55 protein-coding genes (2 of these 55 running past the window's edge) are annotated in these 56,721 nt (G+C 63.7%); 15 read left to right on the plus strand and 40 right to left on the minus strand.

Annotated elements, in window-relative coordinates; genetic code table 11:
• The 21 genes from eno to rpsB form a co-directional block, all read right to left on the minus strand.
• Positions 1-414: the beginning of a phosphopyruvate hydratase gene (gene eno, locus CCZ28_RS09470; RefSeq protein WP_140217593.1), read on the minus strand. It extends 876 nt beyond the left edge of the window; the window shows 414 of its 1,290 coding nt (coding positions 1-414); the start codon lies at positions 412-414; the stop codon falls past the left edge of the window.
• Positions 415-493: 79 nt separating this feature from the next.
• Entirely contained in the window at positions 494-1,342 is an 849-nt protein-coding gene (gene kdsA, locus CCZ28_RS09475; RefSeq protein ID WP_058761998.1) for a 3-deoxy-8-phosphooctulonate synthase, read from the minus strand.
• A gap of 2 nt (positions 1,343-1,344) precedes the next feature.
• Entirely contained in the window at positions 1,345-2,973 is a 1,629-nt protein-coding gene (locus CCZ28_RS09480; RefSeq protein ID WP_140217594.1) for a CTP synthase, read from the minus strand.
• Positions 2,974-3,115: 142 nt separating this feature from the next.
• A complete protein-coding gene (tilS, locus tag CCZ28_RS09485; protein WP_140217595.1) occupies positions 3,116-4,432 on the minus strand; it encodes a tRNA lysidine(34) synthetase TilS in 1,317 nt (438 codons plus the stop codon).
• Positions 4,433-4,442: 10 nt separating this feature from the next.
• Positions 4,443-5,393: an acetyl-CoA carboxylase carboxyltransferase subunit alpha gene (locus CCZ28_RS09490; protein ID WP_058761995.1), complete on the minus strand. Its 951-nt coding sequence runs from the start codon at positions 5,391-5,393 to the stop codon at positions 4,443-4,445.
• Between the two features lie 154 nt (positions 5,394-5,547).
• Positions 5,548-9,069, minus strand: coding sequence for a DNA polymerase III subunit alpha (gene dnaE, locus CCZ28_RS09495; protein ID WP_140217596.1), 3,522 nt, complete (start codon positions 9,067-9,069; stop codon positions 5,548-5,550).
• An 89-nt stretch (positions 9,070-9,158) separates the two neighbouring features.
• Entirely contained in the window at positions 9,159-9,794 is a 636-nt protein-coding gene (gene rnhB / locus CCZ28_RS09500; RefSeq protein ID WP_058766633.1) for a ribonuclease HII, read from the minus strand.
• Positions 9,794-10,921: a lipid-A-disaccharide synthase gene (lpxB, locus tag CCZ28_RS09505; RefSeq protein WP_167509293.1), complete on the minus strand. Its 1,128-nt coding sequence runs from the start codon at positions 10,919-10,921 to the stop codon at positions 9,794-9,796. The genes rnhB and lpxB overlap by 1 nt, the downstream gene beginning before the upstream one ends.
• A 16-nt stretch (positions 10,922-10,937) precedes the next feature.
• On the minus strand, positions 10,938-11,714 hold the full coding sequence (gene lpxA / locus CCZ28_RS09510; protein WP_140217598.1) for an acyl-ACP--UDP-N-acetylglucosamine O-acyltransferase: 777 nt from the start codon (positions 11,712-11,714) through the stop codon (positions 10,938-10,940).
• The gene (gene fabZ / locus CCZ28_RS09515) at positions 11,711-12,151 is read right to left on the minus strand and encodes a 3-hydroxyacyl-ACP dehydratase FabZ (RefSeq protein WP_140217599.1); all 441 of its coding nucleotides are present in this window, start codon (positions 12,149-12,151) and stop codon (positions 11,711-11,713) included. Before fabZ ends, lpxA begins: the two co-directional genes overlap by 4 nt.
• Positions 12,152-12,196: 45 nt before the next feature.
• Positions 12,197-13,273 (minus strand): UDP-3-O-(3-hydroxymyristoyl)glucosamine N-acyltransferase, encoded by a 1,077-nt coding sequence (gene lpxD, locus CCZ28_RS09520; RefSeq protein ID WP_205894654.1) that lies wholly within the window; start codon positions 13,271-13,273, stop codon positions 12,197-12,199.
• Positions 13,270-13,773 (minus strand): OmpH family outer membrane protein, encoded by a 504-nt coding sequence (locus CCZ28_RS09525; protein WP_140217601.1) that lies wholly within the window; start codon positions 13,771-13,773, stop codon positions 13,270-13,272. The genes lpxD and CCZ28_RS09525 overlap by 4 nt, the downstream gene beginning before the upstream one ends.
• A 38-nt stretch (positions 13,774-13,811) precedes the next feature.
• Positions 13,812-16,181 carry an outer membrane protein assembly factor BamA gene (gene bamA / locus CCZ28_RS09530; protein WP_140217602.1) on the minus strand — a complete coding sequence of 790 codons (2,370 nt, stop codon included), beginning with the start codon at positions 16,179-16,181 and terminating at the stop codon, positions 13,812-13,814.
• 73 nt (positions 16,182-16,254) lie between these two features.
• On the minus strand, positions 16,255-17,607 hold the full coding sequence (gene rseP, locus CCZ28_RS09535) for an RIP metalloprotease RseP (RefSeq protein WP_140217603.1): 1,353 nt from the start codon (positions 17,605-17,607) through the stop codon (positions 16,255-16,257).
• A 66-nt stretch (positions 17,608-17,673) separates the two neighbouring features.
• Entirely contained in the window at positions 17,674-18,855 is a 1,182-nt protein-coding gene (ispC, locus tag CCZ28_RS09540; protein WP_205894655.1) for a 1-deoxy-D-xylulose-5-phosphate reductoisomerase, read from the minus strand.
• Positions 18,852-19,667, minus strand: coding sequence for a phosphatidate cytidylyltransferase (locus tag CCZ28_RS09545; protein ID WP_140217605.1), 816 nt, complete (start codon positions 19,665-19,667; stop codon positions 18,852-18,854). Before CCZ28_RS09545 ends, ispC begins: the two co-directional genes overlap by 4 nt.
• Positions 19,667-20,416 carry a polyprenyl diphosphate synthase gene (gene uppS / locus CCZ28_RS09550; protein ID WP_140217606.1) on the minus strand — a complete coding sequence of 250 codons (750 nt, stop codon included), beginning with the start codon at positions 20,414-20,416 and terminating at the stop codon, positions 19,667-19,669. The genes CCZ28_RS09545 and uppS overlap by 1 nt, the downstream gene beginning before the upstream one ends.
• A gap of 18 nt (positions 20,417-20,434) precedes the next feature.
• The gene (gene frr, locus CCZ28_RS09555) at positions 20,435-20,992 is read right to left on the minus strand and encodes a ribosome recycling factor (protein ID WP_140217607.1); all 558 of its coding nucleotides are present in this window, start codon (positions 20,990-20,992) and stop codon (positions 20,435-20,437) included.
• Entirely contained in the window at positions 20,989-21,732 is a 744-nt protein-coding gene (pyrH, locus tag CCZ28_RS09560; protein ID WP_058761982.1) for a UMP kinase, read from the minus strand. The genes frr and pyrH overlap by 4 nt, the downstream gene beginning before the upstream one ends.
• A 192-nt stretch (positions 21,733-21,924) precedes the next feature.
• Positions 21,925-22,794 (minus strand): translation elongation factor Ts, encoded by an 870-nt coding sequence (gene tsf, locus CCZ28_RS09565; protein ID WP_058766640.1) that lies wholly within the window; start codon positions 22,792-22,794, stop codon positions 21,925-21,927.
• A 133-nt stretch (positions 22,795-22,927) separates the two neighbouring features.
• Entirely contained in the window at positions 22,928-23,665 is a 738-nt protein-coding gene (gene rpsB, locus CCZ28_RS09570; protein ID WP_140217608.1) for a 30S ribosomal protein S2, read from the minus strand.
• Positions 23,666-23,951: 286 nt separating this feature from the next.
• On the opposite strand from rpsB, the gene map reads away from it, so the two are divergent.
• The 3 genes from map to dapC are packed head-to-tail and all read left to right on the plus strand — an operon-like array spanning position 23,952 to position 28,666.
• Entirely contained in the window at positions 23,952-24,734 is a 783-nt protein-coding gene (gene map / locus CCZ28_RS09575; protein WP_140217609.1) for a type I methionyl aminopeptidase, read from the plus strand.
• A 12-nt stretch (positions 24,735-24,746) separates the two neighbouring features.
• Positions 24,747-27,446, plus strand: coding sequence for a [protein-PII] uridylyltransferase (locus CCZ28_RS09580; protein ID WP_140217610.1), 2,700 nt, complete (start codon positions 24,747-24,749; stop codon positions 27,444-27,446).
• A gap of 26 nt (positions 27,447-27,472) precedes the next feature.
• A complete protein-coding gene (gene dapC, locus CCZ28_RS09585) occupies positions 27,473-28,666 on the plus strand; it encodes a succinyldiaminopimelate transaminase (protein ID WP_140217611.1) in 1,194 nt (397 codons plus the stop codon).
• Here dapC and CCZ28_RS09590 read toward each other — a convergent pair.
• Positions 28,663-30,297 carry a Na+/H+ antiporter gene (locus tag CCZ28_RS09590; protein ID WP_140217612.1) on the minus strand — a complete coding sequence of 545 codons (1,635 nt, stop codon included), beginning with the start codon at positions 30,295-30,297 and terminating at the stop codon, positions 28,663-28,665. The two genes, dapC and CCZ28_RS09590, sit on opposite strands and share 4 nt — an antisense overlap.
• A gap of 214 nt (positions 30,298-30,511) precedes the next feature.
• Here CCZ28_RS09590 and CCZ28_RS09595 point away from each other — a divergent pair, with 214 nt between their 5' ends.
• Complete coding sequence (locus CCZ28_RS09595; protein ID WP_140217613.1) at positions 30,512-30,832, plus strand: hypothetical protein; 321 nt, start codon at positions 30,512-30,514, stop codon at positions 30,830-30,832.
• 48 nt (positions 30,833-30,880) lie between these two features.
• Here CCZ28_RS09595 and cysN read toward each other — a convergent pair whose 3' ends face one another.
• The 3 genes from cysN to CCZ28_RS09610 all read right to left on the minus strand — a co-directional run bounded on the left by cysN (position 30,881) and on the right by CCZ28_RS09610 (position 34,627).
• On the minus strand, positions 30,881-32,779 hold the full coding sequence (gene cysN / locus CCZ28_RS09600; RefSeq protein ID WP_140217614.1) for a sulfate adenylyltransferase subunit CysN: 1,899 nt from the start codon (positions 32,777-32,779) through the stop codon (positions 30,881-30,883).
• Position 32,780: 1 nt separating this feature from the next.
• On the minus strand, positions 32,781-33,698 hold the full coding sequence (cysD, locus tag CCZ28_RS09605; protein WP_058761973.1) for a sulfate adenylyltransferase subunit CysD: 918 nt from the start codon (positions 33,696-33,698) through the stop codon (positions 32,781-32,783).
• 164 nt (positions 33,699-33,862) lie between these two features.
• Complete coding sequence (locus CCZ28_RS09610) at positions 33,863-34,627, minus strand: Nif3-like dinuclear metal center hexameric protein (protein ID WP_140217615.1); 765 nt, start codon at positions 34,625-34,627, stop codon at positions 33,863-33,865.
• Between the two features lie 97 nt (positions 34,628-34,724).
• On the opposite strand from CCZ28_RS09610, the gene CCZ28_RS09615 reads away from it, so the two are divergent.
• Positions 34,725-35,843 carry a S1C family serine protease gene (locus CCZ28_RS09615; RefSeq protein ID WP_140217616.1) on the plus strand — a complete coding sequence of 373 codons (1,119 nt, stop codon included), beginning with the start codon at positions 34,725-34,727 and terminating at the stop codon, positions 35,841-35,843.
• Positions 35,844-35,858: 15 nt separating this feature from the next.
• On the opposite strand, the gene hisC is transcribed toward CCZ28_RS09615, so the two are convergent.
• From hisC to CCZ28_RS09665, 10 genes are all read right to left on the minus strand, one after another.
• A complete protein-coding gene (gene hisC / locus CCZ28_RS09620; protein ID WP_140217617.1) occupies positions 35,859-36,914 on the minus strand; it encodes a histidinol-phosphate transaminase in 1,056 nt (351 codons plus the stop codon).
• Between the two features lie 2 nt (positions 36,915-36,916).
• Positions 36,917-38,233, minus strand: coding sequence for a histidinol dehydrogenase (gene hisD / locus CCZ28_RS09625; protein ID WP_140217618.1), 1,317 nt, complete (start codon positions 38,231-38,233; stop codon positions 36,917-36,919).
• Between the two features lie 291 nt (positions 38,234-38,524).
• On the minus strand, positions 38,525-39,157 hold the full coding sequence (hisG, locus tag CCZ28_RS09630) for an ATP phosphoribosyltransferase (RefSeq protein ID WP_007159506.1): 633 nt from the start codon (positions 39,155-39,157) through the stop codon (positions 38,525-38,527).
• 9 nt (positions 39,158-39,166) lie between these two features.
• On the minus strand, positions 39,167-40,432 hold the full coding sequence (gene murA / locus CCZ28_RS09635) for a UDP-N-acetylglucosamine 1-carboxyvinyltransferase (protein WP_140217619.1): 1,266 nt from the start codon (positions 40,430-40,432) through the stop codon (positions 39,167-39,169).
• Between the two features lie 22 nt (positions 40,433-40,454).
• A complete protein-coding gene (locus tag CCZ28_RS09640) occupies positions 40,455-40,694 on the minus strand; it encodes a BolA family protein (RefSeq protein ID WP_007159508.1) in 240 nt (79 codons plus the stop codon).
• A gap of 73 nt (positions 40,695-40,767) precedes the next feature.
• The gene (locus tag CCZ28_RS09645) at positions 40,768-41,082 is read right to left on the minus strand and encodes an STAS domain-containing protein (RefSeq protein ID WP_140217620.1); all 315 of its coding nucleotides are present in this window, start codon (positions 41,080-41,082) and stop codon (positions 40,768-40,770) included.
• Complete coding sequence (locus CCZ28_RS09650; protein WP_058761965.1) at positions 41,079-41,729, minus strand: MlaC/ttg2D family ABC transporter substrate-binding protein; 651 nt, start codon at positions 41,727-41,729, stop codon at positions 41,079-41,081. The genes CCZ28_RS09645 and CCZ28_RS09650 overlap by 4 nt, the downstream gene beginning before the upstream one ends.
• A 14-nt stretch (positions 41,730-41,743) precedes the next feature.
• Positions 41,744-42,220, minus strand: coding sequence for an outer membrane lipid asymmetry maintenance protein MlaD (gene mlaD, locus CCZ28_RS09655; RefSeq protein ID WP_058761964.1), 477 nt, complete (start codon positions 42,218-42,220; stop codon positions 41,744-41,746).
• On the minus strand, positions 42,220-43,014 hold the full coding sequence (gene mlaE / locus CCZ28_RS09660) for a lipid asymmetry maintenance ABC transporter permease subunit MlaE (RefSeq protein ID WP_140217621.1): 795 nt from the start codon (positions 43,012-43,014) through the stop codon (positions 42,220-42,222). The genes mlaD and mlaE overlap by 1 nt, the downstream gene beginning before the upstream one ends.
• Positions 43,014-43,823, minus strand: a complete 810-nt coding sequence (locus CCZ28_RS09665) for an ATP-binding cassette domain-containing protein (protein WP_140217622.1) — start codon at positions 43,821-43,823, stop codon at positions 43,014-43,016. The genes mlaE and CCZ28_RS09665 overlap by 1 nt, the downstream gene beginning before the upstream one ends.
• Before the next feature lie 204 nt (positions 43,824-44,027).
• On the opposite strand from CCZ28_RS09665, the gene CCZ28_RS09670 reads away from it, so the two are divergent.
• The 9 genes from CCZ28_RS09670 (at position 44,028) to CCZ28_RS09710 (ending at position 50,550) form a co-directional block, all read left to right on the plus strand.
• The gene (locus CCZ28_RS09670) at positions 44,028-45,002 is read left to right on the plus strand and encodes a KpsF/GutQ family sugar-phosphate isomerase (RefSeq protein ID WP_140217623.1); all 975 of its coding nucleotides are present in this window, start codon (positions 44,028-44,030) and stop codon (positions 45,000-45,002) included.
• A gap of 84 nt (positions 45,003-45,086) precedes the next feature.
• Positions 45,087-45,656: an LPS export ABC transporter periplasmic protein LptC gene (lptC, locus tag CCZ28_RS09675; protein ID WP_058777544.1), complete on the plus strand. Its 570-nt coding sequence runs from the start codon at positions 45,087-45,089 to the stop codon at positions 45,654-45,656.
• A complete protein-coding gene (gene lptA, locus CCZ28_RS09680) occupies positions 45,643-46,182 on the plus strand; it encodes a lipopolysaccharide transport periplasmic protein LptA (protein WP_140217624.1) in 540 nt (179 codons plus the stop codon). The genes lptC and lptA overlap by 14 nt, the downstream gene beginning before the upstream one ends.
• On the plus strand, positions 46,179-46,907 hold the full coding sequence (gene lptB, locus CCZ28_RS09685) for an LPS export ABC transporter ATP-binding protein (RefSeq protein ID WP_058761958.1): 729 nt from the start codon (positions 46,179-46,181) through the stop codon (positions 46,905-46,907). Before lptA ends, lptB begins: the two co-directional genes overlap by 4 nt.
• 102 nt (positions 46,908-47,009) lie before the next feature.
• Positions 47,010-48,506 (plus strand): RNA polymerase factor sigma-54, encoded by a 1,497-nt coding sequence (locus CCZ28_RS09690; protein ID WP_074529525.1) that lies wholly within the window; start codon positions 47,010-47,012, stop codon positions 48,504-48,506.
• 90 nt (positions 48,507-48,596) lie between these two features.
• Entirely contained in the window at positions 48,597-48,905 is a 309-nt protein-coding gene (gene hpf, locus CCZ28_RS09695; RefSeq protein WP_140217625.1) for a ribosome hibernation-promoting factor, HPF/YfiA family, read from the plus strand.
• Positions 48,906-48,923: 18 nt separating this feature from the next.
• Entirely contained in the window at positions 48,924-49,388 is a 465-nt protein-coding gene (gene ptsN / locus CCZ28_RS09700; protein ID WP_140217626.1) for a PTS IIA-like nitrogen regulatory protein PtsN, read from the plus strand.
• Between the two features lies 1 nt (position 49,389).
• Positions 49,390-50,244, plus strand: coding sequence for an RNase adapter RapZ (rapZ, locus tag CCZ28_RS09705; protein WP_140217627.1), 855 nt, complete (start codon positions 49,390-49,392; stop codon positions 50,242-50,244).
• A gap of 33 nt (positions 50,245-50,277) precedes the next feature.
• Positions 50,278-50,550, plus strand: a complete 273-nt coding sequence (locus CCZ28_RS09710) for an HPr family phosphocarrier protein (protein WP_140217628.1) — start codon at positions 50,278-50,280, stop codon at positions 50,548-50,550.
• 88 nt (positions 50,551-50,638) lie between these two features.
• Here CCZ28_RS09710 and CCZ28_RS09715 read toward each other — a convergent pair whose 3' ends face one another.
• Positions 50,639-51,253 carry a superoxide dismutase gene (locus tag CCZ28_RS09715; RefSeq protein ID WP_058760135.1) on the minus strand — a complete coding sequence of 205 codons (615 nt, stop codon included), beginning with the start codon at positions 51,251-51,253 and terminating at the stop codon, positions 50,639-50,641.
• 223 nt (positions 51,254-51,476) lie between these two features.
• Positions 51,477-52,826 (minus strand): metalloprotease PmbA, encoded by a 1,350-nt coding sequence (gene pmbA, locus CCZ28_RS09720; RefSeq protein WP_140217629.1) that lies wholly within the window; start codon positions 52,824-52,826, stop codon positions 51,477-51,479.
• Between the two features lie 92 nt (positions 52,827-52,918).
• Between pmbA and yjgA the strand changes: the two genes are divergently transcribed.
• Positions 52,919-53,443, plus strand: coding sequence for a ribosome biogenesis factor YjgA (gene yjgA, locus CCZ28_RS09725; protein ID WP_059226477.1), 525 nt, complete (start codon positions 52,919-52,921; stop codon positions 53,441-53,443).
• Positions 53,444-53,478: 35 nt separating this feature from the next.
• Here the strand turns inward: yjgA and tldD are convergent, their stop codons facing one another.
• From tldD to CCZ28_RS09740, 3 genes are all read right to left on the minus strand, one after another.
• Positions 53,479-54,924: a metalloprotease TldD gene (gene tldD, locus CCZ28_RS09730; protein WP_140217630.1), complete on the minus strand. Its 1,446-nt coding sequence runs from the start codon at positions 54,922-54,924 to the stop codon at positions 53,479-53,481.
• A gap of 120 nt (positions 54,925-55,044) precedes the next feature.
• Positions 55,045-55,887, minus strand: coding sequence for a carbon-nitrogen hydrolase family protein (locus CCZ28_RS09735; protein ID WP_140217631.1), 843 nt, complete (start codon positions 55,885-55,887; stop codon positions 55,045-55,047).
• A gap of 51 nt (positions 55,888-55,938) precedes the next feature.
• Positions 55,939-56,721, minus strand: partial view of a YhdP family protein gene (locus CCZ28_RS09740; RefSeq protein ID WP_140217632.1) — the 3' end only. Its footprint extends 3,045 nt past the window's final position; the window shows 783 of its 3,828 coding nt (coding positions 3,046-3,828); its start codon lies off the right edge, out of view; its stop codon occupies positions 55,939-55,941.

A 56,721-nucleotide genomic window follows, 5' to 3' on the forward strand; every position in this document is an offset into this window, starting at 1 on the left:
GTTCAGGTTGGCGATGTGGGCGTAGAGTGGCAGATCCTGGTCTTCGGCGGCGGCCTTGGCGGCGGCCAGAGACACGGCCAGGATGGCGTTGGCGCCCAGCTTGGCCTTGTTGTCGGTGCCGTCCAGCTCGATCATGGCGCGGTCCAGGGCCTGCTGGTCGGAAGGATCCTTGCCCAGCAGCAGGTCACGGATCGGACCGTTGATGTTGCCGACGGCCTTCAGCACGCCCTTGCCCAGGTAGCGGCTCTTATCGCCGTCGCGCAGCTCCAGGGCCTCGCGCGAACCGGTGGACGCGCCGGACGGCGCAGTGGCGCGACCGACGATGCCATTGTCCAGGATAACGTCCGCTTCAACGGTGGGGTTGCCGCGGGAATCCAGGACTTCACGTCCCTTGATGTCGACGATCTTAGCCATTTTTGTATCGATCTCCATGTTACCGGTCATTGACGGATCAGCCTTCGGCCGTGCCTGGGCCTTTTGGTTCAGCTACTACTCAAGCAGTTTCGATAGGCGTGAACGACTTCACCAGCTCGTCCAGCGCCTTGAGCTGGGCCAGGAAGGGCTCCAGCTTGTCCAGGCGCAGGGCGCAGGGGCCATCGCACTTGGCATGTTCGGGATCGGGATGGGCTTCGAGGAACAGACCGGCCAGGCCCTGGCTCATGCCGGCCTTGGCCAGGTCGGTGACCTGGGCGCGGCGGCCACCGGCGGAATCGGCGCGCCCGCCTGGCATCTGCAGGGCGTGGGTCACATCGAAGAACACCGGGTAACCGAAGCTCTTCATGATGCCGAAGCCGAGCATATCGACCACCAGGTTGTTATAGCCGAAGGAGGAGCCGCGCTCGCAAAGGATCAGTTGGTCGTTACCGGCTTCTTCGCACTTGGCGAGGATGTGCTTCATCTCCTGGGGCGCGAGGAACTGGGCCTTCTTGATGTTGATCACGGCGTCGGTCTTGGCCATGGCCACCACCAGATCGGTCTGCCGTGAAAGGAAGGCCGGCAGCTGGATGATGTCGCACACCGCCGCCACCGGGGCGGCCTGGTAGGGCTCATGGACGTCGGTGATCACCGGCACGCCGAAGGTGGCCTTGAGCTCTTCGAAGATGCGCAGGCCGGCTTCCATGCCCGGGCCGCGGTAGCTGGTCACCGAGGAACGGTTGGCCTTGTCGAAACTGGCCTTGAAGACATAGGGGATGCCCAGCTTCTCGGTCACCTTGACGTATTGCTCGCACACCTGCATGGCCAGGTCGCGGGATTCCAGCACGTTCATGCCGCCAAATAGCACGAAGGGCTTGTCGTTGGCGATCTCGATGTTGCCGACGCGGACGATCTTCTGAGCGGTCATGATCAATCCTTCTTGGCGTAGCGCAGGGCGGCATTGACGAAGCCACTGAACAGCGGGTGGCCGTCACGCGGGGTGGAGGTGAACTCCGGGTGGAACTGGCAAGCGACGAACCAGGGATGATCCGGGGCCTCCACCACTTCCACCAGGGCGCCGTCGCCCGAGCGACCGGAGATCTTCAGGCCAGCGGCCTCGATCTGCGGCAGCAGGTTGTTGTTGACCTCGTAGCGGTGACGATGACGCTCGACGATGACGTCCTGGCCGTAGCAGTCGTGCACCTGGGTGCCGCCGATCAACTGGCACTCCTGGGCGCCCAGCCGCATGGTGCCGCCCAGGTCGGAACCTTCGGTGCGGATTTCGGTGGCGCCGGTGGAATCCTGCCATTCGGTGATCAGGCCGACCACCGGGTGGCCGCTGGCCTTGTCGAATTCGGTGGAGTTGGCGTCTTTCCAGCCCAGCACGTTACGGGCGAATTCGATCACCGCCACCTGCATGCCCAGGCAGATGCCCAGGTAGGGAATTTTGTTCTCGCGAGCGTATTGCACGGTGGCGATCTTGCCTTCCACGCCGCGCAGGCCGAAGCCGCCGGGCACCAGGATGGCATCGACGCCCTTGAGCAGGTGGGTGCCCTGCTGCTCGATGTGCTCGGAGTCGATATAGCGCAAGTTGACCTTGGTGCGGCTCTGGATACCGGCGTGGGTCATGGCCTCGATCAGCGACTTGTAGGCGTCGAGCAGTTCCATGTACTTGCCGACCATGGCGATGGTGACTTCCCGCTCGGGGTTGAGCTTGGCGTCCACCACGCGGTCCCACTCGGACAGGTCGGCCGGCTTGCACTCCAGGCTGAAGCGCTCGACGACGAATTCGTCCAGGCCCTGAGCGTGCAGCACGGAAGGAATGCGGTAGATGGTGTCGACGTCTTCCAGGGAGATGACCGCCCGCTCTTCGACGTTAGTGAAGAGCGCGATCTTGCGGCGGGAGGAGCTGTCGACGGTGTGGTCGGAACGGCAGATCAGCACATCGGGCTGCAGGCCGATGGAGCGCAGTTCCTTGACCGAATGCTGGGTCGGCTTGGTCTTGGTCTCGCCGGCGGTGGCGATGTAGGGCACCAGGGTCAGGTGCATCAGCATGGCACGGCGCGCGCCGATCTCCACCCGCAGCTGGCGGATGGCTTCGAGGAAGGGCTGCGACTCGATGTCGCCGACGGTGCCACCGATCTCCACCAGGGCCACGTCGGCATCGCCGGCGCCCTTGATGATGCGTCTCTTGATCTCGTCGGTGATGTGCGGGATCACCTGCACGGTGGCGCCCAGGTAGTCACCGCGCCGCTCCTTGCGCAGGACGTCCATGTAGATGCGGCCGGTGGTGAAGTTGTTGTTCTGGGTCACGGTGGTGCGGATGAACCGCTCGTAGTGACCCAGGTCCAGGTCGGTCTCGGCGCCGTCGTGGGTGACGAACACCTCGCCGTGCTGGAAGGGGCTCATGGTGCCGGGGTCCACGTTGATGTACGGGTCCAGCTTGAGCATGGTGACCTTCAGCCCTCTCGCTTCCAGAATGGCGCCCAGGGAGGCCGAGGCGATGCCTTTCCCCAAAGAAGAAACAACACCGCCCGTGACGAAAATAAAGCGCGTCATGAAAATTCCTAGAATCTGCGTTGAGGCGGAGAGCCGCCGATGAAAGCGAGAGCGGTCGGCCTGCTGCCGGACCAATGCACACCGTCCACTCGGAGCGAGCGGAAAATGCGGTACAAGACGGGAGCGTAGTCTAGCCTAAAGGTCATCCCAGCTCAAACCCGCCCATGCCGTCTGCGGGCAGCCATTGAAGGCGCCCTCCGTCCGGCAGCCCATCCAGGCCGGGCAGATTGGCCACCGCCAGCAGTTCGTCGCCGCGCCAGAGCAGCGGCAAACGGCCGCGCAGGAACGGCGGCACCCCGCGCTCGTTGAGCAGCCGCTTCAGATCGCGAGTACCCCGCCCGGGCACCACGAAACGCTCGCCACCCTGCCGATAGGCGACCCGCCAGCCGGGTGCGGCGCCCTCCCCTGCAAAGACCAGTCGACCATTGCCGGAGAGCTCCAGGGTATTGGCTTGCGCGGTGACGACCAGGGGCAGCGGCTCCACCGACCACGTATCGGGCACCCACCAGATTCGCCCTGCCCCCCGTCGCACGCTGCCGCCTTCCAGTTGCCAGAGCGGATCGCTCGCCTCACCGCTATCGCGCAGTGCCTGCCAACCGGCCCAATGGGCGCTGCCAGGCTGGCGGGTCAAGGAAGCCAGCCAGGCGCGCAGGGCATTGCGCTGCCGCGCCTCGCTCAAGGCCTGCAAGGGCGCCAGGGCCAGACTGGGCAGCGGGAGCCAGGCGAAGGGCTGCTCGCCCGCCTGGGCTTGCTGCAGATCGAGGGCAGCCAACTCCCCGAGCAATTCGTCGGCCTCGGCCAGATGAGCGGCACTGCGTGCCATGACCTGAGCGACACCCGGCCAGCGACTTCTTAGCCGCGGCAATACCTCGTGCCTGAGGTAGTTGCGATCCAAATGGGTATCGGCGTTGCTGGGATCTTCGATCCACGCCAGCCCGGCGGCCTGGGCATAGGCCAGCAATGCGGCCCGCGGCTCGTCCAGCAAGGGTCGCCAGAGACGACCGACCGCGAAGGACCGCGCACCCGGCATGCCAGCCAGCCCCTTCACACCGGCGCCACGCACCAGGCGTAGCAGCAGGGTTTCGAGCTGGTCGTCACGGTGCTGACCCAGCACCAGACAGCCATCCGTGGGTAACACCCGGGCGAACGCGGCGTAGCGCGCTTCCCGAGCGGCACGCTCGAGGCTCGCAGCGCCATCGGTGCGGACGTGCAGGGTATCGAGGGGCACCTGCAGCGCCTTGCAGACCTCGGCGCAGTGGCTCACCCAGGCGTCTGCCGCGCTCTGTAAACCATGGTGCACGTGCACCGCGCTCAAGCCTCGGACTAGACCGCTGTCGCGCAGTTGGGCGAAGAGGTGCAGCAGGACGGTGGAGTCGAGTCCGCCGGAGAAACCTACCTGCCAGTGACGGGTAGGCGGCTGCCGCTCCAGGCGGGCGTGCAACCGGTCCAGCAGACCCATGACGGCGGAATCAGGAGATGCCGTAGCTCATCAGGCGCTCGTAGCGACGCTCCAGCAGCGCTGGCACGTCATAGCCCTTGAGGTCGTCGAGTTGTTGCAGCAGCGCGCTGCGCAGGCTGGCGGCCATCGCCTGGGGATCGCGATGAGCGCCACCCAGGGGCTCGTCGATCACCTGGTCGACGATGTTCAGGCTCTTCAGGCGCTCGGCGGTGATACCCATGGCCTCGGCGGCATCGGGGGCCTTCTCGGCAGTCTTCCACAGGATGGAGGCGCAGCCTTCCGGCGAGATCACCGAGTAGGTCGAGTGCTGCAGCATGTTGAGCTGGTCGCAGACACCGATGGCCAGGGCGCCACCGGAACCACCCTCGCCAATCACGGTGGCGATGATGGGGGTCTTCAGGCGCGCCATGACGCGCAGGTTCCAGGCAATGGCTTCGCTCTGGCCACGCTCTTCGGCATCGATACCCGGATAGGCGCCGGGGGTGTCGATGAAGGTTAGGATCGGCATCTTGAAGCGCTCGGCCATCTCCATCAGGCGGCAGGCCTTGCGATAGCCTTCCGGACGCGGCATGCCGAAGTTGCGACGGACCTTCTCGCGGACTTCACGGCCTTTCTGGTGGCCGATGACCATCACCGGGCGGCCGTCCAGGCGGGCGATACCTCCCACGATGGCCGGATCGTCGGCGAAGTGGCGGTCACCGTGCAGCTCTTCGAAATCGGTGAAGAGGTAGCCGATGTAGTCGAGGGTGTAGGGCCGCAGCGGATGCCGCGCCAGGCGGGCGACCTGCCAGCTAGAGAGGTCGCTGAAGATGCTCTTGGTGAGCGCCTGGCTCTTCTCCTGCAACCGGGCGATCTCGTCACTGATGTTCAGCGCATTGTCGTTACCGACCAGTCGAAGTTCTTCGATCTTGGCCTGGAGATCGGCGATGGGCTGTTCGAAATCGAGATAGTTCGGGTTCATGGGCATCCGTTTTGCGTTTCTTCAAGCTAAAGTGAGAAGCCAGGGGCCGGGGCGCCTACCTTAAGGGATCGGACGGGACAGGTCGAGACTTCTGCCGCGTCACCGGCACCCGCCGCTGGCGTGGGTTGGGACGGAGCGCACGCGGCGCTCGGGCTTAACGATAGTTGAGAAAGACGTTCTCCCTGCCGAACTGGTCACGCAGGGTTTGAATCAGGCCGTCGGCCGGGTCGATCCGGTAATTCTCGCCGAACTGCAACAGCGCTCGCGCGGTGGGCCCCTGGTAGTCGATGGTCACCGGGCAGGCGCCGCGGTGGCGACCGCAGAGTTCGCCCAGCCAACGCAGCCGATCACCCGCCAGCGCCTCGCTGCGCACGGCGATCCTCAGGCTTTCCGCCAGGGCGGTCCGGGCCTCTTCCAGCCCCAGCACCCGCTTGGCCCGCAGGCGCAGGCCGCCGGAGAAGTCGTCCTGGCTGACCTCACCCTCGACGATCACCAGGGCATCGGTCTGCAACAGCGCCTGGGCGGCATTGAAGGCCTCGGCGAACAGCGAGGCCTCGATCCGTCCGGAGCGATCGTCCAGGGTGACGAAGCCCATCTTGTCGCCACGTTTGTTCTTCATCACCCGCAAGTTGACGATCAGCCCGGCCACGGTCTGGGTCTCGCGGGACGGCTTGAGGTCGACGATGCGCTGGCGCGCCAGACGGCGCACCTCGCCTTCGTATTCCTCGATGGGGTGCCCGGTCAGGTACAGCCCCAGGGTCTCCTTCTCGCCGCGCAGGCGCTCCTTGAGATTGAGCTCCCGAGCCCGACGGTGATTGGCGTAGACATCGGCCTCGGGTTCGGCGAAGACCCCACCGAAGAGGTCGACGTGGCCGCTGTCATGGCTGCGTGCGGTCTGCTCCGCCGAGGCGATGGCCTCTTCCATGGCCGCCAGCAGCACGGCGCGATTCTGGTCGATGGTGGCCTGATAGGCCTTGATCTCGTCGTGGTAGTGCGGCCCGAGACGGTCGAGGGCACCGGAGCGAATCAGGGCTTCCAGGGTGCGCTTGTTGATGCGCTTGAGGTCGACCCGGGCGCAGAAGTCGAAGAGATCCTTGAACGGTCCCTCAGCACGCGCCTCGACGATGGCCTCCACCGGGCCCTCACCGACACCCTTGATCGCCCCCAGGCCGTAGACGATGCGCCCGCCGTCGTTCACGGTGAACTTGAACTCGGAGATGTTCACGTCCGGCGTGTCGATGCGCAGCTTCATGTGGCGGCATTCCTCGATGAGGATCACCACCTTGTCGGTGTTGTGCATGTCCGCCGACAGCACCGCGGCCATGAAGGGCGCCGGATAATGCGTCTTCAGCCAGGCGGTCTGGTAGGAGACCAGGCCGTAGGCGGCCGAGTGCGACTTGTTGAAACCGTAGCCGGCGAATTTCTCCACCAGGTCGAAGATGTTACCTGCCAGATCGGCATCGATGCCGTTGTTGGCGCAACCTTCGATGAAGCCGCCACGTTGCTTGGCCATCTCCTCGGGCTTCTTCTTGCCCATGGCGCGACGCAGCATGTCGGCCTGGCCCAGGGTGTAGCCACCCATGACCTGGGCGATCTGCATCACCTGTTCCTGGTAGAGAATGATGCCGTAGGTCGGCGCCAGCACCGGCTGCAGGCCTTCGTACTGGTAGTCTGGGTGCGGGTAGGCCAGCTCGGCGCGGCCGTGCTTGCGGTTGATGAAGTCGTCCACCATGCCCGACTGCAGCGGACCGGGACGGAACAGCGCCACCAGGGCGATGAGGTCTTCCAGGCAGTCCGGCTTGAGCTTCTTGATCAGCTCCTTCATGCCGCGGGATTCCAGCTGGAAGACGGCGGTGGTCTCGGCCTTCTGCAGCAGGGCGTAGGTCGGCTTGTCGTCCAGTGGGATGAAGTCGATGTTGACCGGTTCGAGGCCCTGCTTGGCCTGCTCGCGGTTGATGGTCTCCAGCGCCCATTTGATGATGGTCAGGGTGCGCAGGCCGAGGAAGTCGAACTTGACCAAGCCGGCCTGTTCGACATCGTCCTTGTCGAACTGGGTCACCAGGCCGTTGCCGTCCTCGTCACAGGCGATGGGCGAGAAGTCGGTCAGCTTGGTCGGCGCGATCACCACACCGCCGGCGTGCTTGCCGGTACCCCGGGTGATGCCTTCGAGCTTCAGGGCCATGTCCCAGATTTCCTTGGCGTCCTCGTCGCTCGCCAGGAAATCGCGCAGCACCTCTTCCTGCTCGTAGGCCTTCTGCAGGGTCATGCCCACTTCGAAGGGAATCATCTTCGACAGGCGATCGGCCAGGCCATAGGACTTGCCCTGTACCCGCGCCACGTCGCGCACCACCGCCTTGGCCGCCATGGTGCCGAAGGTGATGATCTGGCTCACCGCCTCGCGACCGTACATGTCGGCCACGTACTCGATCACCCGGTCGCGACCGTCCATGCAGAAGTCGACGTCGAAGTCGGGCATGGAGATCCGCTCGGGATTGAGGAAGCGCTCGAACAGCAGGTCATAGGCCAGGGGGTCGAGGTCGGTGATCTTCAGGACATAGGCCACCAGGGAACCGGCACCCGAGCCCCGGCCGGGGCCCACCGGCACGCCGTTGTTCTTCGCCCACTTGATGAAGTCCATCACGATGAGGAAGTAACCGGGGAAGCCCATCTGGATGATGATGTCGAGCTCGAAGTTGAGCCGGTCGACGTACTCCTGGCGTTTCTCTTCGTAGTTGGGCGTGGTCTCGCGCGGCCAGAGCACGGCCAGGCGCTCTTCCAGGCCCTCGAAGGAGACGTGGCGCAGGTAGTCGTTGATGGTCATCCCGTTGGGAATCGGGAAGTTGGGCAGGAAGTACTTACCCAGCTGGATCTCGATATTGCAGCGCTTGGCGATTTCGACGGTATTTTCCAGCGCCTCGGGCAGGTCGCTGAACAGCTCGGCCATCTCTGCGGCCGACTTCAGGTACTGCTGGTCGCTGTACTTGCGCTCGCGGCGCGGATCGTCCAGCGGGCGACCTTCACCGATGCAGACGCGGGTCTCGTGGGCCTCGAAGTCCTCGGCCTTGAGAAAGCGCACGTCGTTGGTCGCCACCAGGGCACCACCACAGCGGTCGGCCAGGGCCACGGCGGCATGCAGGTGTTCTTCGTCGCCGGCACGTTCGGTACGCTGCACTTCCAGATAGAAGCGATCCTGGAATATCTGCTGCCATTCCTCGAACAGCTGATCGGCCAACGCCAGATCGCCCTCGAGCAGCGCCAGACCGATCTCCCCTTCCTTGGAGCCGGACAGGGCGATCAGCCCCTCGCTCGCCTCCTTCACCCAGTCGCGCTGGATGATGATCTGGCCTTCCTGCTGACCTTCCTGGAAACCTCGGGACAGCAGCTCGGTGAGGTTGCGATAGCCCTTGGCATTCATCACCAGCAGGGTCATGCGGCTCAATGGGGCATCGCCGTCACGGCCGGCGAGCCAGATGTCCGCCCCGGCGATCGGCTTGATCCCGGCGCCCATGGCCGCCTTGTAGAACTTGACCAGCGAGCAGAGGTTGCCCTGGTCCGTCACCGCCACCGCCGGCATGCCGGCCGCCTCGGCGGCCTTGACCAGACCCTTCACCCGCACGATCCCGTCGACCAGGGAGTACTCCGTATGTAGGCGCAGGTGGACGAAGGATGCGGACATGGCAGAGACCCCTTGATGCGTGAGGCGCGAGATTGTACCGGATAGTCGAAGCGGGGTCAGAGCGTCGCGACGGCTGTCAGCGAAGACGGTCAGTAGGTAGCGACGATCTGGGTCGAGGCCTGGGTCTCGAGGGCGAGCCAGGCGTCACGTACCGGCGCGAAGGAGCGCCGGTGAATGGGCGTTGGTCCCAGGCGCTTGAGCGCCTCGAGATGCTCGGCGGTGGGATAGCCCTTGTGCCCGGCCAGGCCATAGCCGGGATAGAGCGCATCCAGCGCCTGCATTTCGCGGTCGCGAGTCACCTTGGCCAGGATCGACGCGGCGGCGATCGCCGGGACCTGGCTATCGCCCTTCACCACCGGAGAACTGGGTACGGCCAGCTTGGGACAGCGGTTGCCGTCGATCAACGCCAGCCGCGGCTGCACCGCCAGTCCTTCGACGGCTCGCTGCATGGCCAGCATGGTGGCATGCAGGATGTTCAGCCGATCGATCTCGGCGACCTCGGCCCTAGCGACACACCAGGCCAGGGCCTTCTCCTGGATTTCCTCGAACAGGGCCTCGCGCCGCAGCAGCGACAGCTTCTTCGAATCGTTCAGCCCCAGGATGGGCTTGCCCGGATCGAGGATGACCGCCGCCGTGACCACGGCGCCGCACAACGGACCGCGACCGACCTCGTCCACTCCGGCGACCAACGCCTCGACCAGATTGAAGTCCAGACCCAGCTGCATCAGCCACGCTCCTGCAGCAGAGCCAGCACCGCACGCGCCGCCTGCACCGAGGCATCGCGACGCAAGCTGTGATGGATAGCTTCGAAGCTATCGGTCTGCTGCTCGGGACGCTCCAGCAGAGGCAGCAGCTCGGCCACCAGTCGCTCCGGCGTCGCCTCGTGCTGGATCAGCTCGGGCACCAGCTTGCGCCCGGCCAGGAGATTGGGCAGCGAGATATAGGGACTCTTCACCAATTGCTTGAGGATCAGGTAGGTCAGGGGCGCCACCCGGTAGGCCACCACCATGGGCCGCTTGAACAGCAGCGTTTCCAGGGTCGCGGTGCCGGAGGCGATGAGCACGCCATCGCAGGCGGCCAGTACCTCGTGGGAGCGTCCATCGGTCAACAGCAGCGGCAACGGCGGCCGGCCCTCCAACAGCTGCTCCACCTGCGCGCGCCGCGCGGCGTTGGCGCAGGGCAGCACGAAACGCACCTCGGGGCGCACGGCCAGCAGTTGCGTGGCGGCGTCCAGGAACAGCGCACCCAGGCGCCCTACTTCACCGCCACGGCTACCGGGCAACAGGGCGACGACCTGCCCGTCCTGCGGCAAACCCAGGGCCTGGCGCGCGGCCAAGCGGTCGCTGTCGAGCGGGATGGTGTCGGCCAGCGGATGGCCGACGAAGCGCACCGGCACCTGCTGTTCTTCGTAGAAGCGTGCCTCGAAGGGAAACAGGGTCAGCATCAGGTCGCAGCCGTCGCGGATCTTCAGTACTCGCTTCTGCCGCCAGGCCCAGACCGAAGGACTGACGTAGTGCACGGCCGGGATGCCTGCGCGATGCAGCTGAGCCTCGATCTCCAAGACGAAATCGGGGGCATCGATACCGATGAAGACGTCGGGCCGGGCCTCGAGCAACTGGGCGATCAGCGCCTTGCGCCGGCCCAGCAGTTCGCGCAGGCGGCCGAGCACCTCGACCAGCCCCATGACGGCCAGTCGCTCCATCGGGAATTCGGAGACCAGCCCTTCGGCTTCCATCCGTGGACCGCCGACCCCCATGAAGGAGATGTGGGGATGCTGCGCGCGCAGCGCCTGCATGAGGCCTGCGCCGAGCAGATCACCCGAGGCTTCTCCCGCCACCAGCGCCACACGCAAAGGGCGCTGGGCGAACTCAGCGGGTGATGCCACGCGTGGCACTCAGGATGGAATCACGGAATACCGCCACCTCGGGAAACTGCTGAGCCACCGGCTCCAGTTCCTTCATGGCGTCATCGACGGTCAGCCCTTGGCGGTAGACCACCTTGTAGGAGCGGCGCAGTGCCTGGATGGCTTCCGTGGAGAAGCCGCGACGGCGCATACCCTCGAAATTCATGCTCCGGGCCTCGGCCGGATTGCCGAATACCGTGACATAGGCCGGCACATCCTTGCCGATTGCCGTGCCCATGCCGGAAAAACTATGGGCACCGATGCGACAGAACTGATGCACCAGGGTATAGCCGGACAGGATCGCCCAGTCGTCGACATGCACGTGCCCGGCAAGCGCCGTGTTGTTGACCAGGATGCAATGATTGCCGATCACGCTGTCATGACCGATGTGCACATAGGCCATCAGCAGATTGTGATCGCCGATGGTGGTCTCTTCGCGATCCTGCACCGTCCCGCGATGGATGGTGACCCCTTCGCGGATAACGTTGTGATCACCGATACGCAGCCGAGTCGGCTCACCCTTGTATTTGAGATCAGGGGTGTCTTCGCCAATCGAGGAAAACTGGTAGATCCGGTTGTGACGCCCGATAACGGTCGGCCCCTTGAGGATGACGTGCGGACCTATCATGGTCCCCTCGCCTATCTCGACATCCGGCCCGATGATCGACCAGGGGCCGACCTGGACATCGGCGGCGAGCCGTGCCTGGGGGTCGACGATAGCCCTGGGGTCGATCAACGTCATAGTTTGCGTTCCGCGCAGATGATTTCAGCCGAGCAGACAGGCTTGTCGTCCACACTGGCTTGGCATTCGAATTTCCAGATGCCACGTTTGGTGCTGAGGAAGCGCGCTTCGAGGATCAATTGATCGCCCGGCGTAACCGGCTGCCGAAAGCGCAGCTTATCCGATCCGACGAAGTAGTACAGGGTGCCATCGGCGGGGGACGAATTCATCATCTTGAAACCCAGCACACCGGCTGCCTGAGCCATCGCCTCGACGATGAGCACGCCCGGCATGATCGGGTGCTGCGGGAAATGGCCGGTGAAGAATGGCTCATTGATGCTGACGTTCTTGTAGGCACGAATGCGCTTGGCTTCGATATCCAGCTCCGTCACGCGATCCACTAACAGAAAGGGATAGCGATGCGGGAGATATTCGCGGATCTCGTTGATGTCCATCATGGTCGGGGAAGGCCTGTTCAAAGAAGGGAAACATCCGATGCAGAATCAAGCATCAGAAGCAGCGTCATCCCGCGAGGTCACGGTAGCCACGATTTTTTCCAAATGTTGCAGACGGCGGGCCATGTCGTCGAGGTGACGAATCCGAGCGGCGCTCTTCTTCCATTCACCCGCTGGTTGCATGGCCGTGCCCGAAGAATAGGCGCCGGGCTCGGTAATCGAGCGGGTCACCATGGTCATACCGGTGACGAACACGTTGTCGCACACCTCGATATGACCCACCATGCCCACGCCACCGGCGATGGTGCAGTGCTTGCCGATCTTGGTACTGCCAGAGATGCCGACGCAGGCGGCCATGGCGGTGTGCTCACCGACCTGGACGTTGTGCGCGATCATGATCTGGTTGTCGAGCTTCACACCATTGCTGATCACCGTGTTCGCCAGGGCGCCACGGTCGATGGTGGTGTTGGCACCGATCTCGACGTCGTCGCCGATCAGCACACCACCCAGCTGGGCGATCTTCTGCCACTGGCCGTGCTCGTTGGCGAAACCGAAGCCCTCGGCACCGATCACGGCACCGGACTGCACGACGGCGCGTTCGCCCAGGATCACATCGTGATAGAGCGTCACCCGCGGCGCCAGCCAGCTGTCGGTGCCTATGACGCTACGAGCACCTACCACACAGTGGGCACCCAGACTGACACCGGCACCGATGCGCGCCTCGGCTTCGATCACCACATAGGGACCGATGGCGGCCGTAGGATCGACGACAGCATCCGCAGCCACCAGAGCTGTAGGGTGGATGCCGGCTGGGCTACGGGGCTTGTGGTCGAATAGATGGGACAACCGGGCGTAGGCCAGATAGGGATTGGCCAGGATCAGGGCGTCGCCGGCATAGCCTTCGGCATCCTTCTCCGACAACAGTACGGCACCCGCCTGGGTATCACCCAGGTAGCGGCGATACTGCGGATTGGCCAGGAAACTCAACTGGTCGGGACCGGCCTCGGGCAAGGTAGCCAAGCCGGTCACGACACGCTCGGGCGTACCGCGCAATTCCACGGTCAACTGGCGGCTGTCGAGCCACTGCGCCAGTTCGCCCAGCGTAAAGGTCGTACGGCTCATCAACGACCTGCGTTCATGCGCTCGATCACCTGACGGGTGATGTCATATTGCGGCTTCACGTCCACCACGGCACCCCGCTCGAGTACCAGATCGTAATCGCCCTTCTTCAGCACCTCCTCCACGGCCTTGTCCAGACGTGGTTTCAGTTGCTTGAGCATATCGCGGTCGGAGGCGGCCTTGGCGTCGTTCAGCTCCTTGGACTGGAACTGGAAATCACGGGCCTTCTGCCGGAAATCGTTCTCGAGGCGGGTACGTTCGGCTTGCGCCATCTTGTCACCGCCCTTTTCCAGCTTGTCCTGGATGTCCTTGGCGGAGCTTTCGAGACCCTTCAGCTTATTGAGCTGGGGACCGAATTTCTTTTCGGAGTCGACCGCATACTTCTTGGCAGCATCCGATTCCAGCAAGGCCATCTGATAGTTCAGTACGGCGATCTTGGTATCGGCGAAAACCGGGGCAGCAACGAGGACGGCAGCGAACAGAGCGTAACGGGTGTACTTGTGCACAGTTGACTCCTGCGTAAAGCGCAAAGGTGTAGCCTGGGTCAGAACGTCTGACCCAGCGAGAACTGGAAGACCTGCGGATCGGAGTTGCCCGGCTTCTTGACCGGCACACCGAGACTGAAGCTCAACGGACCCAGGGCGGTAACCCAGGTCAGGCCAACACCAACGGAACTCGCCATGTTCGAGAAGCTGACGTCGCCGCAGTTTTGGGTCGAGCTCAAATAGCACTTGGTACTGAACACGTTACCCACGTCCCAGAACAGCACGGTACGCAGGGACTTCTGGTCCTTCACGAAGGGCAAGGGGAAGAGGTATTCCACACCGCCGGTGATCAGCACGTTGCCGCCAAAGGCCTCGGACTTGTCGCGATCACGGTAGCCCTGACCTTTGTTTGCATAGGTCGGCGGGTTACCCGGTGGTGTGGTGCGTGGACCCAGGCTGCTGTCCTCGAAGCCCCGTACCGAGTTGAAACCGCCGGCGTAGTAGTTCTCGTAGAACGGCAGGCCATCGGTGCTGCCGTAGCCGTCGCCATAACCCAATTCGGTATGGAACCGCAGCGCCGTGTTATCTGTCAGCGGGGTGAACAGCTGGCCACGATAGTCGAGCTTGTAGAAGCTCAGGTCGCTGCCTGGAATGGTGATCTGCCCGGTCAGGCTCTGCGAAGCACCACGGGTGGGCAAGACACCGCGGTTGAGCGTCGAGCTCGACCAGCCGATGCTGGCCTTGAAGTTGGTGAAGTCCTTCCCTTCGCGCTCGACGAAATCGTAGATCTCGTCCGCACTGTAGGTACCTGGGTTGATCTCGTCGTTTTGCACGGAGAGACCATAGGTCAGGCGCGAGGTCTCGCTGATCGGGTAGCCCAGGGTGACACCGGTACCCAGACTGTTGATCGAGTAATAGGAGACATCACTGTCGTACAGTTTGCTGTAATCGGTGCTGCGGTAGAAGATGTTGTAGCCGAGGCTCACACCGTCCGGAGTGAAGTAGGGATCGGTGAAGCTGAAGTTGTACCGGCTCTGGTATTGGGAACGGGTCAGGCCGATGCTGACCTGATTGCCGGTACCCAGGAAGTTGTTCTGGCTGATGGAGCCACCCAGGATCAGGCCTGCGCTCTGAGCGAAACCAATGCTGGCGGTGATGGAGCCCGAAGGTTGCTCCTCGACGTTATAGTTGACGTCGACCATGTCATCGGTACCAGGCACCTGGGGCGTCTCGACCTTGACTTCCTTGAAGTAGCCCAGGCGCTCGAGGCGGGTCTTGGATTGGTCGATGAGATAGGTGGAGGCCCAACCGCCTTCCATCTGCCGCATCTCACGACGCAGCACCTGGTCCTCGGTCTTGGTGTTGCCGCGGAAGTTGATGCGATTGACGTAGGCACGCTTGCCCGGATCGACCACGTAGGTCAGGGATACGCTGTGATCATCGTCATGCGGCTCGGGCAAGCCGTTCACGTTGGCGAAGGTATAGCCTTCGTTGCCCAGGCGGCGGGTGATCAGGTCAGCGGTGCTGGTCATGACCTTGCGCGAGAAGACCTGACCCGGCTGGACCAGCATCAGTTTGCGCAGCTCTTCTTCCGGGACCTTGAGATCGCCGGACAGCTTCACATCGCGAACCGTGTATTTCTGGCCTTCGTTGATGTTGACCGTGATGTAGACGTGCTTCTTGTCGGGCGTGATGGACACCTGGGTCGAGGTGATGTCCATGTTGATGTAGCCGCGATCGAGATAGTAGGACCGCAGCCGCTCAAGGTCACCGGCCAGCTTCTCACGCGAGTACTTATCGTCGTTCTTGAAGAACGACAGCCAGTTGCTCGGCTTCAGCTCGAACAGCGAGGTGAGATCATCTTCGGGGAAGACCGTGTTACCCACCACGTTGACGTGGGAGATGGTCGCGACCTGACCTTCGTTGATATTGATCTTCAGCTGCACCCGATTGCGGGGCTGAGGGATCACTTCGGCATCGATGCTGGCGGAGTAGCGCCCCTGGGCGACGTACTGACGCAGCAATTCATTGCGCACGCCTTCGAGCGTGGCGCGCTGGAAGATCTCGCCCTCGGCGAGACCGGCCTGCTTGAGACCTTTCATCAGGTCGTCGGTGGAGATCGCCTTGTTCCCTTCCAGGGTGATGCTGGAAATGGTGGGCCGCTCGACGACGTTCACGACCAGGACGTTACCGTCACGACCCAGCTGGATGTCCTGGAAGAAACCGGTCCGGAAGAGCGCTCGGGAGGCTTCGGCCAACTTGTTGTCGTCGACGGCCTCACCCACGTTCAACGGCAGGGCGCCAAAGACGCTGCCGGACGATACACGTTGCAGTCCGTTAACGCGGATATCGGAGATGGTGAAGGACTCGGCGTGTACCTCGCCGATCATCAGCGCGGCTATTACCGCAGGTAGCAGCAGGCGTTTCATGAGTCCCTTTTATTCCAACTGGCAAATAAAGAATCTGCCGCACTAGGCGGCAGATTCGGCAATCAGCAGAGTGTCAGAGGCGACCGAGGTCATTGACCAAAGCCAGCAGCATCACACCCACGACGAGGCTAATACCGATCTGCATGCCCCATGTCTGCACACGCTCGGACAAGGGCCGCCCGCGAATCCACTCGACGACATAGAACACCAGATGGCCACCGTCGAGCACAGGGATCGGCAACAGATTCAGAACCCCCAGGCTAATGCTCAGGTATGCCAGAAAATTGAGGAAGTCCCCGAGGCCTGACTGAGCAGAAGCGCCCGCCACTTTAGCAATGGTTATCGGCCCGCTCAAGTTTTTTACCGACAGCTCTCCCAAGAGCATCTTCTTCAGGGAAACCAGCGTCAGCACGCTCATCTGCCAGGTACGACTGAGCCCCTCCCCCACTGCCGCGACCGGTCCATAGCTGATTTCGCGAACCATGTCCGCTGGCCACTTGACGGGAGCCACGCCAGCGCCGAGGTAGCCCGACTCGGTCGAATCCAGGTGGCGAGCACCCAACTGGACGGCTACTTCCTGCCGTTGCCCCTGCCGTTCGACGGTCAGCGTTACCCGGCGATTTGGATGGGCGCGTACCCAATCCACGGCCTGCTGCCAGTCGCCAATGGCTTCGCCATCCAGCGCGACCAGGCGATCACCCGTCTTCAGGCCGGCGGCCTGCGCCGGACCTGATGGATCCAATTCGGCGAATACCGCCGGTACCTGGGGCCGCCAGGGCTTTAGACCCAAGGCCTGAATGGGATCGGGATCTTCGGCGCCACGCAGCCAGGCATCGAGCTGGATGACAGTGCTTTGCTCTGCCGTGGTGCCCGGCAGCCTGTAGCGAATCTCCAGCGGACCGCTCTCGCCCAGTCGATCAACCAATCGCAGATTGACCGCCGACCAGCTATCCACCAGGGAGCCGTCGACGGCGGTCAGTTCGGCATCCGCCGGAATGCCGGCCACGGCCGCAGGGGTACCGGACACGACCGACCCCACCACAGGGAGAGGCTGTTGGGAGCCCAGCATCGCCAGCAGCCAGAAGAACAGGATGGCCAGCAGGAAGTTGGCGATGGGACCCGCTGCCACGATGGCGATGCGCTGACGCACCGTCTTGCGATTGAAGGCGGCATGCTGCTCTTCGGGCGCGACCGGCGCTTCGCGCTCGTCCAACATCTTCACGTAGCCGCCCAGGGGGATCGCCGCGACGACGAATTCGGTGCCATGCCGGTCATGCCAGCGCACCAGAGGCTTACCGAAGCCGACGGAAAAGCGCAGCACCTTGACGCCGCAACGGCGCGCCGTCCAAAAATGACCATACTCGTGGATGGTCACCAGCACGCCCAAGGCGATCAGGGTTCCCAGTATCGTATAAAGGATGGTCATGAACTGTCTCCGCTACCTCAGTGTGCAGATTCTGCGGACTCGCGGGCCGGGTGTCGAGGCGCGTACTCAGCGTCTCGCCAGCCACTCCCGTGCCAGCTGCCGAGCGGTGGTATCAGCCGCGAAGATCGCGGCGAGGTCCTTGGCAGGGCGAGGCTCGGCGCTCGCGAGCACCGACTCGATCAGTTGCGGAATTTCGGTGAATCCCAGCCGACCCTCGAGGAAGGCCTCGACGGCCACCTCATTGGCGGCATTGAGCGTCGCCGGCATGCAACCACCCGCCTGGGCCGCTTCACGGGCGAGGCGCAGGCAGGGGAAACGCTCCTCGTCGGGGCGCTCGAATTCGAGCCGGGCGATATCGAACAGATCCAGCGCCGCCACACCGGAATCGATGCGCTCCGGCCAGGCCATGGCATGGGCGATAGGCGTACGCATATCGGGATTGCCCAATTGAGCCAGTACCGAGCCATCCACATAATCCACCAGGGAATGGATGACGCTCTGCGGATGGATCACCACCTCGACCTGTTCGGGCGTAGCCTCGAACAACCAACAGGCCTCGATCAACTCGAGCCCCTTGTTCATCAGGGTCGCGGAGTCCACCGAGATCTTCCGCCCCATCGACCACTTGGGATGGGCGCAGGCCTGGTCGGGGGTTACCCCGACCAACTGCTCAGCAGGTGTCTGTCGAAACGGCCCACCCGAAGCGGTCAACAGAATGCGACGCACGCCCTTGCGCGCTAGGCCAGGATTCGCCGGATCGGCCAGGCACTGGAAGATGGCGTTGTGCTCACTGTCGATCGGTAGCAGGGTCGCCCCACTGGCGCGCACCGCCTCGATGAACAGGGCGCCGCTCATCACCAAGGCTTCCTTATTGGCCAGCAGTACCCGCTTGCCAGCCTTTACCGCTGCCAGGGTGGGCTTCAAGCCCGCCGCACCGACAATTGCCGCCATCACGGTATCGACCCGCGGATCGGCAGCTATGGCTTCCAGCCCGCCCTCACCTATCAGGACTTCAGGAACCGACTTGGCATCTTCGAGTAGCAGCCTCAGCTGCTTGGCCGATGCCTCGTCCGGTACAGCCACATAAACGGGCCGGAAACGGCGGCAGAGTTCAGCCAGTTCGTTCAGACGGCGATGCCCGCTAAGGGCGAAGACCTCGTAGCGCTCGGGGTGTTGCGCCACGACGTCCAGGGTGCTGGCACCGATGGAACCCGTCGCTCCCAGCACACAGAGTTGCTGAACACTCACTGCACACCCCAACCCGCCCACCAGAGCAGTAGCGCGAACAGGGGTACGGCAGCCGTGAGACTATCGATGCGATCCAGAACGCCACCGTGACCCGGCAGCAGCTGGCTGCTGTCTTTCACGCCCGCCTGGCGCTTGAACATGCTTTCGGTGAGATCCCCTACCACGGAGATGAGCACCACGCAGGCGGCACCGATGAGCGCCTGCAGCAGATCACCAAGACCCCAGCCTCGTACCAGCCCTAGCACCAGGGTCGCAATCAGCGCTGCCGCCAGGCCACCATAGAGGCCTTCCCAGCTCTTGCCCGGGCTTACTGCCGGCGCCAGCTTGCGCTTGCCGAAAGCCCTGCCGGAAAAATAGGCGAAGATATCGGCCAACCAGACCAGCATCATCACTTCGAGAATCAATAGATTTCCGCCCGGCGCTGCCTTGAGCAACATCAGCCCCTGCCAGGCCGGCACCAGCACGACCAAGCCTATGAGCAGGCGGCGCCAGGGCGCCTGCCAGGCACGGGCGCTATCGGGATAGGTGAGCACCAGGACGGTCGCATACAGCCACCAGGCCAGGCTGATGAACAACAGACCATGAGCTCCGGCCGGCAGCCGCCAGCAGACCAGCAGCGCGATGCCGACGATGGCCGCATAGGCGCAGCGCAGGCCCTGGGCTTCCAGACCCGCCAGGCGCGCCCACTCCCAGGCACCCAGCACGACGACCGCACCGATGAACAGCGCGAAGGCCGCGCCTTCCAGCCAGAAAAAACCCGCCAGGGCGATGGGCAGTAGCACCATCGCCGTCATGATTCGCTGTTTCAGCATTAGGCGCGTAGCTCCGCTTCCACCTGCTCGCAGGTTCTGCCGAAGCGCCGCTGGCGCGTGGCGAAGTCGGCCAGGGCCGCCTGCATGGCTTCGTGCTTGAAGTCCGGCCAGAACAGGTCGGAGAAGTACAGCTCGGCATAGGCGATCTGCCAGAGCAGGAAGTTGCTGATCCGATGCTCGCCCCCCGTGCGGATGCACAGATCGGGCAATGGCAGATCACCGGTTGCCAGGCGACTCTGCAGCAGTTCCGGCGTGATGGCGTCCGGCTGCAGTGTCCCCTGCTGGACTTGCAGCGCCAGTTGCTGGGCAGCCTGGGTAATGTCCCACTGACCACCGTAGTTAGCGGCGATCTGCAGGACGAACCGAGTATGGTGGGCCGTGAGCGCTTCCACTTCGGCCATGGCCGTTTGCAGTTCCGGGTGGAATAGCGAGCGATCACCAATGATGCGCAGACGAATGCCGTTCTGATGCAACTTCTTGGCTTCCCGCCGTAGCGCGGAAAGGAAGAGCTCCATTAGCGCACCCACCTCATCGGCCGGACGGCGCCAATTCTCGCTGGAGAAGGCGAACAGCGTCAGCACCTCGACCCCGGCGTCGCCGCAGACCTCGATGACCGCCCGCACGGCGTCGACGCCGGCCTTGTGGCCAGCAACACCCGGCAGCAGCCGGCGACGTGCCCAGCGATTATTCCCATCCATGATGATTGCCACGTGACGTGGCACCACCTTGCCTGGCTTGCTCATGCCCATGCTACGTCCCAACCGTTGTCAAACAGCCATCAAGTCGGCTTCCTTGGCCTCCAAAGCCTTGTCCACCTCAGCTACATACTTGTCAGTCAGCTTCTGGACTTCGTCCTGAGCGCGACGATCTTCGTCTTCGCTGATTTCCTTTTCCTTGAGGAGATCCTTGAGCTGGGCCAGGGCGTCGCGACGGATGTTGCGCACCGATACCCGCGCCTGCTCGGCCTCGGCACGTGCCTGCTTGGTGAAGCCCTTGCGGGTCTCTTCGGTCAGCGCCGGCATCGGCACCCGAATGGTGGTGCCTGCGGTGGCCGGGTTCAGCCCCAGGTCCGAGGTCATGATGGCCTTTTCCACCGCCTGGATCATGCTCTTGTCGAACACGCTCAGCGCCAGGGTACGGGAATCCTCAACGGTGACGTTAGCGACCTGACGCAGCGGTGTATCGCTGCCGTAGTAGGACACCATAACGCTGTCCAGAATGCTCGGATGAGCGCGTCCGGTACGGATCTTGGCAAAGGCGTGGCCCAGGGCTTCCAGGGTCTTGGTCATGCGCGTCTGCGCATCCTTCTTGATCTCGTTGATCATGCTGCTCCCTCCTCGATCAGGGTGCCCTCACCACCGCCCACCACGATATTGAGCAGGGCGCCGGGCTTGTTCATGTTGAATACCCGCAACGGCATGCTGTGGTCACGGCAGAGACAAATGGCCGTGAGGTCCATGACACCCAGTTTGCGGTCGAGCACTTCGTCGTAGGTCAGACGCTCGAATTTTTCGGCATTGGGATCCTTGAAGGGATCGGCCGTGTATACACCATCCACCTTGGTGGCCTTGAGCACCAGATCGGCTTCCACTTCGATCGCCCGCAGGCAGGCGGCGGAGTCGGTGGTGAAGAACGGATTACCCGTACCAGCGGAGAAAATGACCACTTCGCCGCCCTTCAATTGGCGCAGGGCCTTGCGGCGGTCGTACTGGTCGGTTACGCCGACCATGGAGATCGCGGACATCACCGTCGCGGGGATGTTGGAACGCTCCAGTGCATCACGCATGGCCAGAGCGTTCATCACCGTGGCCAGCATGCCCATGTGGTCACCGGTCACCCGGTCCATGCCCGCCGCGGACAGTGCCGCACCGCGGAACAGATTGCCACCACCGATTACCAGACCGACCTGGACGCCGATACCCACCAGCTGCCCGATCTCGAGCGACATGCGGTCCAGCACCTTGGGGTCGATCCCGAAGTCTTCGCTGCCCATCAGGGCTTCGCCACTGAGCTTCAGCAGAATACGCTTGTAACGGGGTTGGCGACCACTCATCTGCTGTGCCATTCACTCTCTCCTGTGGCGATGAACATATGCGGGGGATTTTGATCCAGCGATAGGAAAGCGCAACTGCAGTTGCGTTCACTCGAATCAGCAAAAAACTCGTTGGGAGGCGAGAAAGTAGACCTGCCTTCCAATTTGACAAAGAGGCCGCGCGCTCGAAGCGGGCGGCCTCCTGGTCATCAGCGGATGCCGATCTTACTGCTTGCTGGCCGCCAGCTGGGCAGCCACTTCGGCAGCGAAGTCGACTTCGGCCTTCTCGATGCCTTCACCCACTTCGTAACGTACGAAGGAGACGATCTCGGCACCGGCTTTCTTGGCCAGTTCGCCGACCTTGACTTCCGGGTCCTTGATGAAAGGCTGCTCAACCAGGCTGGCTTCGGCCAGGAACTTGTTGATACGGCCCTTGACCATGTTCTCCACGATGTTTTCCGGCTTGCCGGCGATCTTGTCGGCGTTCAGCGCCAGGAAGATTTCTTTTTCCTTGGCGATGGCTTCTTCGGAAACCTGGGAGGGGTTCAGGAACTGGGGATTGCTCGCCGCGACGTGCATGGCGATTTCCTTGGCCAGTTCGGCGGTGCCACCCTGCAGGGTGACGACCACACCAATGCGGTGGCCGTGGAGGTAGGCGCCAACCACATCGCCTTCGACACGGGTCAGACGGCGGATGTTGACGTTCTCGCCGCACTTGGCGACCAGGGCTTCACGAGCACCTTCCTGAGCGGCGATCAGCGGAGCGGCGTCGCTCATCTTCTCGGCGAAGGCCTTGTCCAGGCTGGCGGAAACGAAGCCTTTGAAGTCGTCCTGCAGAGCCAGGAAGTCGGTCTGGGAGTTGACTTCGATGATGACGGCAGCCTTGTGATCGTCGGCGACCTTGACCGCGATGGAGCCTTCGGCAGCCACGTTACCGGCTTTCTTGGCGGCCTTGATAGCGCCAGCGGCACGCATGTCGTCGATGGCCTTCTCGATGTCGCCGCCGGCAGCGGCCAGCGCCTTCTTGCAATCCATCATGCCTTGGCCGGTACGCTCGCGCAGTTCTTTGACCAGGGCTGCAGTGATTTCTGCCATGTTTGAAATCCTCTTGAATCGGTTTCGAGGTCACTCCGCACGGATGGCGGAGCCAATGAAACGCTAGTAGGCAAAAAGGGGGCTAGGCCCCCTTCTCGCGCGTCGAACCACTCGACCCCAGGGGTCGCTTCGCTTAGCCCTCGACGGCTTCGGCAGCGGCTTCTTCGACGAATTGCTCACCGGCGCCGGCATTGCTGCCGCCACGCAGAACAGCGTCAGCAACGCTGCTCAGGTACAGCTGGACGGCGCGGAAGGCGTCGTCGTTACCGGGGATGACGTAGTCCACGCCTTCCGGGCTGCTGTTGGTATCGACCACGCCGATGACCGGGATGCCCAGCTTGTTGGCTTCGGTGATGGCGATGCGCTCGTGGTCAACGTCGACGACGAACAGCGCGTCCGGCAGACCGCCCATGTCCTTGATACCACCCAGGCTGCGCTCGAGCTTCTCGAGATCGCGGGTGCGCATCAGGGCTTCTTTCTTGGTCAGCTTGTCGAAAGTACCGTCCTGGGACTGGACTTCCAGATCGCGCAGACGCTTGATCGAGGCACGGATGGTCTTGTAGTTGGTCAGCATGCCGCCCAACCAGCGGTGGTCGACGAAGGGCTGACCGCAACGAGCGGCTTCTTCACGAACGATCTTGCCGGCGGAACGCTTGGTGCCGACGAACAGGATCTTGTTCTTGCCGGAAGCCAGGCGCTCAACGAAGGTCAGGGCCTCGTTGAACATCGGCAGGGTCTTTTCGAGGTTGATGATGTGGATCTTGTTACGCGCGCCGAAGATGTACTTGCCCATCTTCGGGTTCCAGTAACGGGTTTGGTGGCCGAAATGCACGCCGGCTTTCAGCATGTCACGCATGGAGACTTGAGACATTAGATGTTCCTCGTAGTCGGGTTGGGCCTCCACGCATCCCAATGACCAACCTCCTTGCGGAAGCACCCAGGTCATCGTGTCGATGCGTGTGTGGGGTTAGGAGCGCTAAAAGGGCAGAGCCTCGAAAAAGCGCGCGACTTTATATCACGCCTTGCCGGATATCACCAGCAGCTATTGCCGAAGAGGGGGAAAGGCCGGACGCCGCCGGCAGTCCCAGTGCGGACGCCGGCTCTGTTAGAATAGCGGATCGAACGCCAACGCCCGACGTGATACCTAGAGATTTCCGATGACCGTCATCCTGAAGACCCCTGAAGACATCGCCAAGATGCGCATCGCCGGCCAATTGGCCGCCGAGGTGCTCGAAATGCTGGACGAGCACGTCCGCCCCGGCATCACCACCGAGGAACTGGATCGCCTGGCCCATGACTACATCGTCAATGTGCAGCAGGCCATCCCCGCCCCGCTGAACTACAAGGGCTATCCGAAATCCATCTGCACTTCGCTGAACCACGTAGTTTGCCACGGTATCCCCAATGACAAGCCGCTCAAGAGCGGCGACATCATGAACGTGGATATCACTGTGATCAAAGACGGCTACCACGGCGATACCAGCAAGATGTACCTGGTGGGCGACGTCCCCGAATGGGCCGATCGCCTGTGCCAAGTCACCCAGGAGTGTCTCTATAAAGGTATCTCCCTGGTCCGCCCGGGCGCGCGCCTCGGCGACATCGGCGAGATCATCCAGAAGCATGCCGAGAAGAATGGCTTCTCGGTGGTTCGCGAGTATTGCGGCCACGGTATCGGCAAGGGCTTCCATGAAGAACCGCAGGTGGTGCACTACGGTCGCGCCGGCACTGGGCTTGAGCTGCAGGCCGGCATGATCTTCACCATCGAGCCAATGATCAACCAGGGCCGCTACGAGACCCGCCTGTTGGGCGATGGCTGGACCGCCATCACCAAGGACCGCAAGCTGTCCGCCCAGTGGGAACACACGGTACTGGTCACCGACCAGGGTTACGAGATCCTGACTCTGCGAAAGGATGAAACCTTTCCCCGCGTTCCTGCGTGAGGTGAGCGCACCATGCCCCAGGTCGATTCGGAGTTGTTCGACGCCGGCCAGTTCCAAGCTGAACTCTCGCTGAAAGCCAGCCCCATCGCGGCTTTCAAGAAATTCATCCGCGCCGCGAACGCGACGCTCGATGCCCGCTTCCTGGCAGGGCGTAGCGTACGGCGACTGGTAGAAGACCGCGCCTGGTTCGTCGATCAGATGCTGGTCGCGGCCTGGAATCGATTCGATTGGCCGGATGGCGGCATCGCCCTGCTGGCGGTAGGCGGCTACGGTCGTGGCGAGCTGCATCCACATTCCGACATCGATCTGCTGATCCTGCTGGCCGAAGAGGAACAGGAGCGTTTCCGCGAGCCCATCGAAGGTTTTCTGACGCTGCTGTGGGATGTGGGCCTGGCGGTCGGGCAGAGCGTGAGATCCCTGCGCGAATGCACCACCGAGGCTCTCGCCGACCTGACGGTGATCACCAACCTGATGGAGAGCCGGACGTTGGCCGGCCCCGAGTCGCTGCGCCAGGCGATGCTGCAAGCGACCAGCGTCGAACACCTGTGGCCCGGACGCGACTTCTATCTGGCCAAGCGCGCCGAGCAAAGCACGCGGCACGCCAAGTACAACGATACCGAATACAACCTCGAGCCCAACGTCAAGGGCTCGCCGGGTGGCCTGCGGGACATCCAGACCCTGCTGTGGATCGCCCGGCGCCAGTTCGGCACCCTGAATCTGCAAGCCCTGGTTGGCCAGGGCTTTCTCACCGAGAGCGAATGCAGTCTGCTGATCTCGGCCCAGGAATATCTGTGGAAGGTCCGCTACGCGCTGCACATGCTGGCTGGCCGCCCGGAGGATCGCCTGCTGTTCGACCACCAGCGACGCATCGCCAACCTGCTCGGCTACGAGGACAACGATGCCAAGCTGGCGGTGGAGCGCTTCATGCAGAAGTACTACCGCGTGGTGATGGACGTCTCCCAGCTGAGTGACGTGGTGATGCAGCACTTCGAGGAAGTGAACCTGCGCGACGACCAGGCGCCTGGTGCCGCCAGCCCGCTCAACAACAGATTCCAGGTACGCCATGGCTACCTTGAGGTGGTGCATCCCCAAGTCTTCCTGCGCACCCCCTTCGCCCTGATGGAGCTATTCGTCCTGCTGGCGCAGAATCCCGAGATCAAGGGCCCCAGCGCCGGCACCATTCGCCTGCTGCGCGACAGCCGCCACCTGATCGACGACACCTTCCGCCAGGACATCCGCAACACCAGCCTGTTCATCGAGCTGTTGAAGAGCGAATCCGGCATCCATCGCAACCTGCGGCGGATGAATCGTTACGGATTGCTGGGGCTCTATCTACCCGAATTCGGCCAGATCGTCGGCCAGATGCAGCACGATCTCTTCCACATCTACACGGTCGATGCCCACACCCTCAATCTCATCAAGCACCTGCGCAAGATGAGCTACGACGTGCTCGCCGAGAAGTATCCGCTGGCGACCCGGGTGATCCACAAGCTGCCGAAGCCGGAGTTGATCTACATCGCCGGGCTCTACCACGATATTGCCAAGGGCCGTGGCGGCGATCACTCGGAGCTCGGGGCCGAGGACGTGGAAGCCTTCGGTCGTCGCCATCAGCTACCCGAATGGGACACGCGCCTGGTCAGCTGGCTGGTGCGCAATCACCTGGTGATGTCGACCACCGCCCAGCGCAAGGACCTGTCCGATCCGCAGGTGATCCACGACTTCGCCCTGACGGTCGGCGACCACACGCACCTTGACTATCTGTACGTACTCACCGTCGCCGACATCACCGCGACCAATCCCTCGCTGTGGAATTCCTGGCGCGCGACGCTGCTCCGGCAGCTGTACACCGAAACCAAGCGGGCCCTGCGCCGCGGCCTGGAGAACCCGGTCAACCGCGAAGAGCAGATCCGCAGTACCCAGCAGTCGGCATTGGATACCCTGATACGTCGCGGGATCGACGCGGACGCCGCCGAACAGCTGTGGTCGCAGCTGGGTGACCACTATTTCCTGCGCCACACGGCCCTGGACGTTGCCTGGCACACCGAGGCCATCCTCGGCCATGAAGATGTCGCCGAACCGCTGGTGCTGATCCGCGAGACGACTCAACGCGACTCCGAAGGCGGGACGCAGATCTTCATCTATGCCGCGGACCAGCACGACTTCTTCGCGGTGACCGTGGCGGTGATGGACCAGCTCAACCTGAACATTCAGGACGCACGCATCATCACCTCGACCAGCCAGTTCACCCTCGACACCTACATAGTGCTGGATGCCGACGGCGGCTCGATCGGCAACAACCCGGCGCGAGTCGCGCAGATCCGCGCCGGCCTGACCGAAGCCCTTAAGCATCCGGAAGAGTACCCGAGCATCATCAACCGGCGCGTCACCCGTCAGCTCAAGCATTTCGGCTTCGCACCCCAGGTGAACATCTATACTGAGACCGCGCGGTCCGCGAGCCTGATCGAGTTGATCGCCCCGGATCGCCCCGGCCTGCTGGCCCGGGTGGGACGCATCTTCCTCGACTTCGACCTGTCCGTGCTCAACGCCAAGATCGCCACCCTCGGCGAGCGCGTGGAAGACGTCTTCTATGTCACCGACGCGCAAGGACGCCCCCTGTCTGACCCGCAACTCTGCACCGCCCTGCAGCAAGCCCTGATCAAGCAACTGGGCGAAGCAGAGAGCCAGACGCCGCTCACCCGCATCAGTATCTAGCGCCTCGAACGAAGGACCACCCGACGATGAATCCCACCCTCGACCTGTTGCATCCCTATCCGTTCGAGAAGCTCCGCGCCCTGCTCGCTGGCGTCACTCCACCGGCGGCGATAAAGGCGATTCCGCTATCGATCGGCGAGCCCAAGCATCCGGCGCCCGCCTTCGTCGCCGAGGCGCTGACGGCCAACCTGGATCAACTGGCGGTTTACCCGACCACCCTGGGTATCGCCGACCTGCGCGAAGCCATCGCCGATTGGGCCAGCCGGCGCTTCGCCGTGCCCGCGGGCTGGCTGGATCCGGCGCGCCACGTGCTGCCCGTGACCGGTACCCGCGAGGCCCTGTTCTCCTTCACCCAGGCGGTGGTGGATCGCGCCAAGGCCGGCCTGGTGCTGAGCCCCAATCCCTTCTACCAGATCTACGAGGGTGCCGCCCTGCTGGCCGGCGCCGAGCCCCACTATCTGCCCTGCCTGGCGGAGCAGGGTTTTAATCCGGACTTCGACAGCGTTCCGACCGAGGTCTGGGAACGTTGTCAGCTACTGTTCCTCTGCTCGCCCGGCAATCCTACGGGGGCTCTGCTGCCCCTGGAGACGCAGAAGAAGCTCATCGAACTCGCCGATCGCCATGACTTCGTGATCGCCGCCGATGAGTGCTACAGCGAACTCTACTTCGACGAAGACAATCCGCCACCCGGCCTGCTCACCGCCTGTGCGGAACTGGGCCGCAGCGACTTCGCCCGCTGCGTGGTCTTCCACAGCCTGTCCAAGCGCTCCAATCTGCCAGGCATGAGATCGGGCTTCGTCGCTGGTGATGCCGCCATCCTCAAGCGCTTCCTGCTCTATCGCACCTACCATGGCTGTGCCATGCCGGTGCAGGTACAGAAGGCTAGTGCCATCGCCTGGCGTGACGAAGCCCACGTGCGCGAGAACCGCGAACTCTATCGGCAGAAATTCGCCGCCGTCCTGGATGTCCTCCAGGGCAGCCTGGACGTGTCGCTACCTGACGGCGGTTTCTACCTCTGGGCGAAGACACCGGGCGATGACGAAAGCTTCGCGCGCGAACTCTTCGCCGCGGAACACGTCACCGTGGTACCAGGCTCCTATCTGTCCCGTGAAGTGGGCGGCATCAATCCGGGCGCCGGACGGGTGCGCATGGCGCTGGTCGCCCCGCTGGCCGAGTGCGTGGAAGCAGCGGAGCGTATCCGCCGCTTCTGCAGCCGCTAACGATTGCCTTGATCGCGCATCAGCGCGGTCTCCTGGATGTCCAGTTCGCGCAGGAATTCAGTGACCACCAGGTCGTCGATCACGCCAGCGATACGCAGCCGATAGAGTTCGCGGCGCTGGGCACGGATGGCGAGCAGGCGTAGCTCACCATCCAGATTGGCTCTCAGCCGCGCCAAGGCTCTGGCATCCTCGCTGTCATCGGCTGAACTCAGCTCATCGCGGAATTCCGCGATGATGCCAGCCTTGATCTCGGCCTGCAGGGCCGCTCGCGCCGGCTCTTCCGTCTCGCCCGACTCCACTCCCTCCAACGCACTGATGGCCGCCCGGGCGGCATTGATACGCACCTCGCAGCGCTCGCGCTCCAGGAGATCGTTGGATTGCTCCGGTAGACGCGCCAGCAACAGCGGAATGCCAATGCTCGCGACCACCAGGGAAAGCAGGATGACACCGGCCGCGATGAACACCAGGACATCACGCAGCGGAAAGGGCGTCCCGTTCGACAGCACCAGTGGCAAGGACAACACACCGGCGAGGGTCACCGCCCCGCGCACCCCGCTGAGAGAGGCGATGGCGGCGATACAGCGTGGATCTCCCGCGATGGTCATGGGGCCTTCGCTGGGCCGGGTGAGGTGCCAGTAACCCAGGATGACGGCGAAGCGAATGGCCATGATCACCAGATAGGAGCCCACCACATAGAGCGCGAGCCAACCGGCTGCCGGCCAGAGCGGCTGGGAGGCCGGCAGGGCCGCCGCCAGGATGTCGGGCAACTGCAATCCCAGAATGACGAAGACCAGGCCGTTGAAGGCGAACTCCACCAGCCCCCAGACACTGTGATTGAGCAAACGGGTAGCGGTTTGCCGGGGCAGCATGTCGATCCGACTCTGCATCATCCCGGCGGCGACCGCCGACAGGATGCCCGAGACGCCCAGGCGCTCGGCCAGCACGTAGGCGGCGAACGGCAGCAGCAGCATGAAGACCACATGGGGCGCGGCATCGCTCCAGCCGCGACTGATCACCATCCAGGCGCGCGCCCGGCCGACCAGCCAGCTCAGCACGGCGCCTACCAAGGCTCCACCGACAGCCACGAAGACGAAGTTCAGGCTGGCCTGGCTCAGCGAGAACACCCCGGTCAAGACCGCCGCCACGGCGAACTTGAAGGTCACCAGGCCGGATGCATCGTTGAGCAGCGCCTCCCCCTGAATCACGTGCAGCAGCGAGCTGGGCAGGCGGCCCCGGACGATGCTGGAGACGGCCACGGCATCGGTGGGCGACAGCACGGCGGCCAGGGCGAATGCCACCGCCCAGGGCAGCTTGAGCATCCAGTGCAGGAACCAGCCTGCCCCCAGCACTGTGAGGAATACCAAGCCGAAGGCCAAGACGAAGATGGGTCGCCGTAGCCGCCAGAATTCGCGCTTGGGCATGCGCCAGCCATCGGAGAACAACAGCGCCGGGATGAAGAGCAGCAGGAACAGTTCGGGGTCCAGGGCGACATGCAGGCCCAGGGTGGGCCACGCGAGCAAGGCGCCGACCACCACCTGGATCAGCGGCAGCGGGATGGGGATGAGATGGGCACTGAGACGGGTGGCACCCACCACCAGCAACAGGATCAGAGCGGTATAGAGAATCTGCACGACGGTCTCGCAGTCAGGGCACCTCGAGCGGTGCCTAATACAGGAGGAGATGCGCCCCAAGGGCCCGGGGACACGTCGACCTCGAGTTGTTGGGACTGATGTCGCCGGATTTGGTTTTACCCAAACTTTACCCCAGGGTATCTAGGCGACTCAGCACCGTTGCGGTCTGATAGAGAGGCCCGGTTTCATAACCCCGGGCCGCAGGAGAATCATCATGCTACGTCGCATCACTCAGGTTGTGGTGCTTGCCGGTTGCCTCGCCATTGCTGGCCAGGCGTCCGCCCACGGTCGCGGTCCCGGTCCGGCCTTTTTCGGTGCGGTGGTGGGTGCCGTGGTCGGCGGAGCCATCATCTCCAACTCCTATGCCCGGGAACCGGTCTATGTGCAAGGCCCTCCACCGCCGCCTCCGCCGCGTGTGGTCTATTACGAGCCCGCGCCAGTCTACGAGTATCGCGTGGTGGAGCCCCGCCCCGTGTATTACGGCCCGCCGCCGCCACCCGGTGGCTACTACTACGGCCCGCCACCGCGCTGGTAGGGCCCAACAAAAAACCCGCCTTTCGGCGGGTTTTTTGTTACGGGTGCCTTAGATCACTTGGCGCTGGCGCAGAGCGTCGAGGATCTGCTGGACGCCCTCCTCTACCGACAACTGCTCGGTATCCAACACCAGGTCGGCGTCTTCAGGCTCATCATAGGCAAAGGAGATGCCCGGAATATTATCGCCACCGGCAGCATAGAGACCTTGCGGATCCCGCTCGGCACAAGCCTTGGGCGATGCCTTGACGTGGACCGTCAAGAGGCGCTCGGCACCGATCAACGCCTGGGCCTGGGCACGACCCTCGGCATCCGGCGCGACGAAGGCCGCGAGAGCGATCAGACCCGCTTCGTTGAACTGACGGGCGACCTGGGCGGCCCGCAGCCAGTTCTCGCGGCGACCGGCGCGATCCTGCGGCAATCCCTTGTTCAGGTCGTGCCGCAGATTCTGGCCATCCAGCACGAAGACCGCGCGACCGGCGTCGAACAGGCGCCGCTCCAGGGCATAGGCCAGGGTGGTCTTGCCGGCACCGGACAGGCCGGTGAAGAGCACCGTGCTGGGCTGCTGACCGAAACGGGCGGCCCGCTCGCTGGTACTTACATGCAACTGGTGCGCGCCATGGCCATGACCGCCGTTACCCACCGGCTCGGCGATGATCATGCCGGCGCCCACGGTGCCATTGGTCAGGCGGTCGATGACGATGAAGGCGCCGGTGGTGCGGTTGACGCCGTAGCCATCCAGGGCGATGGAGGCATCCAGGGCCACCTTGACCCGGGCGATCTCGTTGAGCTTGAGTTCGCTGGCCGCACCGCGCTCCAAGGTGTTGACGTCCACCGTATGGACGATGCTCGGCAGCGAGCCGGGCACGTAGCTGGTGGCGCGCTTGATGTCGTATTTCTTGCCCGGCCGCATGGGCTCCTCGGCCATCCACACCAGCATGGCTTCGAAGCTGTCGGTCACCTGGGGACGGTTGTCGGCATGCACCAGCACGTCGCCACGGGAGATGTCGATCTCGTCTTCCAGGGTCAGGGTCACCGCCTGGCCGGGACCGGCCTGCTCCAGCTCGCCGTCGTAGGTGACGATGGACTTGACCCGGCTGCCCTTGCCCGACGGCAGGACCACCACGGCATCGCCCTTGGTCACCACGCCCGAGGCCAGGGTCCCGGCGAAGCCGCGGAAATTGAGGTTGGGCCGGTTGACGTACTGCACCGGGAAGCGCAGGTCGTCCAGGTTGCGATCCGCGGCGATTTCCACGGTCTCGAGGATTTCCATCAGCGGCTTGCCACTGTACCAGGGCGTCTGCTCGCTGCGATTCACCACGTTGTCGCCCTTGAGCGCCGACATGGGCACGAAATGGATGTCCTTGGCGCTCAGGTCGATGCGCTGGGCGAAGGCCAGGTAGTCATCCTTGATGCGCTCGAACACGGCTTCGTCGAAACCCAGCAGGTCCATCTTGTTGATGGCGACCACGATGTGCTTGATGCCCAGCAGCGAGGCGATGTAGCTGTGCCGACGGGTCTGGGTCTGGATGCCATAGCGGGCATCCACCAGGATGATCGCCAGGTCGCAGGTGGACGCCCCGGTGGCCATGTTGCGGGTGTACTGCTCATGGCCGGGGGTATCGGCTATGATGAACTTGCGCTTGGCGGTGGAGAAGTAGCGGTAGGCCACGTCGATGGTGATGCCCTGCTCGCGCTCGGCCTGCAGGCCGTCCACCAGCAACGCCAGGTCGACCTCCTCGCCGGTGGTGCCCACCTTCTTGGAATCGCGGGTGATGGCTTCCAGGTGATCCTCGTAGATCATCTTGGAGTCGTGCAGCAGGCGCCCGATCAGGGTGCTCTTGCCGTCGTCGACGTTGCCGCAGGTGAGGAAGCGCAGCAGCTCCTTGCGTTCGTGCTGCGCGAGGTAGGCCAGGATGTCCTGGCCGATCAGCTCGGATTGGTGCGACATCTTAGAAATACCCCTGACGTTTCTTCTCTTCCATGGATCCGGCGCCATCGTGGTCGATGACCCGGCCCTGGCGTTCGGAGGTGCGGGTGAGCAGCATCTCCTGGATGATGTCCGTCAGCGTGGTCGCCTGGGACTCCACCGCGCCGGTCAGGGGGTAGCAGCCAAGGGTACGGAAGCGCACCTGGCGCTTGTGGATGCGCGCCTTCTCCTCGGGCGAGAGGTGCTCGAGGATGCGGTCGTCGTCGATCATGAGCAGGGTGCCGTTCTTCTCGATCACTTCGCGCTCGGCGGCGAAGTACAGCGGCACGATCGGGATACCTTCGAGGTAGATGTACTGCCAGATGTCCAGCTCGGTCCAGTTGGACAGCGGGAACACCCGGATCGACTCGCCCTTGTTGGTCTTGCCGTTATAGATGTTCCACAGCTCGGGACGCTGGTTCTTCGGGTCCCAGCGGTGCTTGCTGTCGCGGAAGGAGTAGACGCGCTCCTTGGCACGGGACTTCTCTTCGTCGCGGCGGGCGCCGCCGAAGGCCGCGTCGAAGCCGTACTTGTCCAGCGCCTGCTTGAGGCCCTGGGTCTTCATGATGTCGGTGTGCTTGGCGCTGCCATGGGTGAAGGGGTTGATGCCCTGGGCGACCCCTTCCGGATTCTTGTGCACCAGCAGGTCCAGGCCCATGTCCTGCACCATGCGGTCGCGGAATTCGTACATGGCCTGGAATTTCCAACCGGTGTCCACGTGGAGTACCGGGAACGGCAGCTTGCCGGGAAAGAAGGCCTTGCGGGCCAGGTGCAGCATCACGGCCGAATCCTTGCCGATGGAATACAGCATGACCGGATTATCGAACTCGGCGGCCACTTCACGGATGATGTGGATGCTTTCCGCCTCAAGTTGTTTGAGGTGCGTCTGTTTGTCGAGCATGGCTACTCACGATTGCAGAGGGTGGCCTAGGAGATGTCCGTGGCAGCATCCAGGCGACTGGACGCCCCGGACGGAGCGGGCCGTGGACGAAACTCAACCTTACCATAGGCATGAGTTATGGCCCGCCAGCCGATCTAGAACCAGAAGTTCTATGCTTATTACGTTCAGGCGGGATTGTCGCAATCGATGAAGCGATGCTCGATGCCCAGTTGCGCTGCCAGATAGTCGCCCAGCGCCTGTACGCCATAGCGCTCGGTGGCATGGTGACCGGCGGCGAAGAAGCTCACGCCATTCTCGCGAGCGCTGTGCACCGTTTGCTCGGATACCTCACCGGTCAGATAGGCATCCACCCCGGCGGCGATGGCCTGGTCGATATAACCCTGGGCGCCTCCGGTACACCAGGCCAGCCGCCGGATCGGCCGCCCACCATCGACGACCAGCGGCGCGCGCTGCAGCCGCTCCGCCACCTGCAGTCCGAAGGCTTGCGCCGACAACGGCTGCGCCAGCTCGCCCTGCCAGATCAGGCTCTTGGCATCGCCCGGCAGTGGCGCGATGTCTTGCAGGCCCAGGCGCCGGCCCAGTTGGATGTTGTTGCCCACCTCGGCATGGACATCCAGCGGCAAATGATAGGCCAGCAGGCTGATGTCGTGGCTCAACAACGTCTTGATTCGCCGTTGCTTCATCCCCACCAGGCGGGGATCTTCGTTCTTCCAGAAATAGCCATGATGCACCAGGATGGCATCGGCCCCGGCGGCGACCGCCGCATCCAATAATTGCTGGGAGGCGGTGACGCCACTGACCAGCAACCGGACCTGTGCCCGCCCCTGGATCTGCAGCCCATTCGGGCAGTAGTCCTGGATACGGGCGCTTTCCAGGTAGCGGTCGGCAGTCATTACCAATTCATCAAGGGACATGGAGCTCCTCCTCATCGGCAGCGCCAGCCGTGTTCCCCGGCCGCGCCGCTCCTTATAATGCCCGCCAGCTTATCCGCCGCGCCGCGGGCGAACAAATTCAAGGATGTAACCGATGTACAAGGCTTTGCGTTATCTCGGCTGGCCCGTGGTGTGTGGTGTGCTCGTTGCGGCCTTGATCATCCAACGCTATCCGCAATGGCTGGGCCTGCCCACCCAGCCGACCTTCGAGTCCTCCCAGGTGTCGTCCAGCTCGCGCCAGCAGGGCCCGGTGTCCTACGCCGATGCGGCGAGTCGTGCCGCGCCAGCGGTGGCCTCGCTGCGCTCGACCAAGGCGGTCAAGCCAGCCAAGACCGGTGATGGCCCGGCCGATCGCAAGGGCACTAGCAAACCAGCGGAAGAGCTCAGTCTGGGTTCGGCGGTACTGATGAGCCATGACGGCTATCTGCTGACCAACAACCACGTGACCCTCGACGCCGAGTCCATCGTCGTGGCGCTGGCCGACGGTCGCCAGACCCTGGCCAAGCTGATCGGCAGCGATCCCGCCACCGATCTTGCCGTGCTCAAGATCGATCTGCCGAATCTGCCGGCGATCTCGGTAGGCGATTCCAGTGCCATCCGCATCGGCGACGTGGTGCTCGCCATCGGCAATCCCTTCGGCGTCGGCCAGACGGTGACCATGGGCATCATCAGCGCCACCGGGCGCAATCAGCTCGGCCTCAACACCTACGAGGACTTCATCCAGACGGATGCGGCGATCAACCTGGGTAACTCGGGCGGCGCCCTGGTGGATGCCAACGGCAACCTGATAGGCATCAATACCGCCATTCTCTCCGGAGGCTCCCAGGGCATCGGCTTCGCCATTCCGATCAAGCTGGCGATGGAGGTGATGAAGTCGATCATCCAGCATGGCCAGGTCATTCGGGGCTGGCTGGGCGTGGCGGTGGAGGTGATCACCCCGGAACTGGTCAAGACCTACGGCCTCAAGGTCGACCAGGGCATCGTGGTGACGGACATCGATCCTGATGGCCCCGCCTACAAGGCCGGCTTGCGCTCAGGCGATGTGCTGGTGAAGCTGGCGGGCCAACCGGTCAAGGATGGCCGCCTGGCGATGAATCAGATCGCCCGCAAACAGCCGGGCGACAGCATCGCCATCGAGGTACAACGGCAGAACAAGACCATTCAGCTCAAGGCCACCGTCGGCCTGCGCCCGCTCATGGAGAAGGCGCGCTAGCAAGGGAAACGGCTCTCAGAGCGTATCAAGAGCCCTGATCAACGCCTGGTTCTGCGCCGGCGTGCCGATGGTGATGCGCAGGAAGTCGGCGATGCGCTCGGGGCGGCTGAAGTGACGGACGATGACGCCGTGCTCGCGCAAGCCCGCGGCCAGGACAGCCCCGCCCTTCTGCACATGGCGGGCGAAGATGAAGTTGGCAGCCGAGGGCAGCACCTCGAAGCCGCGCTCCAGCAACTGGGTCACCAGCCATTCGCGGCTGTCGATCACCTGCCGACAGGTCTCGTCGAAATAGGCGCGATCCTCGAAGGCCGCGACTGCGCCGGCCAGGGCCAGGCGATCCAGCGGATAGGAGTTGAAGCTGTTCTTGACGCGCTCCAGCGCCTCCATCAGCGGCGCCTGACCCATGGCCAGACCGACACGCAGCCCGGCCAGGGAGCGCGACTTGGACAGCGTCTGGGTCACCACCAGGTTGGGATGACGCTCGATCAGGGCGACGGCCGAGTGCGCGCCGAAGTCGACGTAGGCTTCGTCCACCACCACTACCGAGGTCGGATTACCGGCGACGATACGCTCGATGGCGTCCAGCGCCAGGGCGCTGCCAGTGGGCGCATTGGGGTTGGGGAAGATGATGCCGCCGTTGGGCCGCAGGTAGTCCTCCGGCACGATCTGGAAGTCTTCGTCCAGCACCGGGGTCTCGAAGGCGATGCCATAGAGGCCGCAGTAGACCGGATAGAAGCTGTAGCTGATGTCGGGAAAAAGGATCGGCCGACCGTGGCCGAACAGGCCCAGGAAGATGTGCGCCAGCACCTCGTCCGAGCCGTTGCCGACGAAGACCTGGTCGCTCTTGATGCCGTAATAGCTGGCTACCGCATCCTTGAGCGCCTGGCCATTGGGATCGGGATAGAGACGCAGGTCATCCGTCGCCGCGGCGCGAATGGCGTCGAGCGCCCGCGGCGACGGACCGTAGGGATTCTCGTTGGTGTTGAGCTTGACCAGGTTGGTCAGCTTGGGCTGCTCGCCCGGCACATAGGGCACCAGGTTCTTGACGAAGGGACTCCAAAGTTCGCTCATGCCTACTGCTCCTCTTGAATGCGGTATTCGGCGCTACGGGCGTGGGCGGTCAGGGACTCACCGCGCGCCAGTACCGACGCGACCCGGCCCAGGGCCGAAGCACCAGTGGCCGAGCAGTGGATGATCGACGAGCGTTTCTGGAAGTCGTACACGCCCAGGGGCGAGGAGAAACGCGCCGTGCCCGAGGTCGGCAGGACGTGGTTCGGCCCGGCGCAATAGTCGCCCAGGGCCTCGGCGGTATAGCGGCCCATGAAGATGGCGCCGGCATGGCGGATCTGCGGCAGCCACTGCTCGGGCTCGGCGACGGAGAGCTCTAGGTGCTCAGGTGCGATGCGGTTGGCCACCTCGATGGCTTGGGCCATGTCGGCGACCTGAATGAGCGCGCCGCGCCCTTCCAGGGACGCGCGGATGATGTCGGCGCGCTCCATCTCCGGCAGCAGGCGGGCAATGCTGGCCGCTACGGCGTCGAGGAAGGCGGCGTCCGGACTGACCAGGATGGCCTGGGCGTCTTCGTCGTGCTCGGCCTGGGAGAACAGGTCCATGGCGATCCAATCGGGATCGGTCTGGCCGTCGCAGACCACCAGGATCTCGGACGGGCCGGCGATCATGTCGATGCCGACCTTGCCGAACACATGGCGCTTGGCGGTGGCGACATAGATGTTGCCGGGGCCGACGATCTTGTCCACCGGAGGCACGCTCTCGGTGCCATAGGCCAGGGCGGCCACGGCCTGGGCGCCGCCGATGGTGAAGACACGGTCGACACCCGCCAGGGCCGCAGCCGCCAGCACCAGTTCGTTGACCTCGCCACGGGGCGTGGGCACCACCATGACCACCTCTTTTACGCCAGCGACCTTGGCCGGGATGGCATTCATCAGCACCGAGGAGGGATAGGAGGCCTTGCCGCCGGGCACATAGAGTCCGGCGCGATCCAGCGGGGTGACCTGCTGACCGAGCACGGTGCCGTCGGCTTCCTGGTACTGCCAGGAATCCTGGCGCTGCTTCTCGTGGTAGCTACGCACTCGGGCAGACGCGGCTTCCAGAGCCGTGCGCTGTTCAGGGGTGATCCGGTCCAAGGCTTCTTCCAACCGCGCACGTGGCAGGATCAGATCGCTCATGGACGTCGCCTCGACACCATCGAAGCGGCGGGTGAATTCGAGCAACGCCTCATCGCCCTGGTGGCGGACATCGGCGATGATCGCCAGGACCCGCTGGTTGATGTCGGCGTCGGAGACCCCTTCCCAGCTCAGCAGATGATCCAGATGCTCGGCGAAATCCGGAGCGGCGGCGGCGAGTCGGCGGATGGCGAGCGGAGCGGTCATGGCGGGTCCTCTTCAGGATGAGCGAAAGGGGCGCCCGAGAGTAACAGCCGGCTCCGTGTGGGCGCCCGACAATTTGGCTATGGCACGGATAGGCGAAGGTGGAGAGGTGGAATCAGCCTTGGCCGGAATTCGACAGACCGGCCAGGGCTTAGAGCCTGTTCAAAGGCTCGCGAGCTAGAGACAAACAAGGCGAAAATGGCTGAGGAAGCGGAGTTTACGAGTAGTAAATGAGCATTCCGAAGCCATTTTCAACGTAGTTTGGCCGACGCGCAGCAGGCTTTGAACAGGTTCTCAGGCGCCGCGCGCCTCGACGGCATGACGCAGGGTCTCGATGAGCGCCTGGATGCGACCATGCTGCATCTTCATCGAGGCCTTGTTGACGATCAAGCGCGAGCTGATATGGGCGATCAGCTCCTGGGGCTCGAGGCCATTGGCCTTGAGGGTGTTACCGGTATCGACCACGTCGATGATCTTGTCGGCCAGTCCCACCAGCGGTGCCAGCTCCATGGAGCCGTACAGCTTGATGATGTCGACCTGGCGACCCTGCTCGGCATAGTAGCGCTTGGCGACATTGACGAACTTGGTCGCCACGCGCAGCCGTCCACGCGGCGCCGGAGCGCCCACGGCGCCCGCGGTCATCAGCTTGCAGCGGGCGATGCGCAGGTCCAGCGGCTCGTAAAGACCATCGCCGCCATACTCCATCAGCACGTCCTTGCCGGCCACGCCCAGGTCCGCGGCGCCATGCTCAACATAGGTGGGCACATCGGTGGCGCGGACGATGAGCAGCCGCACATCGTCCTGGGTGGTCGGGATGATGAGCTTGCGGCTCTTGTCCGGATTCTCGGTCGGGGCGATCCCCGCCGCCGCCAGCAGCGGCAGGGTGTCGTCGAGGATACGGCCCTTGGACAGGGCGATGGTCAGCATCGGAGGTCCTTACTTGGGCGTGCGACGGATCTTGGCGCCGAGCAGCTGGAATTTCTCCTCGATGCATTCGTAGCCGCGGTCGATGTGGTAGATGCGATCGATCAGCGTATCGCCTTCGGCTACCAGGGCGGCGATGACCAGGCTCGCCGAGGCGCGCAGGTCGGTCGCCATCACCGGCGCGGCCTTGAGGCTGGGCACCCCGGTGACGATGGCGGCATTGCCTTCGATGGCGATGTTGGCGCCCATGCGCACCATTTCGTGAACGTGCATGAAGCGGTTCTCGAAGATGGTTTCGACCACGGTACCGGTGCCTTCGGCGACGGCGTTCATGGAGATGAACTGGGCCTGCATGTCGGTGGGGAACGCCGGATAGGGCGCCGTACGGATGTTCACCGCGCGGGGGCGATTGCCCTTCATGTCCAGCTCGATCCAGTTGCTGCCGGTGGAGAGGTGGGCACCCGCCTCTTCCAGCTTGGCCAGCACGGCTTCGAGGATGGTCGGATCGGTGTCCTTGAGCTTGACGCGACCGCGGGTGGCGGCGGCGGCGACCAGGTAGCTACCGGTCTCGATACGGTCGGGCAGCACCGAGTAGGTGGCGCCACCCAGACGCTCGACGCCTTCCACGGTGATGGTGTCGGTACCGGCACCCTTGATGTTGGCACCCATGGCGATCAGGCAGTTGGCCAGATCCACCACCTCGGGTTCCCGGGCGGCGTTCTGGATGACGCTGCGACCCTTGGCCAGGGTGGCGGCCATCAGCACGTTCTCGGTACCGGTCACGCTGACGGTATCGAAATAGTAGTGGGCACCGCGCAGACCACCGGCCGGCGCCTTGGCCTTGATGTAGCCGCCTTCGACGGTGATCTTGGCACCCATGGCTTCCAGACCGCGGAGGTGCAGGTCGACCGGGCGCGAGCCGATGGCGCAGCCACCGGGCAGGGCGACTTCCGCCTCGCCGAAGCGGGCGACCATCGGACCCAGCACCAGGATGGAGGCACGCATGGTCTTGACCAGCTCGTAGGGCGCGACGAGGGTCTTGATGCTGGAGGCATCGACCTCGACGTTGAGCTTTTCACCGATCACCGGCTGGACACCCATGCGACCGAACAGCTCGATCATGGTGGTGATGTCGTGCAGGTGCGGCAGGTTGGCGATGGTCACCGGGGTATCGGCGAGCAGGGTCGCGGCCAGGATCGGCAGGGCGGAGTTCTTGGCTCCGGAAATGCGAATTTCACCGTTCAGGCTATTGCCGCCGGTAATGATCAGTTTATCCATAACGAGTTCTCGGCGCCGCGAATCAGGCGCGTTCGGCCCAGGCGGCACGGGTGAAGAATTTCATGGTGACAGCGTGGATGCTGCCATCGGCGATCTGCGGCTGGAGATGGGAGTAGACCTGCTGCTGACGCTTGACCGGGCTGAGGGCCTGGAGCTCGTCGCTGATCAGGTAGAGCTGGAAGTTGCAGCCCTCGCCTTCCACTTCCACCTGGGTATCGGCCAGTTTCGCCTCCAGGAGACTTTTGACTTCTTGGGCCTGCATGGCGGCACCTCGGCAATCTAGTACAGCCGGTGATCATACAAAAAAACCGGCGGTACGGCGACTGCGATGACCGCTAGGCGTGAGCCTGGTCTGCCAGGGGCAACAACTCCAAGGCATCCGAAACGTCGGCGATCTGCCGCAGCTCGGGGGGCAGGCTCGCGATGGTGAGCGAGCGCCCGGCAGCCTGGGCATCGCGCAGCCAGGCCAGCAGCAGCGCCAAGCCGGCGCTGTTGGAGCGTTCGACGCCGGCGCAGTCCAGCACCAGCGGACCGCTACCTTGGCCGATCAGCGCCCGACCCTGCTCGCGCAGGGTCGGCACATTGGCGTGGTCGAGCACGCCCGACAAGTGCAGTCGGGCACCCTCGCCGGAGATGGCAGCGCGACTCACGAGCCGACCTTGGCCTTCTGGGCCTCGGGAGAATCCTTGGCCTTGGCCACGGTGCCCGCCCAGTTGTCGATGGTCTTGTTCAGGTCACCGTTGTTGTCCTGCATCGCCTGGGCGAACTGATCGCGGAACAGCTTGCCGAGGTTCAGGCCATTGATGATGACATTGCGGACCTTCCAGTCGTCACCCTGCTTGACCATGGTGTATTGCACCGGGTAGACGGCTCCATTGTTGCCCCTGACCTCCATGCCCACGCTGGTGCGATCAGGACCGTCGGACGGACCTTCGGGCAGGACGCGAATACCCTGGTTGTTGTATTCCAGCAGGGCATTGCCATAGAACTGCATCAGGCTACGTTTGAAGTTTTCCTGGAAGCGGGCCATCTGCTCGGGGGTGGCGCTACGGCTGTAACGCACGGTCATGATGCTGCGCGAGATGCCCTCGGCATCCACCACCGGCCCGAGAATGCTGTTCAGCGATTCGTAGAAGGCCTCCGGGTTGCTGCGATACTTGTCGCGATTGGCCTGGAGATCGGACAGCAAGGTGTTGGTGGTCTGCTGGATCACGTCGTAGGCCGAGGGCGCTGCCTGGGAGACCAGGGGCAACAGGGCCAGGATCGCGATCACTCCGTGACGAATTAGCTTGAGCATGGAAAAGCCTCGCATCATTTGTTTGCGGAAGAGTCTTTATTGACCGAATTGAGCAGGAATTTGCCGATCAGATCCTCGAGAACCAGCGAAGATTGTGTATCTCGAATGGTCGAGCCTTCCTTGAGCACCTGCTCGTCGCCACCGACGCTGATGCCGATGTACTTCTCGCCGAGCAGGCCAGCGGTCAGGATGGAGGCGATGGAGTCGGTCGGCAGGTTGTCCACCTGCTTGTCGATCTGCATGGTGACCCGCGCACGGTAGCTGTTGCGGTCGAGATCGATGGCGGTGACCTTGCCGATGGTCACGCCCGACATCGTCACCCGCGATCTCACGGTGAGACCGGCGATGTTGTCGAAGTAGGCGTAGACCTTGTAGGTATCGCGATGGTCACTCATCGTCAGACCGCTTACCCGCAGCGCCAGCAACAGCAGTGCGAGCACGCCGGCCAGCAGGAAGAGTCCGACACCGATTTCCTGGGTGCGGGTTTGCATCAGAGATCTCCAAACATCAGGGCGGTAAGAATGAAGTCGAGGCCGAGCACGGCGAGCGACGCATAGACGACGGTACGGGTGGTGGCACGGCCGATGCCTTCGGACGTCGGCTCGCAGTCGTACCCCTGGAAGACGGCGACCCAGGTCACCACGAAGGCGAACACCAGGCTCTTGATCACGCCATTGAGCACGTCGCTGAGCATTACGCTGTTCTGCATGGTGGCCCAGAAGGAGCCGTCATAGACGCCGAGCCAGTCGACGGCGACCATGGCCGCGCCCCAGATACCCACCACACTGAACATGGCGGCCAGCAGCGGCATGGAAATGAAGCCGGCCCAGAAGCGCGGCGCGACGATGTACTTGAGCGGGTCAACGCCGATCATTTCCAGGCTGGACAACTGCTCGGTGGACTTCATGTTGCCGATCTCGGCGGTCAGGGCGGACCCCGCACGGCCGGCGAACAGCAGCGCGGTCACCACGGGACCGAGCTCGCGCAGCAGGGTCAGAGCGACCATCTGCCCCACGGCCTGCTCGGAGCCATACTTGACCAGGATGTTGTAGCCCTGCAGGGCGATCACCATGCCGATGAAGAAGCCCGACACCACGATGATCGGCAGCGACAGCACACCCACCGAATAGAGTTGTTTGCCCAACAGTTGCAGGCCGCTGCCCACGCCACCGCGGCCGAACACCGCCAGCACCAGCACGATCACCGAGCGACCGATGGCCGCCACGACGTCCAGCCCGGCCCGGCCCAGCCGACGAATCCGCTCCACGGCGGAGACCTTACGCATCAGTGTTTCCCCAGCAAGGCATCGCGCAGATCCGGCGCGGCGAAGTGGAAGGGTACCGGGCCATCGGGGATGCCCTGCATGAACTGGCGGACCCGCGGATCCGGCGACTCGCGCAATTCCTTCGGCGTGCCCTGCCCCAGCACCTTGGTATCGCCCACCACATAGAGGTAGTCGGCGATGCTGGCGGTCTCGGCCAGATCGTGGGAGACCACGATGCTGGTCAGCCCCAGCGCCTGGTTGAGCAGGCGGATCAGCCGCACCAGCACCCCCATGGCGATGGGATCCTGACCGACGAAGGGTTCGTCGTACATGAGGATTTGCGGATCCAGGGCAATGGCGCGCGCCAGGGCGACGCGCCGCCTCATGCCACCAGACAGCTCGTCCGGCATCAATTCGACGGCGCCACGCAAACCCACCGCCTGCAACTTGAGCAGGACGATGTCGCGAATCATTTCCTCGGGCAGCTTGGTATGCACCCGCAGGGGAAAGGCCACGTTCTCGAACACATCGAGATCGGTGAACAGGGCGCCACTCTGGAACAGCACCCCCATCTGCCGACGCATCTCGAACAGCTCGCCACGGGACAACTGCGGCAGGTTGGCGCCATTGACCCAGATCTCGCCGGCACTCGGCCGCAGCTGGGCGGCGATCAACCGCAACAGGGTGGTCTTGCCGCTTCCGGACGGTCCCATGATCCCGGTGACCTTGCCGCGCGGGATGCGAATGTCGACCTGGTCATAGATCAGACGCGTACCGCGCTTGAAGGAAACGCCCTTCAACTCCACGGCATACGGGCTATCGACGGCCATCGAAACTCCTAAGGTTCAACTCTGTGCAGGGAGACGCCGCTCCGCCGCGTCAGGGCACGCGACTCTTGCGCTCCATGGCCCTTGCAAAAGGGCGGCACTATAACATCCGTTAGCGATGAGGCGTCCGACCTGCGGGTGACGTTGCTGAGTGTCGCGGCTTTGCGCATATAATTTCCGATTGTCCTGCCACCTGCCTTCTGACCCATGTCCGACACAATAGATTTCATCGCTTCCGCCAGGCGTACCATAGAGGTAGAGCGGGCGGCGGTGGCCGCCCTGGGCGAGCGCGTCGATGCCAGCTTCTCCGAAGCATGCCGCCTGCTGTTGAATTGCCGCGGCCGCATCGTCGTACTGGGCATGGGCAAGTCCGGCCATGTCGGCAACAAGATCGCCGCCACCCTCGCCAGTACCGGCAGTCCGGCCTTCTTCGTCCACCCGGCCGAGGCCAGCCATGGCGACATGGGCATGATCACCCGGGATGACGTCATCATCGCCATCTCCCAGTCGGGCACCTCGAGCGAAATCCTCACCCTGCTGCCGCTGATCAAGCGCCTGGGCGTGCCGCTGATCAGCTTCGCCGGCAATGCCGCCTCGCCCCTGGCGAAGGCCGCGGACGTCAACCTGGATACCAGCGTCGAAACCGAAGCCTGCCCGCTCAACCTGGCACCGACCTCCTCCACTACCGTCGCCCTGGTGCTGGGCGATGCCCTGGCTATCGCCCTGCTGGAAGCACGCGGTTTCACCGCCGAGGATTTCGCCTTCTCCCATCCGGGCGGAGCCCTGGGTCGTCGTCTGCTGCTCAAGGTGGAGAACGTCATGCACGCCGGTGACGACCTGCCCCGAGTGAGCGAAGACACCCTGGTGTCCGATGCCCTGCTGGAGATGTCGCGCAAGGGCCTGGGCATGACCAGCGTGCTGGCCGCCGATGGTCGCCTGACTGGCATCTTCACCGACGGCGATCTGCGCCGGGCACTGGATCGCGGGATCGATGTACGGACGACCCCCATCGCAACCGTCATGACCCGCGGCGGTCGAACCGCCAAGGCCCAGATGCTCGCCGCAGAAGCGCTGAAGATCATGGAAGAGCACAAGATCAATGCCCTGGTGGTGGTCGACGAGGCGCATCGGCCGCTTGGCGCCCTCAACATGGGTGACCTGCTGCGCGCCGGGGTGCTGTAGGCCGGGTTATACTGGTCGGCTCGTGTACCGCGAAAAAGTCCTTAACCCGCCGCCGTCCCAGTGCGGCCTGAAACAGGTAGCCTCATGTTTGGCAGTTTGCGCCGCCCCGTGCTGTTGGTCCTGATCGCCGCCGCGCTCATCGCGATCGGCTACTGGAACATCCTGCCGCAGCGCTTCGTCGATGCTCCGGCAACGGCTCAGCAAGACAGCGCCATCGATGGCTATGCTCTCAATACCCGGACGATTCAGTATCGCCTGGACGGCAAGATTCAGTACGAACTCACCGCGGAGCGCAGCGAGCACGTCAAGGCCACCGATGTCACCCTAGTGACCCGGCCCGATATGCTGGCCTTTCGCGGCACCGAATTCCCGTGGCACATCCGCAGTGCCCGGGCCGAAGTCGCCCCAGGCGGCACCCAAGCGGAGCTGATCGATGACGTGCGCGTGGAGCGAACCGACGAGCGAGGCCGCCCAGTAGTGCTCACCACTACGCGTATGACCGTCTTTCCCGACAAACAATATGCGCAAACCGAGCAAGCCGTTAGAATCGACGCTGCCAATGGGGTGACGACGGCCAAAGGCATGAAAGCGTATCTAGAAGACGGCAGAATGCTCCTGCTGTCCAACGTAAGAGGCCAGTATGAGGTTCGTTAAAACCCTCCCCTTCCTGTTCACCCTTGGCGCCACCCTGAGTAGTGCTGCTGCCTGGGCGCTGCCGACCGACCGCACCCAGCCGATCCGCGTGCAGGCCGACAGCGCCGAGCTCGATGACAAGCAGGGCGTGGCCGTGTACCGCGGCGACGTGGTCATCACCCAGGGAACCATGAAGATCACGGGCAACACCGTGACCTTGACCCAGGACAACCAGGGCAACATCAAGGTTGCGACCTCGGTGGGCAAACCGGCCTACTTCGAGCAGAAGCCAGCGCCAGACAAGGACATCGTCAAGGCCTATGCCCTGACCATCCAGTATTTCGCCCAGGAAAACCGCATCATCCTGATCGACCAGGCCAAGGTGGTCCAGCAGGGCAATACCTTCGAAGGTGAGAAGATCGTCTACGACACCCAGCGCCAGATCGTGAATGCCGGCCGCGCCAACGGCAGCAAGGTCACCACACCGCGCCCGCGGATCGATATGGTCATCCAGCCAAAGGACCAGCAGCCGGGGCAGGGACAATGACGGTTACGCTCAAAGCCCAGCATCTGGCCAAGAGCTACAAGGGTCGTCAGGTCGTTCGTGACGTCAGCGTCAGCATCGACAGCGGCCAGATCGTCGGCCTGCTCGGCCCGAACGGCGCCGGCAAGACCACCTGTTTCTACATGATCGTCGGCCTGGTGAAGGCCGATCAGGGTCGCGTCCTGATCGATGATGAGGATGTCACCGCCCTGCCCATGCACGGTCGCGCCCGCGCCGGGATCGGCTATCTGCCGCAGGAAGCCTCGATCTTTCGCAAGCTGACCGTGGCCGACAATATTCTCGCCATCCTGGAAACCCGCAAGGATCTGGACAAGGCGGGTCGGTTGCGTGAGCTGGAAAGCCTGCTGCAGGAATTCCACATCACCCACATCCGCGACAACCGCGGCATGAGCCTGTCGGGTGGTGAGCGCCGCCGCGTCGAGATCGCCCGCGCCCTGGCCACCGCACCCAAGTTCATCCTGCTGGATGAACCCTTTGCCGGTGTGGACCCCATCTCGGTGGGCGACATCAAGCAGATCATCCGCCACCTCAAGGCCAAGGGCATCGGTGTACTCATCACCGACCACAACGTGCGGGAAACCCTGACCATTTGCGAGACGGCCTATATCGTCAACGACGGCCAACTTATCGCCGAAGGTACCGCCGAGGAAGTCCTCGCCAATGACTTGGTGAAGGAAGTCTACCTGGGCCACGAATTCCGCCTCTAGGCAAACCTGGGGAAACAAGGCATATAATTTGCTAACGCTCGCAGGTTTCGCGAGGTTCGGTGGCGCTGTTCGCGTCGGTAGACAAGGTGTAATTCCGCAGCCATGAAACCATCGCTAGTCCTCAAGATGGGCCAGCAGCTGACGATGACGCCGCAGCTGCAACAAGCCATTCGTTTACTCCAGCTTTCCACGCTCGATCTGCAACAGGAAATCCAGGAAGCCCTGGAATCCAACCCCATGCTCGAACGTCAGGAAGAAGGCGAAGACTTCGACCACAGCGAGCCCTTGAGCGACGGCGACGAGCTAGCCAATCCTGGTAGCGCCGAAATCAACTTCAAGGAGACGTCGGTCGCCACCAACGAGATGGCCGATGAGCCCTCAGATTGGAGCGAGCGCATTCCCAGCGAACTGCCGGTCGATACCGCCTGGGAAGACATCTACCAGACCAGCGCCAGCAGCCTGCCCAGCAACGATGACGACGAGTGGGACTTCACCACCCGTACCTCGGCCGGCGAGAGCCTGCAGACCCACCTATTGTGGCAGCTCAACCTAGCGCCCATGTCGGACCTCGACCGCCTGATCGCGCTGGCCATCATCGACGGCATCGATACCGATGGCTATCTGCAGGAAAGCCTCGAAGACATCCATGCCTCCCTCGATCCGGAGCTGGAAGTGGATCTCGACGAGGTCGAGGTGGTGCTCAGGCGGGTCCAGCAGTTCGAGCCGGCCGGTGTCGCCGCACGCAACCTGCGTGAATGCCTGCTGATCCAACTGGCTCAGTTGCCGGCCACCCTCCCCCTGCTCGGCGAGGCTAAACGCCTCGTCAGCGACTACCTGGATCTACTCGGCAGCCGCGACTACGCGCAGCTGATGCGCCGCATGAAGATCAAGGAAGAGGAACTCAAGCCCGTCATCGAACTGATCCAGACCCTGCATCCGCGTCCCGGCTCCCAGATCGAGTCCGGCGAGGCCGAATACGTGGTGCCGGACGTCCTGGTCCGCAAGCACAACGAGCGCTGGCTGGTGGAGCTCAATCAGGAAGCGGTACCGCGACTGCGGGTGAACCCCCAGTACGCCGGCTTCGTCAAACGCGCCGACAGCAGCGCCGACAACACCTACATGCGCAATCAGCTGCAGGAAGCCCGTTGGTTCATCAAGAGCCTGCAGAGTCGCAACGAGACCCTGATGAAGGTGGCGACCCAGATCGTCGAGCACCAGCGTGGTTTCCTCGAATACGGCGAGGAGGCAATGAAGCCGTTGGTCCTGCATGACATCGCCGAGGCGGTCGGCATGCACGAGTCGACCATCTCGCGGGTGACCACCCAGAAATTCATGCACACCCCGCGTGGCATCTACGAACTCAAGTATTTCTTCTCCAGCCACGTCAGTACCGCCGAGGGTGGCGAATGCTCCTCCACCGCGATCCGCGCGATCATCAAGAAATTAGTGGCGGCGGAAAACGCGAAAAAGCCGTTGAGTGACAGCAAGATCGCTGGTTTACTGGAATCGCAAGGTATACAAGTCGCTCGTCGCACGGTGGCTAAGTATCGGGAATCCTTGGGGATCGCTCCATCCAGCGAACGCAAGCGTCTGATCTGACGTTCCCCGGTCGCGACCGTGCCTCGTTCGGCCCTTGTCATGTCGGCGAGCAGCTTCGCCGATCGCAGCCCGGCAATAAGGAGAAGCGGTATGCAAGTCAACATCAGCGGCCATCAGCTTGAAGTGACAGACGCCCTGCGTGACTACATCGGCGAGAAACTCGCCCGCCTCGAACGGCACTTCGACCGTATTACCAACGTCCAGGTCATTCTCGAAGTGGACAAGCTCAAGCACAAAGCCGAAGCCACCCTGCACGTCGCCGGCGCCGCAGTGGTCGCCAATGCCGAGCATGACGACATGTATGCCGCCATCGATCTCCTGGCCGACAAGCTCGACCGCCAACTGATTAAACACAAGGAAAAATCGATCGAACGCCAGCAGGGCGTCGGCGTCCGCTGAGGTTTCGATCGCCGCTTTATGATCAGAATCGAAAACATCCTGACCCCCGGCCGCACCCAGACGGGTGCGCCGGGAGGCAGCAAAGCCGCCGTACTGGAACGCATCGCCGAGTTGGCCGCGCAGGAACTGCCCGGCCACGACGCGGGGCATATCTACGAATGCCTGATGGCGCGCGAGCGCCTGGGCTCCACCGGCTTCGGCAACGGCATCGCCATCCCCCACTGCCGTCTGGCAGGATTGCAACAGCCGTTGTGCGTCTTGTTCCATCTGCAACACCCTGTGGATTTCGATTCCCTGGATGGCGCCCCCGTGGACCTGGTATTCGTCCTGCTGGTACCCGAGGCGGCCACCGAGCAGCATCTCACGCTGCTGCGCCAGATCGCCGGCATCCTGGACCGGGCGGACATTCGTGACCGGCTACGCAAGGCCAAGGACAACCAGGCGCTCTACCAGATCGTCGTCGAGGCCCAGAGCGGACACTGACATGCACCTCATCATCGTGAGCGGACGTTCCGGGTCGGGCAAGAGTACGGCGCTCAACGTGCTTGAGGACAATGGCTTCTATTGCATCGACAACCTGCCGGCGAGCCTGCTGCCCGATCTTGCCCAGCATGCCCTGACCGATATGGAGCGGCCGCAACCCAAGGTCGCCCTGTCCATCGATGCGCGCAACCTGCCCAGCCAGCTGCAGCGCTTTCCCGAATTGCTCGAACAGGTACGCAGCCGCAATATCCGCTGCGACATCCTCTATCTGGACGCCGATGACCAGACGCTGCTCAAGCGCTTTTCCGAGACGCGTCGTCGGCATCCGCTGTCCAACCAGGAGCGATCCCTGGCGGAAGCCATCCACGACGAGCAGGTGCTGCTGTCCCCCATCGCCGACCTGTCCGACCTGAAGATCGACACCACCCATCTGAATCTCTATCAGCTGCGCGATATGCTCAAGCTGCGGCTGCTGAATGCGCCGGAGCCCGGCACCGCCTATCTGGTGGAATCCTTCGGTTTCAAACGTGGCCTGCCGGTGGACGCGGACATGGTGTTCGATGTGCGCTTCCTGCCCAATCCCTACTGGAAACCAGAGCTGCGCGACTTTTCCGGACTCGATGTCCAGGTACGGGAATATCTCGAGCAACAGCCCGAGGTAGAGACCCTGTACAATGACATCCGCGACTATCTGGTGAAGTGGCTGCCACGGTTCGCCGCCAACAACAGGTCCTATGTGACCGTCGCCATTGGCTGTACCGGAGGACACCATCGCTCGGTCTATCTGGCCGACCGCCTGGGTCGCGAACTCAAAGACCTGCTCAAGAACGTCCAGATCCGTCACCGCGATCTCTGACGCCCGTTTTTCGCTTCCACAAGGACAGACTCAATGCCTGCCCAACAGATCACCATCATCAACAAGCTGGGTCTGCACGCCCGAGCGGCGGCCAAATTCGTCGGCGTGGCCGGACGCTATCCCGCCAGCGTCCGCGTCGGTCGCAGTGGCGAGCCGCCGGTGGATGGCAAGAGCATCATGGCGGTCATGATGCTGGCCGCCGGCAAGGGTACGGTCCTGCAACTGGAGACCGAGGGTGAGCAGAGCGAGGAAGCCATGCGCGCCCTGATCGAGCTGATCAACAACTACTTCGACGAGGGTGAGTGATTGGCGCCTTGCGCGCCTGATCTCTGGGAGCGATAAGCTCTCCACATGAAAAAGCCGCCCGAGGGCGGCTTTTTCATGACTCATCGACTCAGGCGTTCAGCGCCGCTTCGTAGCGACGGGACACTTCCGGCCAGTTGATGACGTTGAAGAAGGCGCCGATGTACTCGGGACGACGGTTCTGGTAACGCAGGTAGTAGGCGTGCTCCCAGACGTCCAGGCCGAGGATCGGGGTATTGCCGGTCATCAGCGGGCTGTCTTGGTTACCGGTGCTTTCCACGACCAGCTTCTTCGCGGGGGTCACGCTCAGCCAGGCCCAGCCGCTGCCGAAGCGGGTCAGGGCAGCCTTGGTGAAGGCTTCCTTGAAGGCGTCGAAGCCGCCCAGTTGGGATTCGATGGCTTCAGCCAGGGCACCCTCGGGCTTGCCACCGGCATTGGGGGCCATCACGGTCCAGAACAGGCTGTGGTTGGCGTGGCCACCACCGTTGTTCTGCACGGCGCCGCGCTTGTCCTGGGGCAGCTTGTCCAGCTGGCGAACCACTTCTTCGGCCGGCAGGTTGGCGAATTCGGTACCTTCCAGGGCGGCGTTCAGGTTGTTGATGTAGGTCTGGTGGTGCTTGGTATGGTGGATTTCCATGGTCTGGGCATCGACGTGCGGTTCCAGCGCGTCGTAGGCGTAGGGCAGCTGAGGCAGAGTGTGCGACATGCGGATTGTCTCCATGGTGGCTTTGGTATGGACCCGCCGCGGCGAGGCGGCGGGAAGTACGGCTGGAGCGCGGTAACGCCCCGACTGACCGTAAGCCCGTTCGGTCGAGCGATCCGACCGCGCGGGCGATGTCCTAGTGCATTGCTAGGATACTAACGAGTAACGGGGTGAGCTGTCTCGAATTCGACCGGATTTTCTCGCGACGACTCCCCCGGTGTCGTTTTCAGCTACCTGCGAGGGTCATGCCCTCGATCAGCACGGACCCGGTACGCAGGCTGCCGCGGTGTTCGACATCACTGCCGACTGCCACGATCTGCCGGAACATGTCGCCCAGCCGACCGGCGATGGTGACCTCCTGGACCGGAAACTGGATCTCGCCATTCTCGACCCAGAAACCACCCGCGCCGCGGGAGTAGTCGCCGGTGACCAGATTGGTGCCCTGCCCCATCATCTCGGTGACCAGGAAACCGGTACCCATCTGCCGGATCAGTTCGGCCTGATCGGCCGCGCCATGGCTGACATGCAGATTGTGCACGCCACCGGCATTGGCGGTGCTCTTGAGCCCCAGCTTGCGCGCTGAATAGCTGCCGAGCACATAGGACACCAGCTGACCGTTCTCGACGAAGGGCTTGGCATAGGTGGCCAGGCCTTCGCCATCGAAGGTGGCGCTGCCCAGGGCACGCGGCAGGTGCGGCCGCTCGTCCAGGGTCAGCCAGTCGGGAAACACCTGCTGGCCCAGGGCGCCTTCGAGGAAGGACGACTTGCGATAGAGATTGCCGCCGGAAATGGCGGCGAGAAAGGTGCCGAACAGGCCGGCGGCCATTTCTGGGGAAAACAGCACCGGAACCTTGGCGGTAGGCACCGGCCGCGCGCCCAGGCGGCTCACGGCTCGCTCCGCAGCGCGTCGCCCGATCTCTTCGGCACTCAGCAACTGGCTGCCGATGCGATTGACGTCGTAGTAGTAGTCGCGCTGCATGGCCTCGCCGCTGCCGGCGATCATCACGCAGCTGAGGCTGTGACGGGTGCTGGCGTAGCCACCGACGAAGCCATGGCTGTTGCCGTAGACCCGGCAGCTCTGATGGGTATTGAGGGTGGTCCCGTCGGCATTGCCGATGCGGCTGTCGGCGGCGTAGGCAGCGGCTTCGCAGGCCAGTGCCTGTTCGATGGCCTGTTCGGGGGTGATATCCCAAGGATGGTAGAGGTCGAGATCGGGTAGTTCGCCACGTGCCATCAGCTCGGCATCGGCCAGGCCCGCGCAGGGATCCTCGGAGGTGTGCTTGGCTATGGCCAGGGCGGCCGCCACGGTCTCGCGGATGGCGTCCGGGCCGGTGGCGGAGGTGCTGGCCGAGCCCTTGCGCTGGCCCAGGTAGAGGGTGATGCCAAAGCCTTGGTCGCGATTGAATTCGACCGTTTCCACCTCACCCTTGCGGACGGAGGTGGACAGCCCCTGATCGACCGAGACGGCTACCTCGCCGGCGCTGGCACCCTGGCGCCGAGCCTCGGCCAGGATGGCTTCGACCTGCTCGCGCAATTCGGGTAGCGCGGCGGGACCCACGGCGTCGTTGCGATTCATGACGTTCTCCTTACGGACGGCGCCGGCCAGGCCGGACAACCGTGCGGCAACTCGTTATGATGGCGCCCATTCTTAGCTGGACCCCATAGTTCATGGTTGATTCTTACGACGACGACGCGCCGCTGGGCGAAAAGAGCAAGACTCAGGTCAAGCGTGAATTGCACGCGCTGCAGGATCTGGGCGAACGCCTGGCCGGGCTGCCGGCCGAGCAACTGGACCGCCTGCCACTGACCGATCCCCTGCGCAAGGCGCTGGCGGAAGCGCCCAAGCACAAGACGCACATCGCGCGCAAAAGGCATGTCCAGTACCTGGGCAAGCTGATGCGTGACCAGGACCTGGAAGCCATCCTGGCGCTGGTCGACCAGATGGACAGTTCCACCCGGCAATACAACGAGCGCTTCCATGCCCTGGAGCGCTGGCGCGACCGCTTGATCGCCGAGGGCGACGCGGCGCTGGAAGCCTTCGTGGCGCTGTACCCGGAAACCGACCGCCAGCATCTGCGCGGCCTGGTACGCCATGCCCAGCACGAGGCGGCGCACAACAAGCCGCCCGCGGCGGCGCGCAAGGTGTTCAAGTACATCCGCACCCTTGACGAGACCCAGCGCGGACTGCGCTAGGTCTGCGGGCGGTACGGCGGCGGCCGGCATCGGCATCAGGCGCCGGTGCCGCCCACAGTGATGGCGTCGATCTTCAAGGTCGGCTGACCCACGCCCACCGGCAGTGACTGGCCGTCCTTGCCGCAGGTCCCTACTCCCGCATCCAGGGCCAGGTCGTTGCCGACCATGGATACCCGGTTCATGACCTCGGGCCCGTTGCCGATCAGGGTGGCGCCCTTCACCGGACGACCGAGCTTGCCGTTCTCGATCAGGTAGGCCTCGTTGGTGGTGAAGACGAACTTGCCACTGGTGATGTCCACCTGACCGCCGCCCAGGCTGGCGCAATAGATGCCCTTCTCCACCGAGGCGATGATCTCGGCCGGATCGCTCTGGCCGGCCAGCATGTAGGTGTTGGTCATGCGCGGCATCGGCAGATGGGCATAGGATTCGCGCCGGCCGTTACCGGTCGGGGCCACGCCCATCAGACGGGCATTGAGCTTGTCCTGCATGTAGCCCTTGAGGATGCCGTTCTCGATCAGCACGTTGTAGCCGCTGGGCGTGCCCTCGTCGTCGATAGACAGCGAGCCGCGACGATCCGGCAGGGTGCCGTCGTCGACGATGGTGCACAGCGGAGACGCCACCTGCCGGCCGAGCTGGCCGCTGTAGTTGGAACTGCCCTTGCGATTGAAATCGCCTTCCAGGCCATGGCCGACCGCCTCGTGCAGCAGCACGCCCGACCAGCCAGCGCCCAGCACCACCGGCAGGGTGCCGGCCGGCGCAGCGGTGGCTTCGAGATTGACCAGCGCCTGGCGCACCGCTTCGCGGGCATAGCCCAGGGCACGGTCATCGCTCTGGAAGTAGCGGTAGTCGCAACGACCGCCGCCACCGCTGTTACCCCGCTCCCGCCGCCCGTTCTGCTCGACGATGACGCTGACGCCCAGGCGCACCAGCGGGCGCACATCGGCGGCCAGGGTGCCGTCGACCGCGGCCACTAGGGTCCGCTCCCAGACCCCTGCCAGGCTGATGGTGACCTGCTGGATGCGCGGATCCAGAGAGCGGGTGGCCTCGTCCAGCTGTTGCAGGAAGGCGACCTTGGTCGCGCGATCCAGCACATCGAGGGGATTGTCCTGGCCATAGAGACGCTGCGCCGGCTCCACCGCGCGAAACGCCTGGACCCGACCTTCGTTGCCACTACGGGAGATGGAGCGTGCCGCCTGGGCAGCGAGGTCCAGCGCCTCGCCGGTGATGGCGTTGCTGTAGGCGAAGCCAGTCTTCTCGCCGGACAGCGCCCGCACCCCGACGCCTTGGTCGAGGTGGAAGCCGCCTTCCTTGACGATGCCGTCTTCCAACAGCCAGGACTCGGAGACGATGCTTTGGAAATATAGATCGGCCGCGTCGATGCCCGGACCAGCCAGGCGCTGCAGCACCGGTTGCAGATCATCGACCGCGAGTCCGCCGGGGCCGAGCAGGGCCGCGCCGACGCTTGTTAGGTAATCACTCATGGACACTCCAGACGACGCCGCCACGGGCGTCGGAACGATGAAAGGGTCGCGTCTCGGTCTAGCCTACTCGCGGAACGCATCGATCCCTGATGCAAATGACCAATGGCCGTCATTGCCGTTCTACCCCTGGCGCTCGGCCAGCCGCGCCGGCGCGAAGCGGCGATGCTGCTGCACCGGCATCCGCTGGCGCAGTTCGGCCTGGCGCTGCGCATCGCGCTCGATGAACAGCACCGCCTCGCCACTGGCCTGGACGGCGAGCACCTCGCCCCAGGGATCGACGGCCATGGCATGGCCCCAGGTGGTCCGGCCATTGGCATGGACGCCGCCTTGGGCCGCGCCCAGCAGATAACTCTGGGTCTCCACCGCACGGGCCCGCAGCAACAGCTCCCAATGGGCCTGGCCGGTCGGTACGGTAAAGGCCGAGGGCGCGCTGATCAGCTCTGCGCCGGCCGCGCGCAGGGCGCCATAGAGTTCGGGGAAGCGCAGGTCGTAGCAGACGCTCAGGCCCAGGCGGCCAACCGGGGTGTCCACCACCGTGAGGGTCTCACCGGCCGCATAGTGGTCGGATTCGCGATAGCTACCGTGGCTGTCGCTGACGTCAGCGTCGAACAGATGCAGCTTGTCGTAACGGGCGACACGTTGCCCCTGGTCGTCGTAGAGCAAGGAGCAGGCGCAGGGTTTGCCTGCCGTTGCACCGTCGGGCAATAGCGGCAGGGTACCGGCGAGCAGCCAGAGGCCAAGGGCACGAGCCCGCTCGGACAGCCAGGGCAGGATCTCGCCCTGGCCGAGCGCCTCCGCCCGCGCCAGCTCGGCGGGCGCCGGATGGCCGATGGCAACGAAGTTTTCCGGCAGTACCGCAAGCCGCGCCCCGCCTTGGGCGGCGCGTTCGAGCAGTCGCTCGGCGGCGAGCAGGTTGGCCGCTACCACGGGGCCGCTGACCATCTGCAGGATGGCTATGGACATAGGTCACTCCAGTCTTCGCCGACCATGCTAGCAGGCTCTGCGAGCCAGCACTCACTCGACGGTCATCGTCGGATTCTGCCAGGGGCCTTGGATGTGATAGGTGATGCTGGCTATGCGGGTAATGCGATCACCGATCAGGCGATCGACGATGAACAGCGCGCCGCCGACCACCGGGGCGCCAGCGAGCAAGGCCGCCAGCGGCAGCGCATTGCTCAACGGCAGGCCAACGCGCAAGTTGGCGTTGACCTTGTTCTCAGCCATGTCCAGCACCCCACTGAGGCTCATCTCCGCGCCCGGCCCACTCAGGGTGATGGGCTTGTGCGTGCGGAAGACGCCCTTCTGGGCCACGAGGACACAGGTGATGGTGTCGTAGCTCAGGCCCTGGCCGAACAGGTCGGAGAAGTCCAGACGCAGGCGGCGGCGGATGGATTCGAAATTGAGCAGGCCAAAGATCCGCAGCGCCGAGGCGGGCCCATCCACCTTGCGCAACTGGCCCTCGTGCAGGCGCGCATCCAGGCTGCCATTGAGGCGGGCCAGGGCGACATAGGCCGGCGAGCCGGGCCAGTTGACGCCTGCGTTCAGGTGGAAATCGCGACTGGTCACGCTCGAGGCGAAGTTCCAGGCCAGGAGTATATCGGCGATGTTGCCGCCCGAGAGTCGGCCTTGGTAGTAGCTGTGGGTCGCTCCGGGCGCGCCCTCCCAGCGCAGATCGCCCTGTACCTTGAGGCCACGCAGATCGAGGTTCAGCGCCTGGAAATTGGCTCCAGCCGGCGAGGGCCTGATTTGCAGGTGCTGGGCGCCGACCGGCCGACCACCCAATTCGAAGCTATCGAT

The sequence above is a fragment of the Pseudomonas oryzihabitans genome (assembly GCF_006384975.1).
Classification (GTDB): domain Bacteria; phylum Pseudomonadota; class Gammaproteobacteria; order Pseudomonadales; family Pseudomonadaceae; genus Chryseomonas; species Chryseomonas psychrotolerans_B.

Coding starts and splice junctions, on each gene's coding strand:
- ptsN (WP_140217626.1), top strand. CDS start 48,924: ATGATCAGAATCGAAAACATCCTGACCCCCGGCCGCACCCAGACGGGT.
- hisD (WP_140217618.1), bottom strand. CDS start 38,233: ATGACCGCTCCGCTCGCCATCCGCCGACTCGCCGCCGCCGCTCCGGAT.
- CCZ28_RS09480 (WP_140217594.1), bottom strand. CDS start 2,973: ATGACGCGCTTTATTTTCGTCACGGGCGGTGTTGTTTCTTCTTTGGGG.
- CCZ28_RS09580 (WP_140217610.1), top strand. CDS start 24,747: ATGCCCCAGGTCGATTCGGAGTTGTTCGACGCCGGCCAGTTCCAAGCT.
- rapZ (WP_140217627.1), top strand. CDS start 49,390: ATGCACCTCATCATCGTGAGCGGACGTTCCGGGTCGGGCAAGAGTACG.
- CCZ28_RS09545 (WP_140217605.1), bottom strand. CDS start 19,667: ATGCTGAAACAGCGAATCATGACGGCGATGGTGCTACTGCCCATCGCC.
- uppS (WP_140217606.1), bottom strand. CDS start 20,416: ATGGGCATGAGCAAGCCAGGCAAGGTGGTGCCACGTCACGTGGCAATC.
- CCZ28_RS09650 (WP_058761965.1), bottom strand. CDS start 41,729: ATGCTCAAGCTAATTCGTCACGGAGTGATCGCGATCCTGGCCCTGTTG.
- pyrH (WP_058761982.1), bottom strand. CDS start 21,732: ATGGCACAGCAGATGAGTGGTCGCCAACCCCGTTACAAGCGTATTCTG.
- lptA (WP_140217624.1), top strand. CDS start 45,643: ATGAGGTTCGTTAAAACCCTCCCCTTCCTGTTCACCCTTGGCGCCACC.
- CCZ28_RS09610 (WP_140217615.1), bottom strand. CDS start 34,627: ATGAGGAGGAGCTCCATGTCCCTTGATGAATTGGTAATGACTGCCGAC.
- yjgA (WP_059226477.1), top strand. CDS start 52,919: ATGGTTGATTCTTACGACGACGACGCGCCGCTGGGCGAAAAGAGCAAG.
- map (WP_140217609.1), top strand. CDS start 23,952: ATGACCGTCATCCTGAAGACCCCTGAAGACATCGCCAAGATGCGCATC.
- dnaE (WP_140217596.1), bottom strand. CDS start 9,069: ATGTCCGCATCCTTCGTCCACCTGCGCCTACATACGGAGTACTCCCTG.
- frr (WP_140217607.1), bottom strand. CDS start 20,992: ATGATCAACGAGATCAAGAAGGATGCGCAGACGCGCATGACCAAGACC.
- tilS (WP_140217595.1), bottom strand. CDS start 4,432: ATGGGTCTGCTGGACCGGTTGCACGCCCGCCTGGAGCGGCAGCCGCCT.
- lptC (WP_058777544.1), top strand. CDS start 45,087: ATGTTTGGCAGTTTGCGCCGCCCCGTGCTGTTGGTCCTGATCGCCGCC.
- CCZ28_RS09670 (WP_140217623.1), top strand. CDS start 44,028: ATGTCCGACACAATAGATTTCATCGCTTCCGCCAGGCGTACCATAGAG.
- rnhB (WP_058766633.1), bottom strand. CDS start 9,794: ATGCAGCTGGGTCTGGACTTCAATCTGGTCGAGGCGTTGGTCGCCGGA.
- dapC (WP_140217611.1), top strand. CDS start 27,473: ATGAATCCCACCCTCGACCTGTTGCATCCCTATCCGTTCGAGAAGCTC.
- pmbA (WP_140217629.1), bottom strand. CDS start 52,826: ATGAATCGCAACGACGCCGTGGGTCCCGCCGCGCTACCCGAATTGCGC.
- CCZ28_RS09665 (WP_140217622.1), bottom strand. CDS start 43,823: ATGGCCGTCGATAGCCCGTATGCCGTGGAGTTGAAGGGCGTTTCCTTC.
- cysN (WP_140217614.1), bottom strand. CDS start 32,779: ATGTCGCACCAATCCGAGCTGATCGGCCAGGACATCCTGGCCTACCTC.
- kdsA (WP_058761998.1), bottom strand. CDS start 1,342: ATGACCGCTCAGAAGATCGTCCGCGTCGGCAACATCGAGATCGCCAAC.
- rseP (WP_140217603.1), bottom strand. CDS start 17,607: ATGACCATCCTTTATACGATACTGGGAACCCTGATCGCCTTGGGCGTG.
- CCZ28_RS09595 (WP_140217613.1), top strand. CDS start 30,512: ATGCTACGTCGCATCACTCAGGTTGTGGTGCTTGCCGGTTGCCTCGCC.
- bamA (WP_140217602.1), bottom strand. CDS start 16,181: ATGAAACGCCTGCTGCTACCTGCGGTAATAGCCGCGCTGATGATCGGC.
- murA (WP_140217619.1), bottom strand. CDS start 40,432: ATGGATAAACTGATCATTACCGGCGGCAATAGCCTGAACGGTGAAATT.
- hisG (WP_007159506.1), bottom strand. CDS start 39,157: ATGCTGACCATCGCCCTGTCCAAGGGCCGTATCCTCGACGACACCCTG.
- CCZ28_RS09615 (WP_140217616.1), top strand. CDS start 34,725: ATGTACAAGGCTTTGCGTTATCTCGGCTGGCCCGTGGTGTGTGGTGTG.
- lpxA (WP_140217598.1), bottom strand. CDS start 11,714: ATGACGTTGATCGACCCCAGGGCTATCGTCGACCCCCAGGCACGGCTC.
- fabZ (WP_140217599.1), bottom strand. CDS start 12,151: ATGATGGACATCAACGAGATCCGCGAATATCTCCCGCATCGCTATCCC.
- CCZ28_RS09690 (WP_074529525.1), top strand. CDS start 47,010: ATGAAACCATCGCTAGTCCTCAAGATGGGCCAGCAGCTGACGATGACG.
- cysD (WP_058761973.1), bottom strand. CDS start 33,698: ATGCTCGACAAACAGACGCACCTCAAACAACTTGAGGCGGAAAGCATC.
- mlaE (WP_140217621.1), bottom strand. CDS start 43,014: ATGCGTAAGGTCTCCGCCGTGGAGCGGATTCGTCGGCTGGGCCGGGCC.
- hpf (WP_140217625.1), top strand. CDS start 48,597: ATGCAAGTCAACATCAGCGGCCATCAGCTTGAAGTGACAGACGCCCTG.
- CCZ28_RS09715 (WP_058760135.1), bottom strand. CDS start 51,253: ATGTCGCACACTCTGCCTCAGCTGCCCTACGCCTACGACGCGCTGGAA.
- CCZ28_RS09710 (WP_140217628.1), top strand. CDS start 50,278: ATGCCTGCCCAACAGATCACCATCATCAACAAGCTGGGTCTGCACGCC.
- CCZ28_RS09490 (WP_058761995.1), bottom strand. CDS start 5,393: ATGAACCCGAACTATCTCGATTTCGAACAGCCCATCGCCGATCTCCAG.
- CCZ28_RS09735 (WP_140217631.1), bottom strand. CDS start 55,887: ATGTCCATAGCCATCCTGCAGATGGTCAGCGGCCCCGTGGTAGCGGCC.
- hisC (WP_140217617.1), bottom strand. CDS start 36,914: ATGAGCGAACTTTGGAGTCCCTTCGTCAAGAACCTGGTGCCCTATGTG.
- mlaD (WP_058761964.1), bottom strand. CDS start 42,220: ATGCAAACCCGCACCCAGGAAATCGGTGTCGGACTCTTCCTGCTGGCC.
- CCZ28_RS09640 (WP_007159508.1), bottom strand. CDS start 40,694: ATGCAGGCCCAAGAAGTCAAAAGTCTCCTGGAGGCGAAACTGGCCGAT.
- lptB (WP_058761958.1), top strand. CDS start 46,179: ATGACGGTTACGCTCAAAGCCCAGCATCTGGCCAAGAGCTACAAGGGT.
- tsf (WP_058766640.1), bottom strand. CDS start 22,794: ATGGCAGAAATCACTGCAGCCCTGGTCAAAGAACTGCGCGAGCGTACC.
- tldD (WP_140217630.1), bottom strand. CDS start 54,924: ATGAGTGATTACCTAACAAGCGTCGGCGCGGCCCTGCTCGGCCCCGGC.
- rpsB (WP_140217608.1), bottom strand. CDS start 23,665: ATGTCTCAAGTCTCCATGCGTGACATGCTGAAAGCCGGCGTGCATTTC.